The following is a 53,572-nucleotide window of genomic DNA, read 5'->3' on the forward strand; positions in this document are numbered from 1 at the left end:
CTCATGGTGTCTCCTTGATGGGTGAATGTGCCGGGCATCGGCGACGCAGCCGCATCGTAGTCGCGGGCCAAGACCCCGCGCGTAGCGCAGGCGACAGCCCGCCCTGCCCCTCCGGATGCCCTGCTATGGAAGCAGGAGCAGCCCGTACGCCGCCGCCGTGGCGACGCCCAGCACCGAGGCCACGGCGCCGACGCGCCGCGCCCAGCCGGGCCGGTAGCTCACGAGGCCGACCACCACGAGCGCGGCGGCCGTGAGGGCGCCCAGCCACAGCACCCAGCCCATGGCCAGCCCGCGCAGGCGCAGCGCGGCGACCAGCGACAGCCCCAGCAGCGCCGCACCGCCCAGCTGCTGCCAGGGCCGCGACGGGCCCGGCGTGCGGCCGCGCCCGTGGGCGTCTTCGTAGTGACGGTCCATCGCCAGGCTCAGCGTGACGAAGCCGCCGAGCGCCGACGCGAACAGGGCGCACACCAGCGCGAAGGTGCTCATCAAAAGCACCCCCGCGCCGGAAGCCCCGCCCTCACCGGACGACGAAGCTCAGCGTGGCGACGTGGCGCGTCTGCGTGTAGGGCTTGCCGTCCCAGCTGCCCTTGCCGTCCTTGTCGGTGTGGTTCACCTCGACCACGTACTGGCCGGGCCAGGGCGTCTGCAGCGTGACCTGGCCGGCGTCGTCGGTGGTGAACTTCTTCTCCCACTTGGGCGGGCCGAACACGACCACCTCGGCCTTGGGCAGCGGCTTGCCCGCGAGCAGCAGCGTGAAGCTGTTGCTGTTGGCGGCCTGCGGCACGAGCTCGAGCGTGTGGCGCGCGACGGTTTCGGTGCGGCCGGTGCGTGCCTGGTACAGGCTCGCCACGCCCTTGTCGCTGACGTAGGCGCCCACGAGGCGCGCGTCGCCGCTGGCGTCGGCCTTGACCACGAAGTGGTCGGCATGGCGCGTGGCCGGCGTCTGCTTGCCGTCGGCGGCGATGCCGCGCGGCGCGCTGACCAGCTTCAGGTGGCCGGCCTCGGTCTCGCGCAGGTCGTCGGCCCATTCGCCGAAGTAGGCCTTGGCCTCGCCGCCCGCGGCGGGTTCGAGCCAGACGAAGTGGGCGTGCGCGGCGCCCGAGAAAACGAACGCGGCCGCCGCGAGGGTGGCAAGGGAGAACAGGGGTTTCTTCATGATCGATGCTCCTAGGTTGATTGATGGTTGAGACGGAATGGAAGGCTGCTTGTTCAGAACTTGGCGCGCAGGGTCAGGCTCACGTTGCGCGGCTCGCCCCAGAACACGCTGTCGTAGAAGCCCACGTTGCGGTAGTACTTCTTGTCGAAGACGTTGCGGATGTTCAGCTGCGCCGTGACGTTCTTGTGGATCTCGTAGCTGGCCATGAGGCTGAAGACCGCGTACGCCTTCTGCGAGATGCGCGGCAGCGGGTCCTTCATGCTGAAGAGCGGCGGCTGGCCATACCACGACTCGCCGTAGATGCCGCTTTGCGCCGTCATGTCGCCGCCGACCTTCAGGCCGCGCCAGGCGCCGCCGAAGCGATAGGCGGTCGACAGGCGCAGCAGGTGCTTGGGCTGGTTGGGCACGGCACGCGCGCCCTTGGCGGTCTTGGCATCCAGGTAGGTGTAGCCGGCGGCCACGTTCCAATCGGGCGTGATCTGGCCCGACACGTCGAACTCGAGGCCGCGCGCCGTCACGCCGTCGCCGCTGGCCACGTAGGCCTGGCCGCCGTCGGGCAGGCGAAAGCCCGCGGGCACGCTGCGGTCGAGCTCGGCCAGGTTCTTCTTCTTGACCTGGAACACGGCGGCCGAGGCATTGAGCGCGCCGCCGAAGTACTCGCCCTTCACCCCCAGCTCGGCGCTGGTCCCGGTCTCGGGCGTGAGGTACTGGTCGTTGCGGTCCTTCGAGGTCTGCGGACGGAACAGCGTGGTGTAGCTGGCATACAGCGAGTGGCGCTTGTCCAGGTCGTAGACCACGCCGACATACGGCGTGACCTCGTCCTTCGACTCCGACTTGCCCGTGGTGCGCGTGTACTGCTGCGCCGTGTTGTAGGCGTGCGTGTAGCTGCGGTAGTTGCTCACGCGCGCGCCGACGATCACGCTCAGCGGGTCGGTGATGCTGAAGCGGCCCGCCACGTAGCCGCCGTTGAGCTGCGTGAAGCCCACGGTCTTGGAGCCGTCGGCCAGGAAGATCGGGCGCGGGATGTTGCCGGTCCAGGTGCGGTAGTCGGGAATGGCCTCGGGGTACGGGATCACCGGCGTGCCGCCCTGCGAGGTGTAGGTCTGGTTGCCGCCGTTCCATCCGGCGATGAAGGTGTGGCGCCGCCCGAACAGGCTGAAGGGGCCGGTGGCGTACAGGTCGAAGTTGTCGTTGACGTACTCGCCCTCGCCCCACACACCGCTCCACAGCTTCATGCCCTGGCCGGTGAAGCGGTTGGGGTAGCCCGCGCCGCCGTTGGCCACGGTGGTGTTGTTGGTGCTGGTGGTGCGCGCATAGCCCAGGTGCACCTTCCAGTCGTTGTCGAAGCGGTGCTGCAGCGAGACGAAGGCCGTGTGCTGCTTGTTGGCCCAGGTGCTCCACGGCGCACTCAGGCTGGTGTTGCGCGGCAGGTTGGCGAGCGTGCCGTCGTGGTTCCAGTAGGGAATGGCGCCCCAGGTCGCGCCCGTGGGCTTGTTGTCCTGGAAGTCGATGCCGGCGGTGAGCAAGGTGGAGCGCGTGAGGTCGGCCTCGACGATCACCATGCCCACGGTCTTGCGCTCGTGGTACATGTCCATGTACGAGTCGCGGTCCTGCCAGGCCAGCGCGGTGCGCGCGCGGATGCGGCCGTCGGCGGTGAGCGGCACCGACAGGTCGACCTCGGCGCGCTTGTGGTTCCAGCGCCCGTAGCTGAGCGAGGCGCTGCCCTGGAACTCGCGCGTGGGGCGCTTGCGCACCGAGTTGATGGTGGCCGACGGATCGCCCGTGCCGCCCATGAGGCCGGTGGCGCCGCGGATGACCTCGATGCGGTCGTACAGCACGGTGTCGGACAGCGGCGAATTCGGCCCGCGCGGCATGCCGTCGATCTGGAAGTTGTTGATCGAGAAACCGCGCGCCGAGTAGTTCACGCGCTCGCTGTCGGCCTGCCCGACCATGATGCCGGTGGTCTGGCCCAGCACGTCGTCGATGCGGGCGCTGCCCAGGTCGTCCATGCGTTCGCGCGTGATCACGGTCACCGACTGCGGCGTCTCGCGGATCGACAGGTCCATGCGCGTCGCGGTGGACGCCTGCTCGGCGGTGTAGGAGCGGCTGCCCTCGGTGCGGCCGCTGCGGTCGCCCGAGACGGTGACTTCGAACAGCGCCGCGCCGCTGGCGGCGGGCTGTTGCTGCGCGCTGACGACGCCGCAGCAAAGCAGGGCGACAAGAGCCACGGGAGACCGCCGGAAGCGGGCGCGTGAAAACGAATGCTGGTTCATGGCATGAAGAAAGGGGGCGGCCCGACCCGAGAGGTCGGCAACGCCCGTTGGCAGGAGATGGCTAGCGACGCACCCGGCCGCGAAGGGGCCGGCAGCGACCTGGCTGCGGAGAAAAAACGCGGTGCGTCAGTAGGTGCCGCGCAAGGTCACGAGCAGGTGGCGCGGGGCGCCGTAGAAGCTGCTGCTGGTGCTGGTGCGGTAGCGCGTGTCGAAGACGTTGTTCAGCGCCACCGACACGGCGAGGTGCTTGTTGATCGGGTAGCGCGCCATGAGGTCGAGCGTGGTGTAGGCCTGCTGCGTGAAGCGCGCGTGGCCCGAGGGACCCAGGCCCGTGCTGTAGGTGTCGCTCTGCCAGTTCAGGCCCCCGCCCACGGTCAGGCCGTTGCCGATGCTGGCGATGCGGTAGCTGGTGAAGAGCTTCAGCAGGTTCTTCGGCACCTGCGTGTTCAGCCGCTGGCCGGCCGCGTCGCGTGCCACGCTGTGCGCGAAGCCGCCGCCGACCTGCCAGCCGGGCAGCAGCTCGCCGGCCACTTCGAATTCGTAGCCGCGCGTGGTCGTGCCCTTGGCGGCGCGGTAGGCGGCCGAGCCGTCGGGCGCGAACTCGTTGTCCAGGCGCACGGCGAGGTTGTCCTGCTTCACCTGGAACACGGCGGCGCTGAGGTTGAGGCGGTCGTTGTGGAACGCGCCCTTCACGCCCGCTTCGTAGGCGTGCCCCTCGAGCGGATCGAGGTAGGTACCGCTGCGGTCCTTGCCGGCCTGCGGCTTGAAGATGCTGGTGTAGCTGGCGTAGGCCGACCAGTGCTTGTCGAGGTCGACCACCACACCCGCGTACGGCGTGACGACGCCCTTCTCGCTGCGCGTGGTGAGGGTGGCGGCGCGCTGCAGGGGGACGGTGCGCGTCACGTCCTTCCAGTCGCTCGCGCGCGCGCCGACGATCACCGAGAGCGCATCGGTGGGCCGCAGCCGCACCGTGGCATAGGCGCCCGACTGGCGCGTGGCGGTTTCCTGGCGGCCGGTCACGGGCTGCTGCGGCTGGGCGGGCAGGTCACCGTTCCAGCTGTTGAAGTTCGCGATCCACGGGTCGAAGCCCGCCACGTTCCAGCCCGCGTACAGCGGCGCGTCGCTGTGCGTGCGCGAGGCGTTGTAGCCCAGCACCAGCTCATGGCGCCGGCCGAGGAGTTCGAAGGGGCCGCTCGCGTACAGGTCGAATGCGTTCTGCACCGGCACCGCGTTCCAGCGGTTCGTCCACAGGCCGAGCCCCGCACCCGTGGCGCGGTCCATGTAGCCGCGCAGCGCGTAGCCGATGACGTCGTCGTAGGCGCGGCGCGAGCGGTTGAAGGCGGCGTGCACGGCCCAGCCGTTGTCGAAACGGTGGTCGAGCGCGGCGAAGTACTGGCGCTGGTCCTGGTACGAGTGGGCCCAGCGCGCGGCGGCGCTGCGCGAGCGGCCGTAGGTGGCCTCGCTGCCGTCGCTGAAATGCAGCGGCAGGCCGGCGCGCGCCACGCCGTCGTTGTCGTGCCGCTGCAGCTCGAAGCCGGCGCTCAGGCGTGTGCTGCGCGCGAGGTCGGCTTCGACGATGCCGTAAAACAGGCGCTTGTTCTCGTGGTGCCGCTCGATCCACGAATCGCCGTCCTGCACGGCCGCGACCACGCGCGCACGCACACGGCCGTCGGCGGTGACGGGCCCACCGATGTCGAGCTCGGCGCGCTGCCGATTCCATGTGCCTGCGCTGAACGAGGCGCTGGCCTGCAGCGCGTTGCCGGGGCGCTTGCGCACGAGGTTGACGGTGGCCGCCGGCGTGCCCACGCCGTTGAGCAGGCCGGTGGCGCCGCGCACCACCTCGACGCGGTCGTAGAAAGCCAGGTCACCCGTCTGCAGCAGCCAGGTGCCGGCCTGCGGGATGCCGTCGACCTGGTAGTTCTCGACCTCGAAGCCGCGCGCATAGACGGCGTTGGCGTCGGTGCCGGCGTTGCCGCTCTGCACGAAGCTCAGGCCGGGCGCCTGGCGCAGCACGTCGCTGATCTGGCCCAGGCCCTGGTCGTCGATGCGGTCGCGTGTGAGCACGCTGACCGACTGCGGCGTCTCGCGCAAGCTGAGTTCGAGCCGCGTCGCGGTGCCGATCGCGCCGTCGGTGGTGTAGGAGCCCGTGCCTTCGGTGACGGTGCCGGTGTCGCGCCCGCCGGTGACCGTGACCTCGCTGAGCGCACCGCCTGCCGCGGGCGCTTCGGCCTGTGGCTTCGGCCCCGGTGCGCGCTGCGCCGCTACGCGCAGCGCGTAGCCGCCCGAAGCGCCGCGCACCGCTTCGAGGCCGCTGCCTTCGAGCAGCTGCAGCAGCGCCTCGCGCGCCGTGTAGCGGCCCTGCAGCGCGGGCGCGCGCTTGCCGCGCACCACCTCGGCATCGACGCCGAGCAGCAGCCCCGTGCGCACAGCGAGCGCGGTCAGTGCGCTGCTCAGCGGCTGCGCGGGCTGGTGCCACTCGAAGGCCGCATCGGCGGTGGGCGTTTGCGCGGCGGCCGGCACGGCGAGCAGCACCAGGCTCGCGAGCGCGAAGGCACGGCGCAGGCGATGCCAGCGCTGCGCGCCGGCGTGCGCGGTCTCGGTCGGGTCTGCTGCAGGTCCTGTCATGGTGTGGTGAATCTCTTTTCACCACCTATGACAAGCGGGCACGGGAATCGGGTAGCGGTGCGCGCGGAAAAAAGTTCGACCGCCCGGTCACGGCGGCGCCGTGGTGGTCACCCGCACCAGCCACGGCGACAGCGTCGACACGCGCAAGGTCGGCAGCGCGCTGGCGAGCAGCGCGAGCGCGGCGTCGCTCTGCTGGATCGGCAGCACGCCGGTGAAGCGCAGCGCGCCCAAGGCCTCGTCGTCGGCCAGCAGCAGGCCGGGCCGGTGCCGCCCGAGCTGGCGCAGCACCTCGGCCACCGGCGCGTCGTCGAACACCAGCCGGCCCTGCGGCCAGGCCAGGCCGCCGGGCGCGGCGGGCACGGTGTCGGTGGTGACGCCGCGGCGGTCGAAGCGCACCTGCTGCCCCGCCTGCACGTCGACCCAGCGGTCGTCGCCGCCGTCCAGCGGCTGCACGCGCACGCGCGATTCGGTGACGGTGACGAGCGTGTCGCTCGCCTCGCGCCGCACGGCATAGCGCGTGCCCAGCGCCTGCGCGCTGCCGTCGCGGTCGACCACGGCGAAGGGCTTGTCGCCGTGCGCGACCTCGACGAAGACCTCGCCGCGCAGCAGCTGCACGCGGCGCACGCTGCCGGAGAAATCGATGTCGATGGCCGAGTCGCTGTTCAGCGCGACGCGGCTGCCGTCCTCGAGCGTGAGGTGGCGGACCTCACCGGTGCCGGTGCGCTCATCCGCCAGCCAGGCCTGCCACGGCATCGCGGCGCCCGCCACGAGCAGGCAGGGCAGCAGCACGAGCGCGCCCAGCGCCTGGCGCGAGAGGCCCCGGCGCGCGGGTTGCGGCGCGGGGGTGTCGGGTGTCACCGACTCCCACATGCGGCGCATCTCGGCCAGGAGCCGCGCATGGCGCTCGTCGAGCGCGCACCACGCCGCGCAGGCGGCGCGCGTGGCGTCGTCCACGCTGTCGTCGGCGAGGGTCACGGCCCACAGCGCCGCCTCCTCGCGCAGGCGCTCGGCGGCCGCGTCAGGCATGGGCCGGGGCGTCGGCGCTTTCCGTCTCGGGCACGGCCGCGGCCATGCGGCCGTGGCAATGCGCCAGCACCTTCGCGAGGTACTGCTTCACGCGCGTCTCGGACACGCCCAGTTCGGCCGCGATCTCGCGGTACGAGCGCCCTTCGACGCGCGCCATCAGGAAGGCGGTGCGGCTCTTCACGTCGAGCTCGGTCGCCAGCAGCGCGAGCACCTGGCCCAGCAGCTCGCGCGCGCACGCCTTGTCCTCGGCGCTCGGCGCGCAGGCGTCCTCGGCCATCAGCGCGACGGTGCGCAGCACCTCGGCCTCGACCTGCATGCGGCGAAAGCGGTTGATCATCAAACGACTCGCCACCACCTGCAGGAAGGCGCGCGGCTGGCGCAGCACCGGCTGCTGCGGCAGCTCGATGAGGTTGAGAAAGGTGTCGTGCGTGAGATCGGCCGCGGTGAAGCCGCAGCGCAGGCGGCCCAGCAACCAGCTGCGCAGCCAGCCCTGGTGGTCGACGTACAGCTGCCGGACTTCCGGATGGGACATGGTGTGAAGGGGCATCGCGGGCAGCGACGCAATTGAGAGTTATTCTCATTATAGATTTGTAAAGTTTGTCCTGTCCCCCGAAACGTCTCATTCCGCATGAGGCACCGCGCGGGCTACCCGTTTCCGCGCCTCGCACGTCTTAGCTGCATGACCCTCGCTTTCTTCTGCAGGGACGCCCGGTGACGGCGCCCGCTTCCCGTTCGCGCGCCGGCACACGCCTGCGCATCGCCGCCTTCGCGGCGCTGGCCCTGGCCGCCGTCGCGGTGGCCTACGTTTGGGCGAGTCCGCGCGACCCCGGCTGGGACACCGCCGTGCTGCGCCGCGGCGACATCGAAAGCAGCGTGACCGCCATCGGCACGCTGCAGCCGCGCCGTTATGTGGACGTGGGCGCGCAGGTGTCGGGCCAGATCCTGCGGCTGCACGTGCAGCCCGGCGACGCGGTGAAGAAGGGCCAGCTGATGGTGGAGATCGACCCCAGCGTGCAGCAGGCCACCGTGGACGCCGGCCGCGCCTCGCTCGCGGGCCTGCGCGCGCAACTGGCCGACCAGCACGCGCAGCACCGCCTGGCACGCCAGCAGTTCGCACGCCAGCAGCAGATGGCCGCCGAAGGCGCCACGCGCGCCGAAGACGTGCAGACCGCCGAAGCCACGCTGGCCTCGGCCGCCGCGAAGATCGCGCACCTCGAAGCCCAGATCGCCCAGACCCAGGCCACGCTGAAGGCCGACGAGGCCCGCCTGGGCTACACGCGCATCTACGCGCCGATGGCCGGCAGCGTGGTCTCGGTGCAGGCGCGCGAGGGCCAGACGCTCAACGCCACCTACCAGACGCCCGACATCCTGCGCGTGGCCGACCTGTCGAGCATGACGGTGTGGACCGAGGTCTCGGAAGCCGACGTGCGCCGCGTGAAGCGCGACATGGCCGTGTACTTCACCACGCTCGGCGCCGACCGCCGCCGCTGGGAAGGCACCGTGCGCCAGGTGCTGCCCTCGCCGCCCGTGCCCGCGGGCAAGAGTGGCGGCGACGCGCCGCAGGCGCCCGCCGCCAGCAAGGTCGTGCTCTACACCGTGCTGTTCGACGTCGACAACGCCGACGGCGAGCTCATGCCGCAAATGACCGCGCAGGTGAGCTTCGTCGCCGCCTCGGCGCGCAACGTGGTGGTGGCGCCGCTGCCCGCGCTCACGGCCGTGAAGGGCCAGGCCGGGCGCTTCACCGCGCGCGTGCTCGGGCCCGACGGCCAGCCCGCACCGCGCGACGTGCGCATCGGCGTGCGCGACCGGCTCTCGGGCGAGGTGCTCGAAGGCCTGGCCGAGGGCGAGCGCCTCATCACCGGCGAGCGCGCGGCCGGCGGCGGCACGCGGAAGTTCCAGCTGTGAGTGCGGCCGAGACGAAGACGACCCCGCTGATCGCGCTGCACGACCTGCGCAAGTCCTACGGCGGCCACGACGGCGCGCCGGCCGTCGAGGTGCTGCGCGGCATCACGCTGGAGCTGCATGCGGGCGAGTTCGTCGCCATCGTCGGCAGTTCGGGCTCGGGCAAGTCGACGCTGATGCACCTGCTCGGCTGCCTCGACCGCCCGACCGGCGGGCGCTACCTGTTCGCCGGCCAGGACGTGGCCGGCATGGACGCCGACGCGCTCGCGCGATTGCGGCGCGAGGCCTTCGGCTTCGTGTTCCAGGGCTACCACCTGATCTCCACCGAGTCGGCGCAGGAGAACGTCGAGATGCCCGCCATCTACGCCGGCGCGGCGCCCGCCGAGCGCGCCTCGCGCGCACGCGGGCTGCTCACGCGGCTGGGCCTGGGCGATCGGCTGGGCCACCGGCCGCACCAGCTGTCGGGTGGCCAGCAGCAGCGCGTGTCGATCGCGCGTGCACTCATGAACGGCGGACGCATCGTGCTGGCCGACGAGCCCACCGGCGCGCTCGATTCGCGCAGCGGCGAAGAGGTGATGGCGCTGCTCGACGAGATGGCCGCCGCCGGCCACACCGTGATCCTCATCACGCACGACCGCGAGGTGGCGCAGCGCGCGCGCCGCGTGATCGAGATCCGCGACGGCTGCATCGTGTCGGACAGCGGGTGCGCGCCCATCGAAGCGCCACCAGAGCCACTTCCGCTGCTCTCGGCCACGCACACGGCCGACGCCGCCGACACGCCGCGCGCCCTGCTCTCCGAACTGCACGAGGCGCTGCGCGCGGCCTGGCGCGTGATGTGGATCCACCGCTTTCGCACTGGCCTGACATTGCTGGGCATCGTGATCGGCGTGGCCTCGGTCATCGTGATGCTCGCGGTCGGCACCGGCTCGCAGGAGGCGGTGATGAAGCAGATCTCGCTGTTCGGCGCCGACAAGATGTACGTGGCCGCCATTCCCGACAGCGCGCGCGGGCGCGGCGGCAAGCTCACGCTGGCCGACGTCGACACCATCCGCCGCCTGCCCAACGTGCGCGTGGCCATGCCCTACATCGAGGGCTTCGTGGTCGCGCGGCGCGGCAACGTGGACCACCGCACCGAGGGCGGCGGCGCCACCACCGACTTCGAGCAGGCGCTGAAGTGGCCGACCGCGCGCGGCATCTTCTTCGACGAGAGCGACGAACAGAGCCTGGCCAAGGTCGCGGTGATCGGCGAGCGCGTGCAGGCCGCGCTGTTCGCCGACGGCACCGACCCGGTGGGCCAGCGCATCCTGCTGGACAACGTGCCCTTCGACGTGCTGGGCGTGCTCGCCGCCAAGGGCGCGGGCGGCGGCCAGGCCAGCGAGGACGAGCGCGTGATCGTGCCCTTCTCCACCGCCGCCGCGCGGCTGTACGGCAGCAACCATCCGACCTGGGTGGCGGTGGCCGTGCACGACGTCGACAAGGCTTCGGAGACGGCCGCAGAGATCGTCGAAGTGCTGGCCGCGCAGCGTCACGTGCGCGACGTGCAGGTGTTCGACCAGACCGAGTCGATCAAGGCGCGCGCGCAGACCCAGCGCACCATGACCGTGATGCTCGGGCTGATCGCGGCGGTGTCGCTGGTGGTCGGCGGCATCGGCGTGATGAACGTGATGCTCATGACCGTGCGCGAGCGCACGCGCGAGATCGGCATCCGCATGGCCACCGGCGCACGCCAGCGCGACATCCTGCGGCAGTTCCTGGTCGAGGCGGTGCTGGTCACCGTGACCGGCGGCGTCGCGGGCGTGGCGGGCGGGCTGCTCGTGGGCGCCGCGCTCATCGTGTGGAGCGTGCCGGTGATCTTTTCCCTCACGGCCATCGCAGGCGCCTTCGGCTGCGCCGTGCTCACCGGCCTGGTGTTCGGCTTCATGCCGGCCCGCAAGGCCGCCGCGCTCGACCCGGTCGCGGCCCTGTCTTCCGAATGACGACTGCCATGACGCGCCTTTTCTTCTCTCCCGCCGCGCTGGCCCTGGCGGCGCTGCTGCTCGCAGGCTGCGCGACGCCTTCGGCCGATGCGCCTGCGCGCACACCGCCCGTCGCCGACCCGTGGTGGACGGGCTTCGGCAGCACCGAGCTGCCGGCCTTCGTCGCCGCGGTCGATGCCGGCAACCCCGACGGCGATGCCGCCGAAGCGCGTCTGCGCCAGGCCGAGGCGCAGGAACGCATCACCGGCGCCTCGGCCTGGCCCGCGCTGTCGGCGACCGCCGATGTGCAGCGCCAGGGCCGGCTCGGCGGCGATGCGAACGTGAGTGGCAACCGGCGCGCGCTCGGGCTCGATGCGCGCTACGAGGTCGACCTGTGGGGCCGCCTGCGCGCACAGCGCGACAGCGCCGGCGCCTCGCGGCAGGCCAGCGCCTTCGACCGCGATGCGGTGCGGCTCGCGCTGCGCGCGGGCGCGGGTGCGGCCTGGCTCGAAGCGCTGGGCCTGCGCGAGCGCACGGCCATCGCGCGCCGCAGCCTGGACGATGCCGAGCGGCTGCTGCAGCTGGTCGAGGCCCGTGCGCGCGCGGGCGCGGCCTCGCCGCTCGAGCTTGCGCAGCAGCGCGGCATCGTCGCGTCGCAGCGGCGCACGGCCGCCACGCTGCACCAGCAGTCGCGCGCGGCGGACATCCGCATGGCGCGCTGGCTCGGCCAGGCCGGCAGTGAGGTGCGGATCGCGGCCACCAGCCTGCAGCAGCTCACGCTGCCCGCGGTCGACGCCAGCCTGCCGGCCGACCTGCTCGCGCGCCGGCCCGACATCGCACGCGCCGAGGCCGCGCTGGCAGCGGCCGATGCGGACGTGGCGGTGGCGCGCGCGGCGATGTTCCCCACGCTCACGCTGAGCGCCGGCCTTTCGGCGGCGGGGCCGCGCTTCGGCACGCTGTTCGATCACCCGGTGTACAGCCTGGCGACGGCGCTCGCGGCGCCGGTCTTCGACGGCGGCCGGCGCGCCGCGGCGCGCGACCTGTCGGCCGCACGGCGCGAAGAGCTGCTCGCGACCTACCGCGCCGCCACCGTTGCCGCCTTCACCGATGCGCTGACCGCGCTCGACGCCGTGGCCGTGCTCGACACGCAGCGCGCCGCGCAAGACGAGGAACTGGCACAGGCCGAGCGCGCGCGCACGCTCGCCGAGTCGCGCTACCGCGCGGGCGCCGAGACGCTGCTCACGCTGCTCGATGCGCAACGCACGCTGTTCACCGCGCAGGACGCGCGCGCGCAGTTGCTGCAGGCGCGCTTGCAAGCCAGCGTGGCGCTGTACCACGCGCTCGGCGGCGGCTGGTCTGCCGAAGCGACCACGCGCCTCAGCCGAACCGCACGCTGATCTGCAGGCCCGGGTGCGCGTTGCGCACCGTGAGCCGCCCGCCGTGGGCTTCGGCGATGAGCCGGCACAGGTACATGCCCAGGCCGACACCGCCGGTGGCGCGCGCCCGCGCGCCGTCGGTGCGATAGAAGGGCTCGGTCAGGCGTTCGAGCTGCGCGTCATCCACGCCGGGACCGAAGTCGCGCACCTCCAGCTCGGCACCGCCGTCGGCCGGTGCGCGCAAGCTCACGGTCGGCGGCTGCGGCGCGCCAGCGCTGTAGCGCAGCGCGTTGTCCAGCAGGTTGCGCACCATGAGGCGCACGCGCATGCGGTCCACGGCCTGCGGCGGCAAGCCCTCAGCCAGATCGAGCTGCACCGCCTGCGCGCCGGGCATCTCGGCCACGATCTCGCGCACCAGCGCGGCCAGGTCGACCGGCTCGCGCTGCAGCGCGGCATGCGGACTCGCGAGGCGTTCGCTTTCGAGCAGGTCGCTGATCAGGTCGCGCATCTCGTTGAGGTCGCGCAGCAACGCCTCGCGCTCGGCCTCGCCTTCGGGCGTGGCGGGCAGCAGCTCGGCGTTGAGCCGGGCCCGCGTGAGCGGCGAGCGCAGTTCGTGGCTCAGCGCCAGCAGCAGGCCGCGCTTGGCATCGAGCATGGCCTGGATGTCGCTGGCCATGGTGTTGACGCGCTGCGCGAGATCGCCCAGGTCGTCGTTGCGGCGGATCGGAATGGGCTGCGTGAACTCGCCGCGACCGAAGCGCTGCGCGCCCTCGCGGATGTCGATGAGCGGACGCAGCAGCCGGCTCACCAGTGCGTAGGCCACCACCACGAGCAGCAGCAGCACGCACAGCGTGGTCCAGCCCGCCGCGCGCGGCGCGAGCTGCCACAGCCGGGGCGCCCAGCCGAAGATGACCTTGTGCCCGTCGGCCGTGGGGCGCACGAACCAGCGCTCGGTGGAGAACATCGACTCCTCGCGGTCGCGGTCGTAGAACCAGCCGCCGCGCGCGTGCATGTCGTTGCCGGGGTTCGACTCCCAGTTCACGGTGGGCCCGGTGATGCGGATGGTGATCGGCAGCCGGTCGACCAGCGCCTGCGCGCGCACCGTGTCGGGCGGCGTGCCGAGTTCGGCAACGAGGCGGTCGGCGTAGTCCATCAGCATCGGCTGCGCGGCCTCGGCCCAGGTGCTGGAGAACGACCGCTTCATGCCGCCCACGAACACCGCCGCCATCACGAGCGCGAGCACCACGAACATCATCACGATGCGCACGCGCACCGAGCTGCGCCAGCGCTGCTGCATGTGCGCGTGCATGCGCGCATGCCAGTGCCGACGCCGCTCCTTGCCGGGGCACAGGCCTTTGTTGTCGGTGGGCACGGCGCCTGCGCGCCTGCGGGGAAATCTCATGAAGAAGGCTCGCCCGGCGCCACGGCCAGCGCGTAGCCGGCGTTGCGCAGCGTCTTGATGCAATCGAGCGGCTCGAGCTTCTTGCGCAGCCGGCTCACCACGATGTCGACCGCGCGCGTGAAGAGCTCGGCCTCGTGGCCGCGCAGCCGGTTCAGGATGTCGTCGCGGCTGAACACCTTGCCGGGCTCGCCGGCCAGCAGCGCGAGCAGGTCGAACTCGGTGCCGGTGAGCTCCACGCGCTCGCCGTGGCGCAGCACCTGGCGCCGGTCGAGGTCGATCGACAGGCCGTCGAACACGCGCAGTTGGGCGTTGGCGGCGGCCGCCGCCGGCGCGCTGCGCTGGCGGCGCAGGATGGTCTGCACGCGCGCCACCAGTTCGCGCGGCTCGAAGGGCTTGGGCACGTAGTCGTCGGCGCCGAGTTCGAGGCCGACCACGCGGTCCATGACCTCGCCGCGCGCGGTGAGCATCACGATGGGGATGTCGCTTTCCTTGCGGATCTCGCGGCACAGCTCGAAACCGTCCATCTCGGGCAGCATGACGTCGAGGATGGCCGCGTCGTAGTGCCCCGCGCGCAGCTTGGCGATGCCTTCGCTCGGGCGCTTGGCGCTGTCGAGCGTGCAGCCGAAGCGTGCGAAGTAGGTGGTCAGCGGCGCGGCGAGGTGTTCGTCGTCGTCGATCAGCAGGATGCGCGGCATGGCGGGATTGTGCCTCCTGGCAAAGAGAGCGCGAATGGCAAGGCTTGCAATCAATCCGGCCGGCATCGCACCGTCCAGACCAGGCCGGCGGTGAGGCCGGCGAGCAAGAGCACGTGGTAGACCACGTCGGGCACCGTGCGCGGGCCGATGCCCGCGACGATGGTGCCAAGGCCGACCAGCGTGCCCAGCAGGGCAAAGCCCTGTCCGGCGATCGCCGCGGCGCGGGCATGCGCGGGGCGGCGCCAGGTTTCGAGCGCCGCGAGCACCAGCACGGTGGCGATCACGGCCTCGGCGGTGCGCGCCTGCGGATGCGCGTGGCCGGCCCCGAGCCAGCCGCCGTGCACCGCCGACGCGACGGCGAGCGTGAACGCCTCGCCCAGCATCACGGTGCGCGCGAGCGCGGGGCGCATCGAGGGGCGCGAACGGGCCACGGCACTCACCACGGATCGGCGCGGCCGATGCGGCCGAGGTGGGTGGACGCAAAGCCCGTCGCGTACTTCAGGCCGAAGCCCAGCGCATGGTCGAGCCCGACGCGGGCCAGCCAGATCAGGCCACCGGCCACCGCCCACGGCTGCGCCGCGAACACGCCCAGCGCCAGCAGCAGCACCGGCCCGATCAGCGCATGCGCCGCGTTGTACAGCGCCGCGCCGACACGCGGCCCCGCGAGGTAGCCGAGCAGCGAAAGGTCGGGCGCGAACAGCCAGAGCGCGAACACGCCCCAGCCCATGCCGAACTGGGCATAGCCGACCAGCGCAACAGCGAGCACCACCGCGCCCTCGAAACGCAGCACGGTGCGCACGCCGTCCATGGCCGGAGCTTCGGGTTCGCGGGACACCACGGAGGCGACGTGGTACTGCGGCGCCCGCAGAGCGGGTCGATGCAGCGACACGAAGCGCGCCCAGCCCGGGGGCGAGCCCATTTCAGCCATGACGGGACCAGCGGCGACCGCCGCGCTCCATGAAGTCACGCACCTTCTGTTGCTGGGCGGGGTTCAGGTGGTCGAAGAAATCGGCCGCGGCGGCGATCACCTCGGGGCTGCCGGTGCGCACCACGGAGGTCTTCTCTTCGATCAAGCGCGCGGCGCCGGCCTGGTCGAGCGTGTTGCCCGCGAACAGCGCCTTAAACTGCGAGCGCGGATCGCCCGAGCCGCCCGCACCGCGCATCGCCTGGCGCTGCGCCTGCAGCTTCTCGGCCAGCACGGTGAGCTTCTGCTTCTGTGCGGCGTCGAGCTCGAGCTTGCTGCCGACGCGCTCGACCATCTTGGCGCGGAACTCGGCGCTGTCGCCGCCCCAGCCGTGGCGGTGGCCGGCACAGCCGGCGATGCTGCCGGCGACGACGGCCAGGCCGGCGAATCCGAACAGGGTTCGTTTGATCCAGTGCTTCATGGGGGTGCTCCTTCATGCGCCCCTGCGCGGGGCTGCTTCAGTGATGAACGTGGCGACGGCGGCGACGCATGCGCCGCAGTGGCTCAGAGGCGGTTGCCGCTGTCGCGCGCGGCGGCGGCACGCGCGTCGACGGGGTTCTGCATCGTCGAGATGACCTTGCTGTTCACGCGCGAGCCGGAGGTCACGTTCTGGTCGGGGGCGGCGGCGGTGCGCACGGCTTCGGCGATGACGCGGGCGCGGTCGGTCGACACGGCCACGGTCTCGGGGCCGCGCGAACCGCGCACGACGTTCTGGTCAGGTGCGGCGGCGGCACGCACGGCTTCGGCGTTGACGTCGGCGCGGCTCATGGCCGACACGGGCGCGTGGACGCCCTCGTAGCTTTCAGCCTTGGCGCCGGCGGCGGCGAGCATGGCGAAGGAACCGACAGCGACGAGCTGCGCGAGGGAGAAGGACGACTTGACGATCATGATGCAGGCCTTTCTTTCAGGGGTTGGAAGAGGAGACCTGATGGTGCGCGCCGATGCCCCGAGAGTCCTTTCACCTCGGTATCGCCGTATTTCGGTTTGTTTCACCAGGATTGGCTCCCCCCCAGGCTGCGCGCACTTCGTGTCGCTTCGCCAACCCCCTGCCGGGGGCAACACCGACGGCCCGGCAAAGCCGGTTCCGTGGTGTTCCTGGTGCTTGCGTGCCGCCGCGAAGGGCGGGGTTGCGGGCTCAGCCCGCGAGTGCGGCCGCGGGATCGTCCGCGTCGAGCACGCCCTGCGCCCAGGGTTCGAGCTTGCCGGTGTCGGCGCGCAGCACTTCCTGCTTCACGGCGAGGATGCGCGAGGGGTGCATGGAGAAACTGCGCAGGCCCAGGCCCAGCAGCAGGCGCGTGAAGGCGACGTCGCCCGCCATCTCGCCGCACACCGACACGCCCTTGCCCTGGCGGCGGCACTCGGTGATGGTGTCGGCCACGAGCTTGAGCACCGCGGGGTGCGCGGGGTCGTAGAGGTGGGCGACGGCTTCGTCGGCGCGGTCGATGGCCAGCGTGTACTGGATCAGGTCGTTGGTGCCGATCGACAGGAAGTCGAAGTGCTTGAGGAAGGTCTTGAGCGTGAGCGCGGCGGCCGGGATCTCGATCATGGCGCCGAGCTTGACCGGGCCGTACACCGCGCCGCGGTTGTCGAGTTCGGCGCGCGCGAAGTCGATGAGCGACAGCGTCTGGCGGATCTCGCTGGCGTGCGCGAGCATCGGAATGAGCAGGTGGATCTCGCCGTGCGCCGCCGCGCGCAGGATGGCACGCAGCTGCGTGAGGAACATCGCCGGATCGGCCAGGCTCCAGCGGATGGCGCGCAGGCCGAGCGCGGGATTCAGGTGCTCCTGCTTGCTGCCCGACTTGCCGTCCAGCGGCTTGTCGGCGCCGACGTCGATGGTGCGGATGGTGACGGGCATGCCCTGCATGCCCTCGACCGCGCGCTTGTAGGCCTGGTACTGCTCTTCTTCGTCGGGCAGGCGCGTCTGGCGCGCCGAGTTCTCGCGGCCCATGAAGAGAAATTCGCTGCGAAAGAGGCCCACGCCCACGGCGCCGGCCTTGACGGCGCCGGCCGTGTCCTCGGGCATCTCGATGTTGGCCAACAGGTCGACGCGCTGGCCGTCGAGCGTGACGGCGGGCTTGTGGCGCAGCCGCGCGAGCCGCCCGCGTTCGAGGTCGCCCTGGCGCTGCTTGAAGCCGTACTCGGCCAGGATGATCGGCGACGGGTCGACGATCATCACGCCGGCTTCGCCGTCGATGATCACCCAGTCGTCCTGGCGCACCAGCTGGCTCGCGGAGCGCGCGCCGACGATGGCCGGGATGTCCATGCTGCGCGCGACGATGGCGGTGTGCGAGGTGCGCCCGCCCACGTCGGTCACGAAGCCCGCGAACACGCTCTTCTTGAACTGCAGCATGTCGGCCGGCGAGAGGTCGTGCGCAATGAGCACCAGCGGCACGTCGAAGCCGTCGCCCGCGGTGGGGTCGTCGTCTTCGTCGTCGTGCGCGGCGGCGGCGCGCTTGCGCCGCGGCGGGCTCGGCGCGAGCACGGCGGCCGTGCCCTTCATGCGATGCAGCATGCGCTCGACCACCTGTTCGAGGTCGGCCTTGCGCTCGCGCAGGTACGGGTCCTCCATCTCGTCGAACTGGCGCGCGATGATCTCGAGCTGCGTGGTCAGCGCCCATTCGGCGTTGTACAGCCGCTCGCTGATCCAGTGCTTCACGCCGCCGCTGAGCACGTCGTCCTGCAGCAGCATCTGGTGCACCTCGAGCAGCGCGGCGAGCTCGTGCGGCGCGTCGTTGGGGCCCATCTGCGCCACGCTGGCCTGCAGCTTGGTGAGCTCGTCGGCCACCGCGTTGCGCGCGGTGCGCACGCGGTCGATCTCGGTCTCGATCTCTTCAGGCTTGATGAAGTAGTGCGCCACGTCGATGCGGCTGGACACCACCAGCACCGCGCGGCCGATGGCAATGCCACGGGCGACCGGGAGACCGTGGACTGCGAAGGTCATGCGCGGGTCCTTATTCGCCTTCGCCGAACTTGTCGTCCATCAGTTGGACGATGGCGTTCATGGCTTCATCTTCCTGCGGGCCGTTGGTCTCGAGCTCGACGGTCACGCCGAGGCCGGCGGCCAGCATCATGACGCCCATGATGCTCTTGGCGTTGATGCGGCGGTCGCCGCGCGACAGCCACACCTCGCAGGGGAAGCTGCCGGCGAGCTTGGTCAGCTTGGCCGACGCGCGTGCGTGCAGGCCCAGCTTATTGCTGATGGTCACGGATTTCTTGATCACTGTGCTTTCTTTTCGCCTGGTTCTGGGGAGCCGCCACCGCCACCTGCATCACGCCGGCGGTGCCGCCCGCGAGGGCCCGCTGCACCAGGGTGTCGAGCGGTTCGTGGCGGTAGGTGACGGCGCGCAGCAGCATCGGCAGGTTGACACCGGCCACGAGCCGCGAGCGCACGCCGTCCACCAGCTTCTGCGCGACGTTGCAGGGCGTGGCGCCGAACACGTCGGCCAGCACCAGCACCTGCGAGCGCGGGGCATGCAACTGCTGCGCGAGCGTGATGCGCGCGGCGGCCAGCGTTTCCTCGGGCGACACGTTGGGCAGCACGTCGAGGGCCACGACGGCCTGTTCGCAGTCGGGGAACACATGCAGCGCGCACTGCCGCAGCGCCTGTGCGAACGGAGAGTGGGCAATGATGAGGATGCTGTTCATGCGGCTCGGAGGACGACGCGTCGATTATGCGGGGGCGCCCAAAGGAAGTAGAGACATCGAGGACACAACGCGGCAACCGGGGAAAGCGGCCATGGCGGGCGCGTGACCGGGGGGTCGATTCGCGCGGCGGCAACAGCTATGAAAACGATAGCTGGCCCACGCATCGCGGCCTGTCGGCCGGCCCCTGCTCATGGCAGGCGCAGGCCCTCGAAGAAGGTCTTGGTCGCCTCGGGCGAGGACGGGCGGCCGAGCACGGTGGCTTGGTAGAGCGACACGCTGCCGTCTTTCTGCGACTGCGCGAACCAGAGCACCTGGACCGGCGCCACGCCCTGTTGCGCCGATTGCCCGTCGAGCCGCCACGGTGCGGGAACGGCCGTGGCGCGCGGCAAGGTGGCCGGCCCCTGGATCACCTGCGCGACGCCCAGCTGGCCGTGCGTGGCCGTGCGCCAGGCCGTGAGCCAGGCCTCGGCCTGCGCCGGGCTGGTGGCGGCGGCATGGGCCACGGCGAAGGTCGCGCCGCCGGCTTCGCAGCCGGTCATGTCGACCTGCACCGACTCGGCGCCCAACGGCAGCGCGCGCTGGGCGCGGTCGGCCTTGCAGGGCAGCAGCGCGACCAGGCCGGCGTCGGCGATCGGCACTTCGCGCCAGTTGAAGGTGGGGCTGCAAGCGCCCAGTGCGGCGGCCAGGGCCAGCACGGGCCAGAAGGGGGAAGGAAGCGAGGGCATCGGAGGACGATTATCGAGCGGCCTTCGGGGAATGAAGCGCGTGCGCCGGCGCGTTCCGGCACGCGGAACTAAAATCGCGCCGCCTCTCTCCTTCAGGTGCCCATGAAAAAATACATCGCTGCCGCCGCCGTCGTGATCGCCCTGGCCGCCGGCGTGGGCGTGTACCTCGGTTCGGGCAGCACGGCCGCTCCGGCCTCGACCTTCGTGCTGCTCGACGGCACCACCAAGAGCACGGCCGACCTGAAGGGCAAGGTCACGCTGGTCAACTTCTGGGCCACCAGCTGCGTGACCTGCGTGGCCGAGATGCCCAAGGTGATCTCGACCTACGACAAGTACAAGTCCAAGGGCTATGACACGCTGGCGGTGGCCATGAGCTACGACCCGCCGAGCTACGTCGTCAACTTCGCCGAAACCCGCAAGCTGCCGTTCAAGGTGGCGATCGACAACACCGGCAGCGTGGCGCAGGCCTGGGGCGACGTGAAGCTCACGCCGACCACCTTCATCGTCAACAAGAAGGGCGAGATCGTGAAGCGCTACGTGGGCGAGCCCGACTTCGCCGAGCTGCACAAGCTGATCGAGAAACTCCTGGCGGAAGCGTGACTCGCCCCCAGGCTGCGCGCACTTCGTGTCGCATCGCCCCCCTACCGGGGGCGATGCCAGCGGCCCGGCAAAGCCGGTTCCGCGGTATCCCTGGAATGAAAAAGGCGCTCCTTGCGGAGCGCCTTTTTCATTGCGAAAGCCCGCGGCTTACTGGTTGCGGAAGCTGTCGTGGCAGGCCTTGCAGCTGGCGCCGGTCGGGCCGAACTGGGCCTTGAGCGCGTCGATGTTGCCGGCCTTGGCGGCGATGACGAGCTTGCCGGTCTCGGCGATCACCTTGTCCTGGTGTTCCTTGAACTTCGCGGCTTCCTTCCAGACTTCGGGCTTGGCCTTGCCGCCTTCGGTGCCGGCGCCGAAACCAGCCCAGGGCAGCTTGGCCATGTCGGCGACGATTTCGGCGTTGGCAGCCGCAGCGGCGGCGTCGTAGGGCGCCCGGCCGTTGGCCATGGCGCCGAGGCGGCCGAAGTGCTGGGCCATCACGAACAGCGCGCTCTGGCGGTACTTGATGGCATCTTCGGGCTTGGCGAACTGTGCCACGGCGGGCAGGGACATCGCAGCGCAGGCGGCTGCAAGGGCGAACGAAGCAAAACGGGTCATCGTGGGTCCTTGTGTGGGGGTTTGGGCACCGTCGAACGCGGTGCTGCAGGCAGTGTAGGGGCTGCCCGTGTCGGGCGCATAGCAACAACCCGGTGGAACGACCGGGCCGGACTTTGCTAATCTGCGCCTTCCGCAGCCTCGCGCCCCGGCGCCTTTTTCGATGACCGACACCCTCTCGGTGGCCCGCACACGCGTCTGGGACCTGCCGACCCGCCTCTTTCACTGGGCGCTCGCCTTCGCCGTGATCGGCCTGATCGTGACGGGCCTGAACGGCATCATGGAATGGCATTTCCGCCTCGGCTACACCGTGCTGGCGCTGCTGCTGTTCCGGCTGATCTGGGGGGTCGTGGGCGGGCGCTGGTCGCGCTTCGCGGCCTTCATCTATGCGCCGGGCTCGGTCATCGCCTACCTGCGCGGCAAGTCGCACCCCGACCACCTGATCGGACACACGCCGCTGGGTGCGCTGTCGGTGTTCGCGGTGCTGGCGCTGTTGATCCTGCAGGTCGCCACCGGGCTGATGGCCGACGACGAGATTTCCGCCTCCGGGCCGCTGACCCGCTTCGTGTCGGGCGCGATGGTGAGCCTGGCGACGGGCTGGCACAAGGCGCAGGGCAAGTGGATCGTGATCGCCCTGGTGAGCCTGCATGTGCTGGCGGTGCTGTTCTACGTGCTGGTCAAGCGGCACCGGCTGGTCGGGCCGATGCTGTCGGGCGACAAGCTGGTGGTCGCGGGCGCGGCCTCCAACGGGAACGGCAATGGCAACGGCGTGGCCCCAAGCCGCGACGATGCGGTGTCGCGCACGCTGGCGCTGGTGCTGTTCGCGCTGTGCGCGGGCGTGGCGTTCTGGGTGGCGTCGTTGCGCGTATGAGCGGCTTTTCCGTCTCCCGCCCGTTACCACTGTCGGACACGCCGGCGGTGGTGCTGCTCACGCCCGACGAACCGCATGAAGTCGACGCCGTGCGCGCCATCTTCCGCGACTACGCGGGCTCGCTGGCCATCGACCTCGACTTCCAGGACTTCGACGGCGAGCTGGCCGGACTCCCCGGCGAGTACGCCGAGCCGCGCGGCACCTTGCTGCTGGCGCTGGTCGATCCCGCCCATGTGAACGAAGACGCCGGCCGCGCCGCGCCCACGCTGAAGCGCGCCGACGGCACGATCGCCCATGTGGCGGGCTGCTGCGCGCTGCGCCCGCTCGACACCACGGACTACGCGAACGCGGCGGAAATGAAACGGCTGTATGTGCGCCCCGGGTTCCGGGGGCTCGGGCTCGGCCGGCAGCTGGCCGAGGCCATCCTCGATGCGGCCCGCAGCGCAGGCTATGCCTGCGTGCTGCTCGACACCCTCGACGACATGGAGTCGGCGCGCGCCCTCTACGAAGACCTGGGCTTCGCGGAGGTGCCGCCCTACTATCACAACCCCGTCGCCGGGGCTCACTACCTCAAGGTAGAGCTCTAGGCTCGCCCCCAGGCTGCGCGCACTTCGTGTCGCTTCTCCAACCCCCTACCGGGGGCGGGCCGGCCGCTTCGGGCGGCCGTGCGCGGCGGCCCCCACGAAAGATCCGAGTTCAGCCGCGGGCTTGTGCGAGAAGCGTGTCGGCGTCGCTCACTTCGAACTTGCCCGGGCCTTCGACGTTCAGCGTCGCGACCTTGCCGTCCTTCACGAGCATCGAGTAGCGGTTGCTGCGCAGGCCCATGCCGCGGCCGGTCAGGTCAAGCGTGAGGCCTGTGGCCTTCGCGAAGTCGGCGCTGCCGTCGGCCAGCATGCGCACCTTGGCGCCGGTCTTCTGGTCGCGCGCCCAGGCGCCCATCACGAAGGCGTCGTTCACGCTCACGCACCAGATCTCGTCCACGCCGGCGGCCTTGAAGTCGTCGAAGTGCTGCACGTAGCCCGGCACGTGCTTGGCCGAGCAGGTGGGCGTGAAGGCGCCCGGCAGTGCGAACAGTGCGATGGTCTTGCCCGCCGTGGCCTTGGTCACGTCGACCGGGTTCGGGCCGATGCTGCAGCCCTCGCCCTCCACTTCGGAATATTCCTGCAGGGTGGCCGAAGGAAGGGTGTCGCCGACTTTGATCATGTGAATTGCTCCTGAAAAAGAAAAACGGCCCACATTGTGGGCCGTTTCCGGATGGGTTGCCTCAAGGGCGACCGAGTGCCTGATCAGACCAGGACGGCCTTCTCGACCAGACGGGTCACGACCCAGTTCTTGGTCTTCGAGATCGGACGGCTTTCCGTGATCTCGATGGTGTCGCCGAGGTGGTACTCGCCCTTTTCGTCATGGGCGTGGTACTTGCTCGTCTTGGCCACGATCTTGCCGTAGAGCTCGTGCTTCACACGGCGCTCGACCAGCACGGTCACGGTCTTGGCACGCTTGTCGCTGACCACCTTGCCGATCAAGGTGCGCTTGAGGGATTTTTTAGCTTCCGTCATGTTCACTCCTTACTTGGCGGCTTGGGTCTCTTGCTCTTTCTGAGCAAGAATGGTCTTGGCGCGAGCGATGTCGCGACGCGTCACGCGCAGCGTCGTGGTGTTCGACAGCTGTTGCGTGGCCTTCTGCATGCGCAGGCCGAAGTGGGCCTTCTGCAGATCCTTGATTTCGGCTTGCAGGCCTGCGACGTCCTTCGTGCGCAGGGTTGCGGCCTTCGTCACCTTGGCCGAAGCCGCGGTTTCTTTCTTCTTACGTGTTGCCATGGATGTTCTCCTCTCAGGCGCCGAGCTGGCGAGCGACGAACGTCGTGCGCAGCGGAAGCTTGGCGGCGGCCAGGCGGAACGCTTCGCGGGCGAGTTCTTCGGGCACGCCGACGATCTCGAACACGATCTTGCCAGGCTGGATTTCAGCGACGTAGTACTCGGGGTTGCCCTTACCGTTACCCATCCGCACTTCAGCGGGCTTGGTAGAGATCGGCTTGTCCGGGAACACGCGGATCCAGATACGGCCACCGCGCTTCACGTGACGCGAGATCGCGCGACGAGCGGCTTCGATCTGGCGCGCCGTGAGGCGACCGCGGTCGGTGCATTTGAGACCGAAGTCACCGAACGCAACCGAGTTACCCGTGGTTGCGATGCCGGTGTTGCGGCCCTTTTGTTCCTTGCGGAACTTTCTGCGTGCAGGTTGCAGCATGTTTTGTTACTCCGTGAGGGCCCCAGGCACTTGCGTGCCCGGGAGCGACCGATTACTCGGTCTTGGCACCGTCCGCTGCTGCAGCGGGCGCGGCTTTGCGGACGCGCTTAACGGCGGGTTTCGAGTCTGCACCGGCACCGCCGGTTGCTTCTGCGGGCTTGTCGCTACCATCGGCCGGAGCGGTGTTGCCACCGATCGGACCACGGGCACCGGCACGGGGGCCGGGACCACGACGGTCGCCACCCGGACGGTCGCCAGGGCGACCATCACGGCGGGGACCACGCGGGCGGCGCTCTTCGTCCGGACGCGGCGTTTCGACGGCCGGCAGGTCGTTGCGACCCAGCGTGTCGCCCTTGTAGACCCAGACCTTGACGCCGATGACGCCGTAGGTGGTCTTGGCTTCCGAGGTGCCGTAGTCGATGTCGGCGCGCAGGGTGTGAAGCGGCACGCGGCCTTCGCGGTACCACTCGGTACGTGCGATTTCGATGCCGTTCAGACGGCCAGCCGACATGATCTTGATGCCCAGGGCACCCAGACGCATGGCGTTCTGCATGGCGCGCTTCATGGCGCGGCGGAACATGATCCGCTTTTCGAGCTGCTGCGTGATGCTGTCGGCGATCAGCTGCGCATCGATTTCGGGCTTGCGCACTTCTTCGATGTTGACCGCAACCGGCACGCCGAGCTGCTTGCCCAGTTCGCGCTTGAGGTTCTCGATGTCTTCGCCCTTCTTGCCGATCACGACGCCCGGACGAGCCGAGTAGATCGTGATGCGTGCGTTCTTGGCGGGACGCTCGATCATGACGCGCGACACCGAAGCGTTCTTCAGCTTCTTCTTCAGGTATTCGCGAACCTTGATGTCTTCGGCCAGCATGCCCGCGAAATCGCGGTCGCTTGCGTACCAACGGCTGGACCAGTTACGGGTGACCGCAAGGCGGAACCCGGTTGGGTGGATTTTCTGTCCCATATTTCTTCCAGGCCTTCTTAGTTGCCAACCGTCACGTACACATGGCACGTGGGCTTGCTGATGCGATTGCCGCGACCCTTGGCGCGCGCCGTGAAGCGCTTGAGCGTTGCACCTTGCTCGACGTAGATGGTCTTGACCTTCAGCTCGTCGATGTCGGCACCGTCGTTGTGCTCGGCGTTGGCAATCGCCGACTCGAGCACCTTCTTGATGATCACAGCGGCCTTCTTCTGCGTGAATTGCAGAACGTTGAGCGCTTGATCGACCTTCTTGCCGCGGATCAGGTCCGCGACCAGACGGCCCTTGTCGACCGACAGGCGGACACCGCGGAGGACTGCACGTGTTTCAGACATGGTCGTTCCTTACTTCTTCTGGACTTTTTTGTCCGCGGGGTGCCCCTTGAACGTGCGCGTGAGCGCAAATTCGCCGAGCTTGTGGCCGACCATCTGGTCGGTGATGTACACGGGCACGTGTTGCTTGCCGTTGTGCACAGCGATGGTCAGACCGATGAACTCGGGCAGAACCATCGAGCGGCGCGACCAGGTCTTGATCGGCTTCTTGTCCTTGTTCGTCACGGCCTTGTCGGCCTTGGCCACGAGGTGGTGGTCGACGAAAGGACCCTTTTTGAGAGAGCGAGTCATTGGCTATCCCTTACTTCTTGCGACGCGACACGATGAAGACCTGCGTGCGCTTGTTGTTACGGGTGCGATAGCCCTTGGTCAGATTGCCCCACGGGTCGACAGGATGGCGGCCTTCGCCAGTCTTGCCTTCGCCACCACCGTGCGGGTGGTCGACCGGGTTCATCACCACGCCGCGAACGGTCGGGCGGATACCCATGTGACGCTTCACACCGGCCTTGCCGAGCTGGCGCAGGCTGTGTTCTTCGTTGGCCACTTCACCGATGGTCGCGCGGCATTCGATGTGAATGCGGCGGACTTCGCCCGAACGCATGCGGACCTGGGCGTAAACGCCTTCACGGGCCAGCAGCGTGGCCGAGGTACCGGCCGAACGTGCGATCTGCGCGCCCTTGCCGGGTTGCAGTTCGATGCAGTGGATCGTCGAACCCACGGGGATGTTGCGGATCGGCAGGGTGTTGCCGGCGCGGATCGGGGCTTCGGCGCCCGACATCAGGGTTGCACCGGCTTCCAGACCGCGCGGGGCGATGATGTAGCGGCGCTCGCCGTCGGCGTAGCAGACCAGAGCGATGTGGGCGGTGCGGTTCGGGTCGTACTCGATGCGTTCGACCTTGGCCGGGATGCCGTCCTTGTTGCGCACGAAGTCGACAATGCGGTAGTGGTGCTTGGCACCACCGCCACGATGGCGGATCGTGATGTGACCGTTGTTGTTACGGCCGGCCTTCTGGAACTGGGGTTCCAGCAGGGCTGCGTGAGGCGCACCCTTGTGCAGGTGGTCACGCGAAATCTTCACCGCGCCGCGTTGGCCCGGCGAAGTGGGTTTCATCTTGATGACGGCCATGATTAAGCGCCTTCCCCGACGAGGTTGAGCTCTTGACCGGCCTTCAGCGTCACATAAGCCTTGCGCACGTTGTCGCGGCGGCCGATGGACTTGCCAAAGCGCTTGGTCTTGCCCTTGGTGTTGAGCACCGACACGCCCTGGACTTCGACCTTGAACATCAGTTCAACAGCGGCCTTGATCTCGGGCTTGGTGGCGTCTTGCAGCACCTTGAAAGTGACAGCGTTCGACTTCTCGCCGACCATCGTGGCCTTTTCGGACACGATCGGTGCGACCAGCACGTTCATGAGACGGCCTTCGTCGAACTTACGTTGTGCAGGGGTGGGGTTCACGCGGCTCATGCGAACATCTCCTTGAGCTTGTCGACGGCACCCTTGGTGACCAGCACCTTCTTGTAGTGAACCAGCGACACCGGATCGGCGTAACGGGGTTCGACCACGAGGATGTTGACCAGATTGCGCGAGGCAAGGTACAGGTTTTCGTCGACTTCTTCGGCGATCACGAGCACGGACTCGAGATTCATTGCCTTGAAACGGGCTGCCAGCGGCTTCGTCTTGGGCGAATCCACGGTCAGCGAATCGACCACGGCCAGACGGCCTTCGCGAGCGAGCTGCGAGAAGATGGAGGCCATGCCGGCGCGGTACATCTTCTTGTTGATCTTCTGCGAGAAGTTTTCGTCAGGCATGTTCGGGAAGATCCGGCCGCCTCCGCGCCACAGGGGCGAGGACGTCATACCGGCGCGGGCGCGGCCCGTTCCCTTTTGCTTGAAAGGCTTCTTGGTCGAGTGCTTGACCTGTTCGCGGTCCTTCTGGGCGCGCGTGCCTTGACGGGCGTTGGCCTGGAATGCAACGACGATCTGGTGAACCAGGTCTTCGTTGTAGTCACGGCCGAACACGGTCTCGGGGGCGTCGTACTTCGACGCGGCCTGGCCTTGTTCGTTCAGGAGTTCGAGTTGCATTACTTCGCTCCTTCAGCCGCTTGCGGCTTGGCCTTGATGGCGGGACGCACGGTGACGAAGCCACCCTTCGAACCCGGGATCGCGCCCTTGATGAGCAGCAGCTGACGTGCTTCGTCGATGCGGAACACGTCGAGGTTTTGCGTCGTGCGGGTGACGTCGCCGAGGTGGCCCGTCATGCGCTTGCCGGGGAACACGCGACCGGGGTCTTGTGCCATGCCGATCGAGCCGGGCACGTTGTGCGAACGGCTGTTACCGTGCGACGCGCGCTGCGAGCTCATGTTGTGACGCTTGATCGTGCCGGCGTAGCCCTTGCCGATGGTCGTGCCTTGCACGTCCACCTTCTGGCCCACGGAGAACACACTGCTTGCCGCGATCACGCCGCCAGCCTTGTGCTGACCTGCGGTATCGGCGGTGACGCGGAATTCCTGGATGATTTCACCAGCTTCGACACCTGCCTTGGCAAGGTGGCCGGCTTGGGGCTTGGTCACGCGCGATGCTTTGCGCGAACCGAACGTCACCTGCAGGGCGACGTAGCCATCGGTCTCTTGGGACTTGATCTGGGTCACACGGTTGTTGGACACATCAACCACCGTGACAGGAACTGCGTCCCCGTCATCGGTGAAGAGACGCATCATCCCCACCTTGCGGCCCAGCAACCCGAGGGAGTTGCTCAGACTCATTTGTTTTCTCCAAAAATGGAAGACTTCCTTCGCCGCTGCCACTTCAATTGGCGACAGCGTTTGGCTGGTTTCCCGGCCTGCGAGAGAAGGTTGATAAATCTCCGCCAGAACGGCGCCCGAACGGACGCAACAAGGGCAGAGCCAGAGATTATAGCCCGCAGTCGAACCGGGGCGCAAGTGGCCCTTTTCGGGCCGGATTCAGGGGGTTCCGGCCCCGTTTCGGGTGGCTTTCGGGCCTATTTCGCGGGCAGCGAGATGATGTTGTCGCCGCCTGGCAGCGACTTGATCTCGCCGCCGGCCTTCATGGCGGGCGCCGCCGCGCCGGTCTGGATCGGGATGGAAATGGCGCTGGTCCGGCCGCCCTGCGTGATGAACACGTTCAGGTAGGCCAGCCCCTCGCCCTGGCTGACCACCGTGACGGAAGCGTCGGAGCGCTGCCCCGGCGGCAGGCTCAGCGACGCGCTGCCGGACAGCGTCAGCCCCGCATCGACCGTCAGTGCCACGCTGGCGCCCGCGGGGTCGCTGACGCCATCGAACTGGAGGACGACCACGGTCGGCTTGCCGGCCTGCGGCGCGCCGCCCAGCCGGTACTGCAGCTTGACGCCGGAGTCGTTGGGTTTTCTCGATGCGGTCACCCAGGGGGTGGCGGAGCCCTTCAGGCCTGCAGGCGACAACTTCGCGGTGGTGCGCGTCGGCGGCATCCCGTCAGCCAGGGCGCAGGCCGAGAGCGCGGACAGTGCAAGTCCCGCCGTCAGTGCGGCAGCCAGAGAGAGGCGAGTGTTCAGGATCATCGCGAGCCTTCCCTTCCTTATTGAACGAGCACGCTGAGGCACAGCGGTGAAGCAGAGGAGCTCGTCATTGCGGCATCCCGCACCGCCAGAACGTACTCACCCGTGCTCAGGCTGACCCGGTTGCCCGACCGGGCGATCTCCCCACCCCGGAAGACGTCGAAGTCCGGCACCGTGGCGCCCCCGACCGTGACTTGGTAGTCCCGGTTCGCTGGCGCGGTGAAGCGCAGGTAGGCGATGTTGCCGAGCTTGTTGCCCGCGCCCGCCACGTTGGAAACACAGACGTTGTTGAGCATCGCACCAACAGTCAAGGTCCGGTACATCGGCAGCACGCCGGTCACGGTGGGCAACCCGCCATCGTTCGTTTCGCCCGCGCCGAATGCATCGTTGGAGATGATGTTCTGCGCGCTCAGCAGGCTGTTCAGCGCCGAAGCGTTGCCAGGCGACGTCGCGTTGAACGCCGCGGCAAAGGCGTGGATCGACGTGACCGCCGCGCCGCTTCGGAACTGGAAGCCGGTCAAGGTGTCGTGGATGGGCTTGAAGCCAGCCTGCCGGTTGAGGTTCCACAGGATGGACTGGACCGACAGTTCGCGGAACCAGCCCGGATTGCTCGAAGGACCGGCCGACAGATCGAGCGGCTTGCCCCCGCCCTGCTGCCCGCCGGCAGTCGAATCCACATAGTTGCTTCGATTGAGGGCGATGCCCGACCACGCATTGCCCCAGCCCTCGGACAACGCGAGCCGGCGGTCGAGGCGGTCGCTCCCGTCATGCTCGCCGCCCATCGAATCGTCGCGGCTGAAGGCCGACTGGTAGTAGTGGCCCCACTCGTGCGCGATCACCGGCGCATCGAACTCGTCGGTGTCGACGTCTTCCTTGCCGAGCACGTAGATCTGCCGGCCGCTGCTTCCGTTGTTGAAGAAGAAGGTCGTGCCGATCTGCCCTGCCGCTAGGCTGCCGGCCGACGGCGCATTGTTGACGCTCCAGAAGACCTTCAGCACAGGGAACGCCGAGGCCGGCGCCACCGACAGCACCTTCTGCATCGAGGTGTAGACCGTGTCGAGCACCGCGAACGGCGCCGCGACGCGCGTCCCGCTGTAGCCAGAGCCTCCCCAGCCGCTGTCCGCGCGCAGGTCGCGCGTCAGTGCCACGCTGCCCGACGAAAAGCTCGCCGACTGCATCGAGTACAGCGCGTCGCTGCGGGTGTTGTCGCGCACCGTGACATCCCAGGTCGCGCCCGGACCGGTCCGGGTCAGCTGGGCCCGGACGCGCACGGTGATGTTCGTGTTCGCCGGCACCGAGACCGCGTAATTGCCACCGTCATCCGTGGTGGTCAACGCGAGCTGCGCCGATGTGTTGGCATCGAGCACCTCCACCGTGGCGCCGCGCACAGGCTTGGCCGCGGTGCTCGCGTACAGGAGGGGCCCGTTGTTGTTTGGCACCGAGTCGTAAGTGGCTTTCCCGCTCAGGGCGACCGGGTTCAGCACGATCGGCAGGCCGATGGGAAACCCACCGCCGCCTCCGCCACCACCACCTCCCCCACCGCAACCTGCCAGCAATGCCGCCGCGATGCACGCCGCACCGAATGCAAAAGAGAACTTCTGGCTCATCACGTGTGCTGCCCTCGTTTCAGCCCCGGCGCACTGCGTCCCGCAGGCCGGTGCGCGAGGATGCCACACTTGAGAAACAAACGTGAAGCACAAAAAAGCCCGCCTGCATTTCTGCAGGCGGGCTGTGCTCGGAATGCGACGCGAGGTCGAATTACTGCAGCTTGATCTCGACGTCGACGCCAGCCGGCAGGTCGAGCTTCATCAGCGCGTCCACGGTCTTGTCGGTGGGATCAACGATGTCCATCAGGCGCTGGTGCGTACGGATTTCCAGCTGGTCGCGCGACGTCTTGTTGACGTGCGGCGAACGCAGGATGTCGAAACGCTTCATGCGGGTCGGCAGGGGCACCGGGCCCTTGACGATCGCGCCGGTGCGCTTGGCGGTGTCCACGATTTCAGCGGCCGACTGGTCGATCAGCTTGTAGTCGAATGCCTTCAGGCGGATGCGGATCTTTTGCTTGGTAGCCATGGTGATTCCTTTGCGTCCGGCTTAGATGTCGAGGATCTTGGCCACGACGCCCGAACCCACGGTACGGCCGCCTTCACGGATGGCGAAGCGCAGGCCTTCTTCCATCGCGATCGGGTTGATCAGCTTCACGGTGATGCTGACGTTGTCGCCGGGCATGACCATTTCCTTGTCCGCGGGCAGCTCGATCGCGCCGGTCACGTCCGTCGTGCGGAAGTAGAACTGCGGACGGTAGTTGTTGAAGAACGGCGTGTGACGGCCGCCTTCGTCCTTGGACAGGACATACACCTCGGCGGTGAAGTGCACGTGCGGCTTGATCGAGCCGGGCTTGCACAGCACTTGGCCGCGTTCGACTTCTTCGCGCTTCGTACCGCGCAGCAGCACGCCAACGTTGTCGCCAGCTTGACCCTGGTCCAGCAGCTTGCGGAACATTTCCACGCCGGTGCAGGTGGTCTTGACAGTGGGGCGGATACCGACGATTTCGATTTCTTCGCCGACCTTGATCACGCCGCGCTCGACAGCGCCGGTCACCACGGTGCCGCGACCCGAGATCGAGAACACGTCTTCCACGGGCATCAGGAACGTGCCGTCCACAGCGCGCTCAGGCGTGGGGATGTACGTGTCCAGGGCTTCGGCCAGCTTCATGATGGCGCCTTCGCCCAGATCGCCCTTGTCGCCTTCCAGGGCGAGCTTGGCCGAGCCGTGGATGATGGGGGTGTCGTCGCCGGGGAATTCGTACTTGTCGAGGAGTTCGCGAACTTCCATTTCGACCAGCTCGAGCAGCTCCTTGTCGTCGACCATGTCGCACTTGTTCAGGAACACGATGATGTAGCCCACGCCCACCTGGCGAGCCAGCAGGATGTGTTCACGGGTCTGGGGCATCGGGCCGTCAGCGGCCGAGCACACCAGGATGGCGCCGTCCATCTGAGCAGCGCCCGTGATCATGTTCTTCACGTAGTCGGCGTGGCCGGGGCAGTCGACGTGTGCGTAGTGGCGGTTGGCCGTTTCGTACTCGACGTGCGCGGTGTTGATCGTGATGCCGCGGGCCTTTTCTTCAGGCGCTGCGTCGATCTGGTCGTAAGCCTTGGCTTCGCCGCCGAACTTGGCCGACAGCACGGTGGCAATCGCCGCCGTCAGCGTGGTCTTGCCGTGGTCAACGTGACCGATCGTGCCCACGTTCACGTGCGGCTTGGTGCGGGTGAATTTACCTTTTGCCATTTTTCGACTCCGAAAAAAACGATTTCAACGCGTGCAGATGGGTCGCAAGCCTGTCGTTGCAACCCCAGAAAACTGGTGCCCTTTGCGGGAATCGGACCCGCGACCTCTCCCTTACCAAGGGAGTGCTCTACCACTGAGCCAAAAGGGCTTTTGTTCTAACCAAATCGCCTCCGGCGCCGAACCGGGTCTCTGGAGCGGGAGACGGGAATCGAACCCGCGTCATCAGCTTGGAAGGCTGGGGTTCTACCATTGAACTACTCCCGCATCGGGGGCACTTCAAGGCACCCAAAGCGCTAGATCCAATCGCTCTTAGAAACCAAATTCATCGCTGGTGGAGAGGGCTGGATTCGAACCAGCGTACTCGTAAGAGGGCAGATTTACAGTCTGCTGCCATTAACCACTCGGCCACCTCTCCGGCGAACCTCGAAATATAGCACGATTTTGTGACTACACAGGATTCCCAGCAAAAGATGAAGCGTGGAAACCTGCTCGAGGTGTGAAGCCTCTGATTATGAGCGAAGTTCGGAGCCTCCCGACTGCTGCGCCTCACGCCATGCACGGGCTTGGCCGAAATGACCGCAGCCGATGAACGGAACCGGCGGCCGGAGCGCAGACAGCGGCGAGGGATGATTCGACATCAGCACCTTATGGCGCTCAACGTCAATCAACGCACGCTTACTTTGCGCGTGCGAGCCCCATAGCATAAAAACAACAGGTCGCTCGCCCTGCGCCACATGGCGAATCACGGCGTCGGTCAGCACTTCCCAGCCGCGGCCTGCGTGGCTGGCCGGCTGGGCCTCTTCGACCGTCAGACAGGTGTTGAGCAGCAGCACGCCGTGCGTCGCCCATTTCACGAGACTGCCGCCCGGGTTCGGAAACGCCGGCGGCGGCGTGCCCAGGTCGCGCTGGAGCTCCTTGAAGATGTTGCGCAGCGACGGCGGCAGCGCCACGCCCGACGCCACCGAGAAGGCCAGGCCCTCGGCCTGCCCGCGCCCGTGGTACGGGTCCTGGCCCAGGATCACCACCCGCACGTCTTCCGGCGGCGTGAGTTCCAGCGCCCGCAGCGGCTGCGGCGGAAAGATCACCGCCCCGGCGTCGAGGCGCTCGCGCAGGAAACCCTGCAGCTTCTGGCCGACCGCGCTGGCGAAGAAATCGTCGACCAGCGGCTGCCAGCCCGGCGCCACCGGCCAGTCGGCAGGATCGCTGCTCGACAGCTGGTCCGGCCGCGTCATTTGAACAATGCGGCGAGCGCCTCGCCGGGTTCCTTGGCGCGCATGAAGGCTTCGCCGACCAGGAAGGCATTGACGCCCGCGGCGCGCAGCGTGGCGACGTCCTCGCGTGTGGCAATGCCCGATTCGGTCACTGGCAGGCGGTCCGCCGGCAGCTTGGGCAACAAATCGATCGTCGCCTGGATCGACACCTCGAAGTTGCGCAGGTTGCGGTTGTTGACGCCGATGAGCGGCGTCTTGAGCTTCAGCGCGCGATCGAGTTCGGCCGCGTCGTGCACCTCGACCAGCACCGCCATGCCCAGCCCGCGCGCGATGGCTTCGTAGTCCTTCATCTGCGCGTCGTCGAGGCAGGCGGCGATCAGGAGGATGGCGTCGGCGCCCATCGCGCGCGACTCGTACACCTGGTAGGCGTCGACGATGAAATCCTTGCGCAGCACGGGCAGGTCACACGAGGCGCGCGCCTGCTTGAGGTAGTCGACGCCGCCCTGGAAGAACTGCTTGTCGGTCAGCACCGAGAGGCAGGCCGCGCTCACCACGCCGTCGCCCTCGGCATAGCTTTGCGCGATGTCGGCCGGAATGAAGTCTTCGCGCAGCACGCCCTTGCTCGGGCTGGCCTTCTTGACCTCGGCGATCACCGCCGCCTGGCCGGCCGCGATCTTGGCGCGCAAGGCGGCCTCGAAGTCGCGCGTGAGCACGCGGCTTTCGGCGTCGAAGCGCACGGCTTCGAGCGGGGCACGCTTCAGCGCGGCAGCGACTTCCTGGCGTTTGACGGCGACGATCTTGTCGAGAATGTCTGACATGGCTTGCTCTGCTTTCGATGGCACGACGGCCTGATTCTCAGAAGGAGGTGGAGGCCTTGACCAGCTCATCGAGCTTGGCCCTGGCCGCACCGGACGCGATGGCCTGGCGCGAGCGCTCCACGCCCGCCGGCACCGAGTCGACCACGTTGGCCGCGTACAGCGCCGCGCCCGCGTTGAGGAGCACGATGTCCAGCGCCGGCCCGGCCTGGTTGTCCAGCACGCCGATCAGCATGGCCTTCGACTGCTCGGGCGTCTCGACGCGCAGCGAACGGTTGCTCGCCATCTGGAAGCCGAAGTCCTCCGGGTGCAACTCGTACTCGCGGATCTCGCCGTCCTTGAGCTCACCGATCATGGTGGCCGCGCCCAGCGAGATCTCGTCCATGCCGTCGCGACCGTAGACCACCACCGCATGCTCGGCACCGAGGCGCTGCAGCGCGCGCACCTGGATGCCCACGAGGTCGGGGTGGAACACACCCATCAGGATGTTCGGCGCGCCGGCCGGGTTGGTCAGCGGGCCGAGGATGTTGAAGATCGTCTTGATGCCCAGTTCCTTGCGCACCGGCGCGACGTTCTTCATCGCCGGATGGTGGTTCGGCGCGAACATGAAGCCGATGCCGACCTGCGCGATGCACTGCGCGATCTGTTCGGGCTTGAGGTTGATGTTGACGCCCAGCGACTCCAGCACGTCGGCACTGCCCGACTTGCTCGACACGCTGCGCCCGCCATGCTTGCTCACCTTGGCGCCGGCCGCGGCCGCGACGAACATCGAGCAGGTCGAGATGTTGAAGGTGTGCGAGCCGTCGCCGCCGGTGCCCACGATGTCCACGAGGTTCGTGGTGTCGGCCACGGGCACCTTGGTCGACACCTCGCGCATCACCTGCGCGGCGGCGGTGATCTCGCCGATGGTTTCCTTCTTCACGCGCAGGCCGGTGATCAGCGCGGCCATCATCACGGGCGAGCACTCGCCGCTCATGATGAGTCGCACGATGTGCAGCATCTCGTCGTGGAAGACTTCGCGGTGTTCGATGGTGCGCTGCAGCGCTTCCTGGGGGGTGATCATGGGAATGTCTCCTCGGTGTGTGCGTATCGGCAGGCCTCAGGCCTTGAAGAAGCCGCGGATCGCCGCGACAGCGCGGTCGACGCCCGCGGCATCGACATCCAGGTGCGTCACGAAGCGCAGGCGGTACAGCCCGGTCGCAAGGATGCCCTGCTGGTTGAGGCTGGCGAGCAGCTCCGAAGAACGCGCCTGCGCCGCGCCCGTGAGGTCGACGAACACGATGTTCGTGTGCGGCGCTTCGACGGTCAGGCCCTCGATGCCTTCGAGCCCCTGTGCGAGCCGTTGCGCCAACGCATGGTCGTCGGCCAGGCGGTCGACATGATGATCGAGCGCATGCGAGGCCGCAGCCGCCAACAGGCCGGCCTGCCGCATGCCGCCGCCCGCCATCTTGCGGATGCGGTGCGCGCGCGCAATGAAGTCACGCGAGCCAACCAGCGCCGAGCCGATCGGCGCGCCCAGGCCCTTGCTGAAGCACACCGACACGCTGTCGAAGCACTGCGCGATACGGCGGGCTTCGGCGCGGATGTCGGTTCGCTTGTTCAGCGCAGCCTGTGCGGTGGCCGCATTGAAGAGCCGCGCGCCATCGAGATGCCGCTGCAGCCCCTTGCTTTTCGCCAGGTCGGTCGCGGCCTGCACGTACTCGAAAGGCAGCAGCTTTCCGCCCAGCGTGTTCTCCAGCGCCAGCAGCTTCGTGCGCGCAAAGTGCGCATCGTCGGGCTTGATGGCCGCCTCGATCTGCGCGAGCGGCAGCGTGCCGTCGGGCGCGTGGTCCAGCGGCTGCGGCTGCACGCTGCCGAACACCGCGGCGCCGCCGCCTTCCCAGCGGTAGGCATGCGCCTGCTGGCCGACGATGTACTCGTCGCCGCGGCCGCAGTGCGACAGGATCGCGCACAGGTTGCTCTGCGTGCCGGTGGGCACGAACAGCGCCGCCTCGAAGCCCAGCAGCGCGGCGATCTTCTCCTGCAGCGCATTGACGCTCGGGTCGGTGCCGAAGACGTCGTCGCCCAGCGGCGCAGCCGCCATGGCCTCGCGCATCGCGGGCGTGGGCTGCGTGACGGTGTCGCTGCGCAGGTCGACGATGGGAGTGCGTTCGGTCATGGTGGGTCAGTCCAGAAAGTTCTTGAGCATGGCGTGGCCGTGCTCCGTCAGGATGGATTCGGGATGGAACTGCACGCCTTCGATGCGCACGTCGTGCGCAAAGCCGGTGTGCCGCACGCCCATGATCTCGCCGTCGTCGGTCCATGCGGTGACAGCCAGTTCTTTCGGGCAGCTCTCGCGCTCGATCGAGAGCGAGTGGTACCGGTTGACGAGGAACTTCTGCGGCAGCCCCGCGAACACGCCCTCTTGCGTGGTCGTGATCTCGCTGGTCTTGCCGTGCATGAGCTGCTGCGCGCGCACGATCTTGCCGCCGAAGGCCGCGCCGATGGCCTGGTGGCCCAGGCACACGCCCAGGATGGGCAGCTTGCCCGCGAAGGCCTCGATGGCCGCCACCGACACGCCCGCCTCGGCCGGCGAACACGGACCCGGCGACACCACCAGCCGCGTCACGCCCGAGGCGATCAGCGCGCCGATCTGCTCGAGGGTGATCTCGTCGTTGCGGTGCACCTGCACATCCGCCCCCAGCTCGCCGAAGTACTGGACGATGTTGTAGGTGAACGAATCGTAGTTGTCGATCATCAGCAGTTTCATGGCTTGCTCACAATCCGGTGCACGCCCTTCACGACGGGGAACACGTTGAAGTTGATGAGAAGGCCCAGCTTGAGGCCCGACAGGCGCAATGCGGCCAGCACCTGCGCGCGGTGCAGGTCGGTCAGCACGTCGACCGCCTTGAGTTCGACGATGACCGACTGCTCGATCACGAAGCCCGCGCGGTACACCTCGCCGAGCGACCGGCCCTTGTAGCTGGCCGACAGCGCCACGTCGCGCGCGAAGCCGATCTCGCGCTCGGCGAGTTCGATGGCCAGTGCTGCAGCGTAGGCGCCCTCGTCGAGCCCCGTGCCGAGCACGCGCTGCACCTCGACGGCGGCGCCGATGATCTCGTGCGAGAAGTCGTTCTGGATATCAGGTGCGTTGCTCATTCCAGGCCTTCCTCGACCAGTTCGGCGGCACGCAGGAGTGCGCGCGCCTTGGCTTCTGTTTCCTTCCACTCCAGCTCGGGCACCGAGTCGGCCACCACGCCGGCCGCGGCCTGCACGTGCAGCATCTGGTCCTTCACGATGCCGGTGCGGATCGCGATGGCCACGTCCATGTCGCCCGCGTAGCTGATGTAGCCGCAGGCGCCGCCGTACAGGCCGCGCTTGGTGGGCTCCAGCTGGTCGATGAGTTCCATCGCATGCACCTTCGGCGCGCCGGTCAGCGTGCCGGCCGGGAACGTGGCCTTGAGCACGTCGATGGCGGTCATGCCGTCCTTCAGCGTGCCTTCGACGTTGCTCACGATGTGCATCACGTGGCTGTAGCGCTCCACCGCGAAGGCCTCGGTCACCTTCACGGTGCCGGTCTTGGCGATGCGGCCGATGTCGTTGCGCGCCAGGTCGATCAGCATGACGTGCTCGGCGCGCTCCTTCGGGTCGTTGATGAGTTCCACCTCGGCCGCCTTGTCGAGCTCGAGCGACGCGCCGCGCGGGCGCGTGCCGGCCAGCGGGCGGATGGTGATCTTCTGCTCGCCGTCGCCCGTGTTCTCCTGGCGCACCAGGATCTCGGGCGAGGCGCCCACCACGTGGAAGTCGCCCAGGTTGTAGTAGTACATGTAGGGCGACGGGTTCAGCGAACGCAGCGCGCGGTACAGCGACAGCGGCGACTCGGTGTAGCGCTTGCTGATGCGCTGGCCCACCTGCACCTGCATGAAGTCGCCGGCGGCGATCATCTCCTTGGCACGCTCCACGGCCGCGAGGTAGTCGGCCTTGGCGAAGCTGCGCTCGGGCGGATGCGCCTGCGTGGGCTTCACGACGGGCGCGCTCACCGAGTACTTGAGTTTGTCCTTCAGCTCGCGCAGGCGGCGCTTGCCCACGGCGTAGGCCTCGGGCTGCTTCGGGTCGGCGTAGACGATCAGATAGAGCTTGCCCGACAGGTTGTCGATGACCGCCAGTTCTTCGCACTGCAGCAGCAGGATGTCGGGGCAGCCCAGCGTGTCGGGCGGGCAGCTTTTTTCGAGCTTGCGCTCGATGTGGCGCACGGTGTCGTAGCCGAAGTAGCCGGCCAGGCCGCCACAGAAGCGCGGCAGGCCGGGCCGCAGCGCGACCTTGAAGCGCTTCTGGTAGTCGGCCACGAAGTCCAGCGGGTTGCCCTTGGCGGTCTCGACGACCTGGCCGTCGGTCACCACTTCGGTGACGGCCTCGTCGCCGAAGCCCGAGGCACGTAGCAAGGTGCGCGCCGGCAGGCCGATGAAGCTGTAGCGCCCGAAGCGCTCGCCGCCCACCACCGATTCGAGCAGGAAGCTGTGCTTGCCGCCGCCCTGCGAATGGGCGAGTTTCAGGTAGAGGGAAAGCGGGGTTTCGAGGTCGGCAAAGGCCTCGGCCATCAGCGGGATGCGGTTGTAGCCCTGGGCGCTGAGGCTCTTGAATTCAAGTTCGGTGATCACGGATCGTTCTCCAGTTGCCTGCCGACGCTCCTTTGGCCGGTGGCAAGGTCATTCACGAGAGTGGCCCGATGTCGGCATGCGTGCCGGCTCGGAACCGCGGGCGCACGGCGTGCGCCGCGCAATCAAACAGTCAGCGATGTATGGCGACGCCAGGGCCAGGCTCCCCGGCTGCCTTCACCTGTTTGAATGATGTGATGAACGAACATGGAGCGCTGAGTTTAGCCCACGAAAACGAGGCCTTGTGCAACCGCTGGCTTCAGGGTTCCCCCGGAGCCTCTCGGATAAAACGAAAAGATACATTCGCACGACCGTTCGCAAATTCAAGGAGACTCACTTGCTCGCACCCCTGCTCCCGGCCGTGTTCTCCCGCCTCGCGGCGCTCGCTGTCCTGTCGGCCGCGCTCTGCGGCAGTGCCTTCGCGGCGCAGGTCGAGGTGGCGGGCGTCAAGCTCGACGACCAGATGGACCTGCGCGGCGCCCCGCTGGTGCTCAACGGCGCGGGCATCCGCTACAAGACCATCATCAAGGTCTACACGGCCGGCCTGTACCTGGGCAAGAAGGCCTCGACCACCGAAGAGGCGCTGGCCGTGCCGGGCCCCAAGCGCGTGGCGATCACCATGTTGCGCGACATCGACGCCAACGAACTCGGCAAGCTCTTCGTGAAGGGCGTGGAAGACAACTCGCCCAAGAGCGAAATGGTCAATCTGATCCCCGGCCTGCTGCGCATGGGGCAGATGTTCGCGGACCAGAAGCAGCTCAAGGCCGGCGACACCTTCACCATCGACTGGGTGCCCGGCACGGGCACGCTGATCACGGTGCGCGGCGTGCCGCAGCCCGACCCGGTGAAGGAAGTGGCGTTCTTCAATGCGCTGATGCGCATCTGGCTCGGCCCGAACCCGGCCGACTGGAAGCTGAAGGACGCGCTGCTCGGAAAGCAGTAAGTAGCCGGGCGGCCTGTCAGGCCGCCGCGAGGTCGGCCAGCGATTCCACGAACCCATCCGCATCCACGCCGCGCACCGGCTCGCCGTGGTTGTAGCCGTAGGTGACGAGCACCACGGGGCAGCCGGCGGCGCGCGCGGCACGTGCGTCGTTGCTCGAATCGCCCACCATCAGCGTGCGCGACGGCACCGTGCCCAGCGCCTCGCAGGTCTTCAGCAGCGGCAGCGGATCGGGCTTCTTGCGCTCGAAGGCATCGCCGCCGAACACCTGCTCGAAGAAGCCGTCGAGCCCCTTCGCGGCCAGCAGCGGCTTGGCGAAGGAGGTCGGCTTGTTCGTGAGGCAGGCCAGCCGCAGCCCACGCGCGCGCAGCGCCTTCAGGCCCTCGACCACGCCGGGGTAGGCGGACGAATACCGGCCGTTGATCTCCAGGTAGTGGTGCTGGTAGCGCTCCCACGCGCGATCGAACAGCGCCGCCGGGGCTGGCGCGCCCACATGCGCCAGCGCCGACAGGATCAGGTGCTCCGAGCCCTTGCCCACCATGCGCTCGATGGCGGCGGGCGCCACCGGCGGCAGCTCGAGGTCGCGCAGCATGCGGTTCAGGGCCTCGGCAAAGTCGCCGAGCGTGTCGACCATGGTGCCGTCGAGGTCGACGATGGCGGCGTCGAAGCGGGAGAGATCGGTGCGAAGAGTGTCCAAGACAGGCGGCTCCCAGGGAGCGAAGTGGGTGGTGGATGCGCGAGGCACGCATTGTCCCCCGGCCGCAAAATAGGCGCCCATGACCCCCACGACGCCCCCGCCCTCCGCCCCTCGCCCCATCCGCACCGCCGCCACGCTCGTCGTCCTGCGCGACGGCCCCGAAGGCCTCGAGGTGCTGATGCTGCGGCGGGCCGAGAAGGCCAACGACCAGAACAGCGGCGCCAGCGTCTTCCCGGGCGGCATGGTCGATGCGCACGACCGCCTGCTGCACCCGCTGTGCGCGGGCCTGGACGACGCCGCCGCGAGCGCGCGCCTGGGCCTGCCCGAAGGCGGGCTCGACTTCCACGCAGCCGCGATCCGCGAATGCTTCGAAGAAGCCGGGCTGCTGCTCGCGAACGATGCGCAGGGCCGGCCGGTCGAGCTGCTCGCGCTCACCTCGGGCGAACTCGACGCGATGCGCGCCGCCGCCGAACGCAGCACCGACGCCCTGCTCGCGCTGTGCGCCGAGCGCGGCTGGTGCCTTGCCGTCGACCGCATCGCGTACTTCAGCCACTGGCTGACCCCGCCCGGCATGCCGCGCCGCTTCGACACGCGCTTCTTCGCCGCTGCGATGCCCGCCGGCCAGGACGTGCGCCCCGACGGCCGCGAGACCGTCGAGCACCTGTGGCTGAAGCCCGCCGACGCGGTCAGCCCCGAACGCGGCCTCAAGCTGCTGAACGTGACGCGGCGCGTGCTCGAGCACCTGGCCACCTTCGCCCGCGTCGACGACTTCATGGCCCATGCGCGCGCACTGCGCCGCATTCCGCTGACCATGCCGCGCCTGGCCGACGGTCCCCAGGGCCGACGCCCGGTGAACATGGAAGAGCCCGCCTACGACGAGATCGGACACCTCGATCCCGACGGCCAGGGCGGCGGCCGCTATGCGCTCGAAGCGGGCCTGGTCACGCCGCTGTCCGCACGCGTGCTGCGCGTCGTGCACGAGAGCGGCCTCAACAGTTTTCTCATCGGCGGCACCGAAGGCTGGGCGCTGATCAACCGTGCGCCCGGCGACGCGGCGCACGAAGCCGCGCTGCGGGCGGCGGCGCCCGGCCCGGTGCGATGGGTGTTGTCGGCGGACGCTGCGCCGCAGTCCCTGGACCTCGGCGGCGCCACGCTCCAGGTGCTGGGCGCACAGCGCTTCCTGCTGGCCGAGGAGCGCATGCTGTTCACGGAGGACGCAACGACGCCCGCGCCCGAAACGGATCAGATCGTCGAATGGATCGTGCCCGCGCGCGGCTTCATGCACCGCCCGGCGTCGGCGCTCGCCGACTGAGGCGCGTCTTCAGGCCTGCTGCGCTTCCGTCAGCGCCTGCGCCGCCACCACCGCCTCGGTGCGGTTGCGCACGTTGAGCGCGCGGAAGATGGCGGCCAGGTGGATCTTCACCGTGCCTTCGCTGATGCCCAGGCTGCGCCCGATCAGCTTGTTCGGCTTGCCTTGCGACAGCAGCTGCAGCACCTCGACCTGCCGCTCGGTGAGCACGCTGCGCAGGTGTTCGAGGGTCTGAGTGCCGCCGCTGTTGCCGCCGCCACGCGCGAAGGGCTCGCCCGCCGCGGCAGACGACGGCGACACGCCGGCCACGATGCCCGGCGGCAGCGCCGTGAGCATCATCGGCGGCACGTACACGCCGCCCGCCAGCACCAGGCGCACGGCCGACAGCATGACGTCGGGCGAGTAGGCCTTGGGAATGAAACCGAGCACGCCGCGTTCGAGCGCACTGCGCATGATGGACGGGTCTTCGTAGCCCGACAGCACGATCACGGGCACGGCCGGGTGTCGTCGCCGGATCTCGTCGATGTGGGCCTGCCCGTCCGCGCCGGGCATGTTGAGGTCGATCAGGGCCAGGTCGAGATCGTCGGTCGCGCCGGCAAGCAGTTCGTCGACGCTCAGCGCCAGGACGAACTCGATGCCAGCTCCCAGCTCCGACAACTTGGCTTTGACCGCCTCGATGACGAGCCGGTGGTCGTCGGCGATCAGAATTTTCATGGCATACCCCAGTGTCCCAACGTCAATGTGCATTGGATTCTTCTGCGACTGCGAAGATAACGGCGATTGCCCCGTCCAGCAAGGCCGCCGCGCCCCACCAACGGCATAGACCCCAAGCGGTATGGCGGCCCCGTGGGCCCGTTGAAAAAATGAACGCCCACTCCAACGACCGGGGACATGGGCATGTGCGATCGCTGCAGACGCCGGTGCAAGGCATGCTTCGCAATGCACGCTTGAGAAGCGGGCATCCCTCATGGCCCGCCTGCTCGACTGCTTCTCGCCCTTCATTGCCTTCGGTCTCGGCCTGGACGCGTCGATCGCGGCCGGCCACCCCACCCTCACCCACGGCGACGCCCAGCGCGAGGCCCTGCGCCTGCTGGACATCGCACGCGCCGACGCCGACGTGGCCGGCGCCACCGCCACGCAGATCGAGTCGGCCGCATTTGCCATGGTCGCGTGGCTCGACGAGATCCTGGCGCGCCACCCCGACGCCGTGGACGGCGCCGCGCCGCTGCAGGTGCAGCTGTTCAACTCCAACAACGCGCACAGCGAGTTCTTCCACCACCTCTCGGCGCTCGGTGCGCAGGACCACGCGGTGCGCGAGGTCTACTGGCATGCGCTGGCGCACGGCTTCAAGGGCCAGTACTACTTCGAGTCGGGCGACGAGGGCGAGCTCGGCAAGCTGAAGGACCTGCACGGCCGGCAGCTGCAACCGCCGCCGCTCGAACTCGGCAGCCTCGCGCAGGACCACATCACGCCCCAGCCCTACGGCGTGCCCGACCCGCGCGGCCCGGCCGACATGCGCCGGCGCGACCGCACCGTGCTGCGCACCGGCACCGCGCTGGCCGTGCTCGTGCCCGCGCTCTTCCTGCTGTGGCACTGGCTGGCGGGGCCGCCGGCCGCCGGCACGGCGCTCACGCAGCGCATCGACCGGCAACTCGCCAGCTACGCCTGCGCCGACCTCGAAGCCTCGATCGACCCCGACGGCCGCCCGCGCGTGACCGGCTTCGTCTCGCAGCGCGACGACCTGCTCAAGGTGGCGGAGGACGTCGCGGCCATTCCCGGCGTGCGCGCGCCGCAGTTCGACGTCGGGCTGCGCGTGTGGCCGCACTGCGAGGTGTTCGCCATCCTCAAGCCCTCGCAGGCGCGCAACCGCCAGAAGAACCACGGGCTGAGCGTGAGTGTGCCGTCCGCGCGCGACGGCCGGCTGCGCGAGGGCGACGCGGTGCGCGTGCAGGTGGTGGCGCCGCGCCACGAGAGCTACATCTGGGTCGACTACTACACCGCCGACGGCTCCGTGATGCACCTGAACACGGGGCCGGCCCCGACGCGGTTGCGCGCGGGCGAGTCGCTGGAACTCGGGTCCGACATCCCCTCGAGCTGGCTCGTGAGCCCGCCCTTCGGCAACGTGCTGATCACCGTGCTGTCGGCGCCGATGCCGTTCAGCGAAACCTCCGACCGCCCGCCGTACGAGATGGCCTCGGCCTACCTGCTTCGCCTGCGCGAGGCGCTGGCCGCGAGCAGGAACAGCGAGCGGCTGATCGCCGACTTCATCTCCCTCGAAACCGTGGCGCGCTGACCTCGCCCTTCCCCACCATGTTCGACACGCTGTCACCCGTGCACCTCTTCTGGCCGCTGCTCGCGGTCTGCCTCGCCGGCCTGGCGCTGCTGTACGCCGCCGTGCGCGACGCCGGCCGCGGCGCGCGGCGGCGAGGCCTGCTGCGGCGCGTCGACGCCCTCGGGGCGCCCGCCGACCACGCCGCCGTCGACGCGCTGAAAGAGGCCATGGCACAGGCGCGCACCTCGCTGCGGCAGGCGCCGCGCACGCGCGCGACGGCGCCGTGGTTCCTCTTCATCGGCGGCCCGGCCACCGGGCTGCCGGGGCTGCTCTCGGCCGCCCGCGCCGAATGCGTGGCGCCGCCCGCGAACGAGGCACCGGGCACCCCCTGGTGGCGCTGGTGGACCACCGGCGCGCTGACGGCCATCGAGCTGCATCCCGACGCCATCGGCGACCAGGCCGGCACGGCGCCCGCGCGCGGGCTCTGGCTGCAGTCGCTGCTGGCGCTTGCCGAGCGACGCGAACGCCTGCCGCTGCATGGCGTGGTGGTGTGCGTGGCGGCCGGCGACCTGCTGTACGGCGACCCGGCCCTGCGCAAGCGCGCCACCGCGAACATGCGCCGCCTGCTCGACGAAGCCAGCGACACGCTGCGCCTGCAGCTGCCGGTCTACCTCGTCGTGACGGGCCTCGAGGGCCTGAAGGGCTACGCCACGCTGCGCGCCGCGCTGCCGCCCGAGGTGCTCGCACAGGCGCTCGGCCACCGCGTGGAGCACCCGTTCGCGGCGCACGCAGCGCGCGCCGCCGACCGGCTCGATGCGCTGTTCGATCCGCTCGTGGCGCAGCTGCACGGCCTGCGCATGGCCCTGCTGCGCGAGCAGCCGGGCCCCGCGGGACGGCTCGCGCTGCATGGCTTCGTGGAGAGCGTGCGCACCTTGCAGCCGGCCTTGCGGCAGGTGGCGCAGGGGCTGTTCGAGGGGCACGGCAAAGGGGTGCGCGCGCCGCGCTGGCGCGGGCTGTACCTCACGGCGACGGCATCGGAGAACGGCACGGGCGCCGCGTTCGTGAGCGACCTGTTCGGCCGCTTCCTGCCGGCGGACCAGCCGCTGGTGCGGCCGGGGCGCTTTGCGCCCACGGTGCCGGCGGAACTGCGCTGAGGCCGCCGTGCAGCTGACGCTACTTGGCCGCAGCGTCGACGCGGATCTGCCGCGCGCCAAAGGTCACGTTGAGCACCTGCGCCTGGCCCGGGGTGACCGCGCGCACCTCGCGCCAGCGCGCGCGGTCGAGGTCGCGGAACGCGGCCATCACGCCGATCGCCTTGGCATCGGCCGGCAGGGTGAGGTCGAGCTTCTTGCTCTCGCCGGGGCGCAGCAGCATTTCTTCGCGCTGCACCAGTTCGGCGCCGAGCGTGGCCTGGTCTTTCTCGAACAGCGAGAAGAAGTCGGCGCCTTCGAAGGGCCCCGGCGTCTTGAGCGCATAGACGCGCACCGTGAGCGGCGAGGCGCGCCCGCGCGCATCGGGGTTGGCATCGGCGCCGGCCGTGAGCGTGATCGACACCGGCGTGACCACCGGTTTGCTCGCGCAGCCCGCCATCAGAAGACCCGCTGCAGCAAGGCCAAGGGCTGCGATACGGCGTCGCGATGCGACAGCAAGGAGGCCCTCATAGGACGAATGGTGTGTACCCAGCGTGCGCATGCTATTCCCTTCGTTGCATTGACCGGTCCTGACGCATCTTTGATTATCACCAGCGAACTCGAACAGGCAACATGCTGACTCCCCAACTCGTCGACGCACTGCTCACGCCCATCGGCGAGGCCTCGCCTTGCGGGGACGACCTGGAGTACGACGCGGACTTCATGGCCCTCACGACTGCGGCGCAAGGCAAGGCCGAGCAGCAGTTCGGCGACACCGTGATCCCCGCCGTCGAACCCGACTGGCGCGACGTGGCCGAACGCGCCGATGCGCAGCTGCGCCGCAGCAAGGACGTGCGCGCCGCCGTGCTGCTGCTGCGCGGCGCGACGCGCCTGCAGGGCGTGGCCGGCTTCACGGCGGGCCTGCAATTGCTCACCTCGCTGCTCGACACCTTCTGGGACGGCATACATCCAAAGCTGGATGCGGACGACGACAACGACCCCACCATGCGCCTGAACGCGCTCGCGCCGCTGAGCGACGACAGCATGGTGCCGCGCGACCTGTACGACGCCGCGGTGGGCAACGCGCCGGGCGTGGGCCCGATCCGCGTGCGCGACATCGCCATCGCGCACGGCGTGCTCAATGCCGTCGGCGGCGAGGCCTCGTATTCGCCTGCGCAGGTGCATGGCGGGCTCGAGGCCCTGCACGCCGCACACCCCGAACAACTGCAGGCCGCCATCGGCCTGCCTGCACTGCTCGACCGCCTGCAGAAGCTGCTGGGCGAGCGCACCGGCCGCACCGATGCGGTGGACCTGGGCACGCTGCGCACCGTGTCGCGCGCGGTCGCCAAGGCCTGCACGGCGGCAGCCGGCGCACCGGAAGCCTCGACCGATGAAGGCGCAGCCGAAGGCGGCGACGCCCCGGCCGGCAACGCGGCCCGCCCGGCCGCGCCGCGCGGCGAGATCCAGAACCGCCAGGACGCGGTGCAGATGCTCGACCGCGTCATCCGCTACCTCGAACAGGCCGAGCCCGGCAACCCCGCGCCGCTGCTGATCGAACGCGCCAAGAAGCTCATCGGCGTGAGCTTCCTGGACATCATGGCCAACCTCGCGCCCAACGCGATGGACACCATCGAGACCGTGACGGGCAAACGCCAGTCCGAATGACCGCCGCCGTTTCCACCCGTCCCCTTTCATTCCCGCAAGGAGCATCGCCATGGCCAAGAGCAGTCAGAAATTCATCGCACGCAACCGCGCGCCCCGGGTCCAGATCGAATACGACGTGGAGCTCTACGGCGCCGAGAAAAAGATCCAGTTGCCCTTCGTGATGGGCGTGCTGGCGGACCTGTCGGGCAAGCCCGCCGACCCGCTCGCGCCCGTGGTCGATCGCAAGTTCCTCGAGTTCGACGTCGACAACTTCGACGCCCGCATGAAGGCCATGAAGCCGCGCGCCGCCTTCGCGGTGGAGAACTCGCTCACCGGCGAGGGCGACCTGAAGGTCGAGCTCACCTTCGACAGCATGGACGACTTCTCGCCCGCGGCCGTGGCCCGCAAGGTGGGCGCGCTGAACAAGCTGCTCGAAGCGCGCACGCAGCTGTCGAACCTCGTGACCTACATGGACGGCAAGGGCGGTGCCGAAGACCTGCTGGCCAAGGTGCTCGAAGACCCGGCCCTGCTGCAGACGCTGGCCGCCAGCAAGAAGCCCGGGGACGGCGAAGCCGCCGCCTGAGCCTCATCCCCGATTCCTGACAGACACACACCGGTACACGAGGAGAAACCATCATGGCCGACGCACTCGAGCAGAGCGCACTGAAAGACGTTGCGTACGCGGGAAGCGACTTTTCGTCGCTGCTGCAAAAAGAATTCAAGCCGCGCAGCGACGAAGCCAAGAGCGCCGTCGAAGCCGCCGTGCTCACGCTGGCGCAGCAGGCGCTGAGCAACAGCACCGTCATCGGCAAGGACGTGACCAAGTCGATCCAGGCCATGATCGCCGCGATCGACGCCAAGCTCACCGACCAGGTGAACAAGATCATCCACCACCCCGACTACCAGAAGCTCGAGAGTGCGTGGCGCGGCCTGCACTACATGGTGAACAACACCGAGACCGACGAGAACCTGAAGATCCGGGTGATGGACATCTCCAAGCAGGAGCTGGCCAAGAACCTCAAGAAGTTCAAGGGCGCAGCGTGGGACCAGAGCCCGATGTTCAAGAAGATCTACGAGGAAGAGTACGGCCAGTTCGGCGGCGAGCCCTTCGGCGCGCTGGTGGGCGACTACCACTTCGACCAGAGCCCGCCCGACGTCGAGATGCTCGGCGAGATGGCCAAGATCGCCGCCTCGGCGCACGCGCCCTTCATCACCGGCGCGAGCCCCAACCTCATGCAGATGGAGTCGTGGCAGGAGCTGGCCAACCCGCGCGACCTGACCAAGATCTTCTCCACGCCCGAGTACGCCGGCTGGCGCTCGCTGCGCGAGTCGGACGACTCCAAGTACCTGGGCCTGTGCATGCCGCGCTTTTTGGCGCGCACGCCCTACGGCGCCAACACCAACCCGGTGGAAGAGTTCGACTTCGAGGAAGACACCGCCGGCGCCGACCACAGCAAGTACGCCTGGGCCAATGCCGCCTATGCGATGGCGACCAACATCAACCGCTCGTACAAGCTGTACGGCTGGGGTTCGCGCATCCGCGGCATCGAGTCGGGCGGCGCGGTGGAAAACCTGCCGCTGCACACCTTCCCCAGCGACGACGGCGGCGTGGACCAGAAGTGCCCCACCGAGATCGCCATCAGCGACCGGCGCGAGGCCGAGCTCTCGAAGGCCGGCCTGCTGTCGATGATCCACCGCAAGAACTCCGACTTCGCGGCCTTCATCGGCGCCCAGTCGCTGAACAAGCCGGCCGAGTACGACGACCCCGACGCCACGGCCAACGCCAACCTGGCGGCGCGCCTGCCCTACCTCTTTGCCTGCAACCGCTTTGCGCACTACCTGAAGTGCATCGTGCGCGACAAGGTCGGCAGCTTCAAGGAGCGCGAGGACATGCAGCGCTGGCTCAACAAATGGATCATGAACTACGTGGACGGCGACCCCGCCAACTCGTCGGAGACCACCAAGGCCCAGAAGCCGCTGGCCGCCGCCGAGGTGATCGTGGAGGAAGTCGAGGGCAACCCGGGCTACTACACGTCCAAGTTCTTCCTGCGCCCGCACTACCAGCTCGAAGGCCTCACGGTCTCGCTGCGGCTGGTGTCCAAGCTGCCGACGGCCAAGGGGGCCGGTTGAAAAAAATCTGCGGATTCTTCTTGAATTCCGGGTTCCGTTTCGTTCTATGAGTAGCTGCCGGGCATCGGAACTTTTCTCCCACCGCCGGCAGCCATTTTTTTCGTTTCGATCATCAACCGCCCGAATGCAATCGGGTTCCAAGGAGTAGGAACATGTCATCTGACTTTCACATCAAGCTCGACGGCGTCAAGGGCGAGTCTTCTCACAAGGACCACAAGGACGAGATCGAGATTTCGTCGTGGTCCTGGAACGTGAGCAACGCATCGGGCGCGGGATCGGGCGGCGGTTCGGGCAAGGGCAAGGCCACGCCGGGTGAATTCAATTTCACGCACACCTACGACAAGGCATCGCCCGTGCTCGCCAAGAACTGCGTGAGCGGCAAGCACTTCAAGGACATGGTCATGACCTGCCGCAAGTCGGGCGAAGGCCAGCAGGAGTACCTGAAGGTCACGCTCAAGGAAGTCTTCATCTCCAGCGTGGGCCCCGGCGGCGCACAGGGCGGCGACGTGCACGAGCAGGTGTCCTGCAGCTTCAAGGACATCGAGTTCGCCTACAAGGGCCAGGACGAAAAGGGCGCCGGCGGCGGCGAGGTGAAGTTCGGCTGGAACGTGGCCACCACCGAAACCCGCTGACGGGCGACGGACCCGCCAGCCCCGTCCGCCCCAGGCACCGCACGGTGCCGGGGCCGGTCCCTGCCCGTGTCCTCACCGGAGCAATGCCATGGCATTCAGCACCACACTCATCGGTACCAGCGGCAAGCTGCACACGACCTACAACTCCGATTGGTCGGTCGGACGGATCGGCTCCAACACGCGTGAAGACGTGATGCTGGTGCAGGCCCTGTTCAAGATCTTCTACTACGAGCTGCTCGGCTTCAACCACGACTTCGACCCGCCCCCCGGCGCGACCGAGGTGATCGTGGTGGACGGCTACTACGGGCCGGTCACGCAGAAGCACATCACGCACTTCCAGGAACAGGCGATCGCACGCGGGCGCAAGGTCCTGCCGGACGGCATCTTCGATCCCTTCCGCGAGCCCGGTGCGTCCAGCACGATCAGCAAGACGCGCTACGCGCTCGACCTGCTGAACAACGGCTGTGCCAACAGCTGCGAAGAGCAGAACATCGACAACTACAGCAACCTGCCGAACCGGGAAGACATGCCCGCGTTGCTGCGCAGTGCGCTGAAGAAAGTCAAGAAGAAGGCCAGCAAGTACAGCTGAACAGTCTCAGCGCCCCCAGGCAAAACGCCCATCCATCGGATGGGCGTTTTGCTTGAAGGATGGCGCCACGCTCAGGGGTCTGTCGACGCGACGTTCTCGGGCAACAGCCGCGTCATGTCGTCGTCGGCGTCCTCGATCACCCACAGCGTGAGCGCCGTGTAGTTGTCGTGGCCCGGCTTGGCGTTGGCCTTGATCTGCGCGTCGAGCAGCTCGGTCCACTGGCTGGGCGTGCGCGATGCGTGCAGCGTGTCGACCAGGCACTCGTCGCCCAGCGGCTCCCACACGCCGTCGCTGCACAGGAGCAGCACGTCGCCGGGCAGCAGGCGCATGCGGTCGGACACCGCGATGTCGGGCGCCTCCTCGATCGAGCCCAGTGCCGACAGCAGCATGTTGCGCTGCGGATGCAGGCGCGCGCCCTCCTCGTCGAGCATGCCGCCCGCCACCATCTGCTGCACCAGGCTGTGGTCGGTGGTGCGCGCCACGATGGCGCCGCCACGAAACAGGTAGGCACGGCTGTCGCCGCTGTGCACCCAGGCCAGGACCTCGCGCTCCAGGTCGATCACCGCGAACACCACCGTGGAGCGCATGCCGGCGAGCTTGCCGCCTTCGGCCTGGCGCGCCACCACGTCCAGGTTGGCGCGCTCGATCAGCGCGCGCAGCGCGGCCTCGTCCATCGACGGCGCCCCCGAGAAGCCGCCGAGCACGCTGGCGCGCACCGTGGCCGCCGCCACGTCGCCGCCGCCGTGGCCGCCCGCGCCGTCGGCCACCAGGCAGGCGACGTAGCGCTCGTCGTGCCAGTGGCCGTGCACGTCCTCGTTGTAGGTGCGCCCGCCCTGCCGGGAGAGCGTGACGATTTCGATTTCCAAGCGGGGTGCCTCGCGAGTGCTGGGGGTTGTTCTGGTTGTCTTCTCAGGTGTCGGACTTCAGGCGCGCCATCTGCTCTTCGTAGGCCGCGAGGAAGGCCTTGCCGAAGAGGCTGTGGAAGTCGTCCTCGGCCTCGCTCGCGATGCCGCCGTACAGCGCCACGAACTGGTCCCAGAGCTTGGCCTTGCGGTTGGCGGCAAAGAGCGCGTCGAGCGCGGTCTTCGCGCTGATCTTCTTCTCGAGCTCGGCCGGCTCGAAGCGCCCGATGACATGGGCCAGCGCCGCGCGCATGCCCACCATCACGCCGAACTGGTGCGCGCGCAGGTCGTCGAAGGCATCGCGCATCGCGGCCTCGGGCGGCATGAAGCCGCGCACGCCGGGGCCCAGCAGGTGCGCCAGCGCGACCTCGACCGTGGGCGAGAACTTGAGCGGGTTGTTGGCTTGCGACGCGATCATCGTGACCTCGGCGCGCACCTCGCGCTTGAACTCCTGGCGCGTGAGCAGCAGCTGCAACGTGCCCTCGGTGGCGGTGCGCAGCATCGAGCCGATGCGCTCCATGAGGCCGGGCGTGAGCATCTCGGGCGGCTGGTGCGTGCTGGCCAGGCCGCGCAGGAAGGCGGCGAGCAGTTCGTCGTCGGAGGCGGCGCGCGGGGGCGAGGCTGCTACTGGAGTTGCCGGCGGCGCGACGTACACGGGCGGCGGTGGTGGCGGGGGCGGTGGCGGCTCCGCAACCCGGCCGGCGTTCTCGGGCCCGCTGATGCGGATCGGCTGGCCGGTCACGTCGTCGAACTTCGCAAGCGGGGCCACGGGCGCAGGCGCAGGAGGGGGCGGCGGCGGTGGCGGCGTGATGGCCTTCGGCGGCTCGAAGCCGAACTGGTCGATCGGCAGATGATCGGAACGCGGCACCGGCGTGGCGGGCGCGGCGCGCTGCAAGGCGGCCAGCGGGTCGGCGTCCGACGCGGTGTTGGGCTGCAGCAGCGGATCGGCCAGCGGCGACAGCGCGAGCGGATCGCCGCCGATGCCGCCGGCGCCCGGCGAACCGCCGAACAGGTCGTCGATGCTCGCGGCCTTGCCGTGCGCGGGCGGCGCGCCCAGGTCGGAAAAATCGTCGAGCACGCCGAGTCCGGCAGAGGGCGCGGCCGACGGCGTGGGGCCCAGCAGGTTCGCGAACGGGTCGACCTGGTCGGCCTGCGCATTGCGCGAGCCGCTGGCCATCGGGTCGGGAAAGAGCAGCGACTCGGCGGGCGCGGCAGCGCGGGCTGCCGCAGGCGCCGGCGCGGGAGCGGCCGGCGATCCCAGCCCCGCGAGCAGGTCGGCGAACGGATCGTCGCTGCTGGCGGCAGGCGCGGCGGCCGGCGCCGACATCACGGTGTTGGGGATGACCGGTGCGCGGGGTGCTGCCGCAGCGGCCATCACGCGCACCGAGAGTTCGAAGCTGCCGATGACGAGCCGCGCGCCGTCGGTCAGCGCCGCTTCCTTGCCCGCGCCCAGCGACACGCCGTTGCATTGCATCGCATTGCTGCCGCGATCGACGATGAAGTACTGCCCGTCGCGGCACAGCACCTGCGCGTGCACGCGCGAGACGGTGCGGTCGGGGTCGTCGAGCACCAGCGCGTTGGTGTCGGCGCGGCCGATGGTGCCGCCGCCGGGTCCGAAGTCCGCGGCGATGGACGGTCCGGCCGGCATGCCTTGCCGGGTGATGACAGCGATATGGATCATGAATCGGCCCCCGATGGCGGCTGCGCCCGTGCAATCTCGCAAGGAGTATTCATTCCGTGGGACCGGTTGGCAATCTCGCCTTAAGAGGTATGCCGCATGCGCGCCGTCGCGGCCTCACGGCGCCAGCAGCAGCACGAGCGACTGGCTCGGCACCGCGCGCACGCCCGGGCAGTTGGTACTGTTCTGCAGCGAGTTGCTGGTCAGGCGCGTGGCGGGCATGCCCTGGAACAGCACGGTGAACGCACCCGTGAGATGGCGGCACGGCCCCATCACGGTGCCGGACGCCACGCCCAGCAGCACCCCGGGGTTGTCGCCGTTGCTCATCGGGATCGTGGTGCCCAGGTTGTGCGCCGGGCCGCCCATGATGAGGATCGTGGGGCAGTTGGGAATGGCCATCGCGCCCATCGCGATGTTCGGGTACGGAATGGGCAGCGGCGACGGCGCGGCCGGCGTCATGCAGACGTCGGGGAAGGCCATGTCGGTGCCCATGAGCTGGCAGTTGGCGAACATGGGACGTCTCCTCAACCGAAGTGGATCTGCGCGCCGCGCGTCTTGACCAGCTTGCCGCCGTTGACCATCACATGCTCGGCCTTGAGCTGCATCAGCTGCTGCGCCTCGTGGTCGATGTGCATGGCCTGCACGCGGTCGGTGCCCTGCGTGGTGCGCAGGTAGTGGCGGCTGAAGTGGGTGACGCGGTCCATCACGCTCGAGAGCACCGAACCGACGAACTTGATGGTGCCCGCGCACAGCCGGAACTGCCGCGCGGCCACCTCCACCTCGTCGGC

At 68.8% G+C, this 53,572-nt stretch carries 62 protein-coding genes and 3 tRNA genes (2 of these 65 only partly in view); 15 read left to right on the forward strand and 50 right to left on the reverse strand.

Annotated elements, in window-relative coordinates:
* The 7 genes from FFI97_RS23550 to FFI97_RS23580 all read right to left on the reverse strand — a co-directional run.
* A protein-coding gene (locus tag FFI97_RS23550) for an NADP-dependent oxidoreductase (RefSeq protein ID WP_095747032.1) crosses the window boundary here: on the reverse strand, positions 1–5 show its 5' end (the start). The gene continues 1,039 nt to the left of window position 1, outside the view; the window shows 5 of its 1,044 coding nt (coding positions 1–5); its start codon is at positions 3–5; the stop codon falls past the left edge of the window.
* A gap of 118 nt (positions 6–123) precedes the next feature.
* On the reverse strand, positions 124–486 hold the full coding sequence (locus tag FFI97_RS23555) for a DUF3325 domain-containing protein (RefSeq protein ID WP_139705561.1): 363 nt from the start codon (positions 484–486) through the stop codon (positions 124–126).
* 31 nt (positions 487–517) lie between these two features.
* Complete coding sequence (locus FFI97_RS23560) at positions 518–1,156, reverse strand: DUF4198 domain-containing protein (protein ID WP_095747033.1); 639 nt, start codon at positions 1,154–1,156, stop codon at positions 518–520.
* A gap of 53 nt (positions 1,157–1,209) precedes the next feature.
* Positions 1,210–3,384, reverse strand: coding sequence for a TonB-dependent siderophore receptor (locus tag FFI97_RS23565; RefSeq protein ID WP_185993699.1), 2,175 nt, complete (start codon positions 3,382–3,384; stop codon positions 1,210–1,212).
* A gap of 171 nt (positions 3,385–3,555) precedes the next feature.
* Positions 3,556–6,054, reverse strand: coding sequence for a TonB-dependent siderophore receptor (locus FFI97_RS23570; protein WP_139705565.1), 2,499 nt, complete (start codon positions 6,052–6,054; stop codon positions 3,556–3,558).
* An 87-nt stretch (positions 6,055–6,141) separates the two neighbouring features.
* Entirely contained in the window at positions 6,142–7,080 is a 939-nt protein-coding gene (locus FFI97_RS23575) for a FecR family protein (RefSeq protein ID WP_139705566.1), read from the reverse strand.
* Positions 7,073–7,612: a sigma-70 family RNA polymerase sigma factor gene (locus tag FFI97_RS23580; RefSeq protein WP_174543711.1), complete on the reverse strand. Its 540-nt coding sequence runs from the start codon at positions 7,610–7,612 to the stop codon at positions 7,073–7,075. Before FFI97_RS23580 ends, FFI97_RS23575 begins: the two co-directional genes overlap by 8 nt.
* A 179-nt stretch (positions 7,613–7,791) precedes the next feature.
* On the opposite strand from FFI97_RS23580, the gene FFI97_RS23585 reads away from it, so the two are divergent.
* From FFI97_RS23585 to FFI97_RS23595, 3 genes are read left to right on the forward strand one after another with little or no spacing between them, the layout of a single operon-like run.
* Positions 7,792–8,985 (forward strand): efflux RND transporter periplasmic adaptor subunit, encoded by a 1,194-nt coding sequence (locus tag FFI97_RS23585; protein ID WP_409574643.1) that lies wholly within the window; start codon positions 7,792–7,794, stop codon positions 8,983–8,985.
* Positions 8,982–10,958, forward strand: a complete 1,977-nt coding sequence (locus FFI97_RS23590) for a MacB family efflux pump subunit (RefSeq protein ID WP_260685121.1) — start codon at positions 8,982–8,984, stop codon at positions 10,956–10,958. Before FFI97_RS23585 ends, FFI97_RS23590 begins: the two co-directional genes overlap by 4 nt.
* Before the next feature lie 8 nt (positions 10,959–10,966).
* Positions 10,967–12,334 carry an efflux transporter outer membrane subunit gene (locus FFI97_RS23595; protein ID WP_144004516.1) on the forward strand — a complete coding sequence of 456 codons (1,368 nt, stop codon included), beginning with the start codon at positions 10,967–10,969 and terminating at the stop codon, positions 12,332–12,334.
* Here FFI97_RS23595 and FFI97_RS23600 read toward each other — a convergent pair.
* The 10 genes from FFI97_RS23600 to FFI97_RS23645 form a co-directional block, all read right to left on the reverse strand.
* On the reverse strand, positions 12,315–13,622 hold the full coding sequence (locus tag FFI97_RS23600) for a sensor histidine kinase (protein ID WP_409574648.1): 1,308 nt from the start codon (positions 13,620–13,622) through the stop codon (positions 12,315–12,317). The genes FFI97_RS23595 and FFI97_RS23600 overlap by 20 nt on opposite strands.
* Positions 13,623–13,711: 89 nt before the next feature.
* The gene (locus tag FFI97_RS23605; RefSeq protein ID WP_062478915.1) at positions 13,712–14,410 is read right to left on the reverse strand and encodes a response regulator transcription factor; all 699 of its coding nucleotides are present in this window, start codon (positions 14,408–14,410) and stop codon (positions 13,712–13,714) included.
* 50 nt (positions 14,411–14,460) lie between these two features.
* On the reverse strand, positions 14,461–14,841 hold the full coding sequence (locus FFI97_RS23610; RefSeq protein ID WP_260685122.1) for a hypothetical protein: 381 nt from the start codon (positions 14,839–14,841) through the stop codon (positions 14,461–14,463).
* 5 nt (positions 14,842–14,846) lie between these two features.
* Positions 14,847–15,338: a DUF4260 domain-containing protein gene (locus FFI97_RS23615; RefSeq protein ID WP_139700409.1), complete on the reverse strand. Its 492-nt coding sequence runs from the start codon at positions 15,336–15,338 to the stop codon at positions 14,847–14,849.
* A complete protein-coding gene (locus FFI97_RS23620; RefSeq protein ID WP_139700411.1) occupies positions 15,331–15,795 on the reverse strand; it encodes a Spy/CpxP family protein refolding chaperone in 465 nt (154 codons plus the stop codon). The genes FFI97_RS23615 and FFI97_RS23620 overlap by 8 nt, the downstream gene beginning before the upstream one ends.
* A gap of 83 nt (positions 15,796–15,878) precedes the next feature.
* Entirely contained in the window at positions 15,879–16,262 is a 384-nt protein-coding gene (locus FFI97_RS23625) for a hypothetical protein (protein ID WP_062478905.1), read from the reverse strand.
* Between the two features lie 247 nt (positions 16,263–16,509).
* Entirely contained in the window at positions 16,510–18,315 is a 1,806-nt protein-coding gene (gene ptsP, locus FFI97_RS23630; RefSeq protein ID WP_139700413.1) for a phosphoenolpyruvate--protein phosphotransferase, read from the reverse strand.
* Positions 18,316–18,325: 10 nt separating this feature from the next.
* Positions 18,326–18,595 carry an HPr family phosphocarrier protein gene (locus FFI97_RS23635; RefSeq protein ID WP_062478901.1) on the reverse strand — a complete coding sequence of 90 codons (270 nt, stop codon included), beginning with the start codon at positions 18,593–18,595 and terminating at the stop codon, positions 18,326–18,328.
* Positions 18,564–19,019 (reverse strand): PTS sugar transporter subunit IIA, encoded by a 456-nt coding sequence (locus FFI97_RS23640; RefSeq protein WP_062478898.1) that lies wholly within the window; start codon positions 19,017–19,019, stop codon positions 18,564–18,566. Before FFI97_RS23640 ends, FFI97_RS23635 begins: the two co-directional genes overlap by 32 nt.
* Positions 19,020–19,207: 188 nt before the next feature.
* Entirely contained in the window at positions 19,208–19,744 is a 537-nt protein-coding gene (locus FFI97_RS23645; RefSeq protein WP_139700415.1) for a hypothetical protein, read from the reverse strand.
* Between the two features lie 102 nt (positions 19,745–19,846).
* Here FFI97_RS23645 and FFI97_RS23650 point away from each other — a divergent pair, with 102 nt between their 5' ends.
* The gene (locus tag FFI97_RS23650; protein ID WP_070061896.1) at positions 19,847–20,344 is read left to right on the forward strand and encodes a TlpA disulfide reductase family protein; all 498 of its coding nucleotides are present in this window, start codon (positions 19,847–19,849) and stop codon (positions 20,342–20,344) included.
* Positions 20,345–20,491: 147 nt separating this feature from the next.
* On the opposite strand, the gene FFI97_RS23655 is transcribed toward FFI97_RS23650, so the two are convergent.
* Entirely contained in the window at positions 20,492–20,938 is a 447-nt protein-coding gene (locus tag FFI97_RS23655; RefSeq protein WP_139700417.1) for a c-type cytochrome, read from the reverse strand.
* Between the two features lie 160 nt (positions 20,939–21,098).
* Between FFI97_RS23655 and FFI97_RS23660 the strand changes: the two genes are divergently transcribed.
* Both FFI97_RS23660 and FFI97_RS23665 read left to right on the forward strand, forming a co-directional pair.
* Positions 21,099–21,806, forward strand: coding sequence for a cytochrome b/b6 domain-containing protein (locus FFI97_RS23660; RefSeq protein WP_062478887.1), 708 nt, complete (start codon positions 21,099–21,101; stop codon positions 21,804–21,806).
* The gene (locus tag FFI97_RS23665; protein WP_139700419.1) at positions 21,803–22,393 is read left to right on the forward strand and encodes a GNAT family N-acetyltransferase; all 591 of its coding nucleotides are present in this window, start codon (positions 21,803–21,805) and stop codon (positions 22,391–22,393) included. Before FFI97_RS23660 ends, FFI97_RS23665 begins: the two co-directional genes overlap by 4 nt.
* Positions 22,394–22,502: 109 nt before the next feature.
* On the opposite strand, the gene FFI97_RS23670 is transcribed toward FFI97_RS23665, so the two are convergent.
* From FFI97_RS23670 to trpE, 25 genes are all read right to left on the reverse strand, one after another.
* Positions 22,503–23,009: a peroxiredoxin gene (locus FFI97_RS23670; protein WP_070061892.1), complete on the reverse strand. Its 507-nt coding sequence runs from the start codon at positions 23,007–23,009 to the stop codon at positions 22,503–22,505.
* 83 nt (positions 23,010–23,092) lie between these two features.
* The gene (gene rpsQ / locus FFI97_RS23675) at positions 23,093–23,362 is read right to left on the reverse strand and encodes a 30S ribosomal protein S17 (protein ID WP_062478880.1); all 270 of its coding nucleotides are present in this window, start codon (positions 23,360–23,362) and stop codon (positions 23,093–23,095) included.
* A 9-nt stretch (positions 23,363–23,371) separates the two neighbouring features.
* Positions 23,372–23,581 (reverse strand): 50S ribosomal protein L29, encoded by a 210-nt coding sequence (rpmC, locus tag FFI97_RS23680; protein ID WP_056577224.1) that lies wholly within the window; start codon positions 23,579–23,581, stop codon positions 23,372–23,374.
* Between the two features lie 55 nt (positions 23,582–23,636).
* Positions 23,637–24,053, reverse strand: coding sequence for a 50S ribosomal protein L16 (gene rplP, locus FFI97_RS23685; protein WP_007838137.1), 417 nt, complete (start codon positions 24,051–24,053; stop codon positions 23,637–23,639).
* Between the two features lie 52 nt (positions 24,054–24,105).
* Entirely contained in the window at positions 24,106–25,017 is a 912-nt protein-coding gene (rpsC, locus tag FFI97_RS23690; protein ID WP_062478877.1) for a 30S ribosomal protein S3, read from the reverse strand.
* 17 nt (positions 25,018–25,034) lie between these two features.
* Positions 25,035–25,367: a 50S ribosomal protein L22 gene (rplV, locus tag FFI97_RS23695; protein ID WP_007838134.1), complete on the reverse strand. Its 333-nt coding sequence runs from the start codon at positions 25,365–25,367 to the stop codon at positions 25,035–25,037.
* Between the two features lie 9 nt (positions 25,368–25,376).
* Positions 25,377–25,655: a 30S ribosomal protein S19 gene (rpsS, locus tag FFI97_RS23700; RefSeq protein WP_062478874.1), complete on the reverse strand. Its 279-nt coding sequence runs from the start codon at positions 25,653–25,655 to the stop codon at positions 25,377–25,379.
* Positions 25,656–25,665: 10 nt separating this feature from the next.
* Complete coding sequence (rplB, locus tag FFI97_RS23705; protein ID WP_056576555.1) at positions 25,666–26,490, reverse strand: 50S ribosomal protein L2; 825 nt, start codon at positions 26,488–26,490, stop codon at positions 25,666–25,668.
* A gap of 2 nt (positions 26,491–26,492) precedes the next feature.
* Positions 26,493–26,828 (reverse strand): 50S ribosomal protein L23, encoded by a 336-nt coding sequence (gene rplW, locus FFI97_RS23710; protein ID WP_056576559.1) that lies wholly within the window; start codon positions 26,826–26,828, stop codon positions 26,493–26,495.
* Entirely contained in the window at positions 26,825–27,445 is a 621-nt protein-coding gene (rplD, locus tag FFI97_RS23715) for a 50S ribosomal protein L4 (protein WP_062478869.1), read from the reverse strand. Before rplD ends, rplW begins: the two co-directional genes overlap by 4 nt.
* On the reverse strand, positions 27,445–28,125 hold the full coding sequence (rplC, locus tag FFI97_RS23720; RefSeq protein ID WP_062478866.1) for a 50S ribosomal protein L3: 681 nt from the start codon (positions 28,123–28,125) through the stop codon (positions 27,445–27,447). Before rplC ends, rplD begins: the two co-directional genes overlap by 1 nt.
* Positions 28,126–28,361: 236 nt before the next feature.
* Entirely contained in the window at positions 28,362–28,916 is a 555-nt protein-coding gene (locus FFI97_RS23725; RefSeq protein WP_139700421.1) for a hypothetical protein, read from the reverse strand.
* Between the two features lie 17 nt (positions 28,917–28,933).
* On the reverse strand, positions 28,934–30,520 hold the full coding sequence (locus FFI97_RS23730; protein ID WP_139700423.1) for a hypothetical protein: 1,587 nt from the start codon (positions 30,518–30,520) through the stop codon (positions 28,934–28,936).
* 151 nt (positions 30,521–30,671) lie between these two features.
* Positions 30,672–30,986, reverse strand: coding sequence for a 30S ribosomal protein S10 (gene rpsJ / locus FFI97_RS23735; protein WP_007838118.1), 315 nt, complete (start codon positions 30,984–30,986; stop codon positions 30,672–30,674).
* A 21-nt stretch (positions 30,987–31,007) separates the two neighbouring features.
* Positions 31,008–32,201 (reverse strand): elongation factor Tu, encoded by a 1,194-nt coding sequence (gene tuf, locus FFI97_RS23740; protein ID WP_062478858.1) that lies wholly within the window; start codon positions 32,199–32,201, stop codon positions 31,008–31,010.
* Between the two features lie 73 nt (positions 32,202–32,274).
* Positions 32,275–32,349: transfer RNA gene (locus FFI97_RS23745), tRNA-Thr, on the reverse strand.
* Between the two features lie 42 nt (positions 32,350–32,391).
* Positions 32,392–32,465 (reverse strand) — tRNA-Gly (locus tag FFI97_RS23750).
* A 65-nt stretch (positions 32,466–32,530) separates the two neighbouring features.
* Positions 32,531–32,616: transfer RNA gene (locus FFI97_RS23755), tRNA-Tyr, on the reverse strand.
* Between the two features lie 94 nt (positions 32,617–32,710).
* A complete protein-coding gene (locus FFI97_RS23760) occupies positions 32,711–33,433 on the reverse strand; it encodes a uracil-DNA glycosylase (RefSeq protein ID WP_139701542.1) in 723 nt (240 codons plus the stop codon).
* Positions 33,430–34,230: an indole-3-glycerol phosphate synthase TrpC gene (trpC, locus tag FFI97_RS23765; protein ID WP_139701543.1), complete on the reverse strand. Its 801-nt coding sequence runs from the start codon at positions 34,228–34,230 to the stop codon at positions 33,430–33,432. Before trpC ends, FFI97_RS23760 begins: the two co-directional genes overlap by 4 nt.
* 37 nt (positions 34,231–34,267) lie before the next feature.
* Positions 34,268–35,290: an anthranilate phosphoribosyltransferase gene (gene trpD / locus FFI97_RS23770; protein WP_095950914.1), complete on the reverse strand. Its 1,023-nt coding sequence runs from the start codon at positions 35,288–35,290 to the stop codon at positions 34,268–34,270.
* Between the two features lie 36 nt (positions 35,291–35,326).
* Entirely contained in the window at positions 35,327–36,385 is a 1,059-nt protein-coding gene (gene ltaE, locus FFI97_RS23775; RefSeq protein WP_139701544.1) for a low-specificity L-threonine aldolase, read from the reverse strand.
* A gap of 6 nt (positions 36,386–36,391) precedes the next feature.
* A complete protein-coding gene (locus FFI97_RS23780; RefSeq protein ID WP_139701545.1) occupies positions 36,392–36,976 on the reverse strand; it encodes an aminodeoxychorismate/anthranilate synthase component II in 585 nt (194 codons plus the stop codon).
* Complete coding sequence (locus FFI97_RS23785) at positions 36,973–37,365, reverse strand: GxxExxY protein (RefSeq protein ID WP_139701546.1); 393 nt, start codon at positions 37,363–37,365, stop codon at positions 36,973–36,975. Before FFI97_RS23785 ends, FFI97_RS23780 begins: the two co-directional genes overlap by 4 nt.
* Positions 37,362–38,864 carry an anthranilate synthase component I gene (gene trpE, locus FFI97_RS23790; RefSeq protein WP_139701547.1) on the reverse strand — a complete coding sequence of 501 codons (1,503 nt, stop codon included), beginning with the start codon at positions 38,862–38,864 and terminating at the stop codon, positions 37,362–37,364. The genes FFI97_RS23785 and trpE overlap by 4 nt, the downstream gene beginning before the upstream one ends.
* Positions 38,865–39,198: 334 nt before the next feature.
* Here trpE and FFI97_RS23795 point away from each other — a divergent pair, with 334 nt between their 5' ends.
* On the forward strand, positions 39,199–39,804 hold the full coding sequence (locus tag FFI97_RS23795; protein WP_095743420.1) for a chalcone isomerase family protein: 606 nt from the start codon (positions 39,199–39,201) through the stop codon (positions 39,802–39,804).
* Between the two features lie 16 nt (positions 39,805–39,820).
* Here FFI97_RS23795 and FFI97_RS23800 read toward each other — a convergent pair whose 3' ends face one another.
* Entirely contained in the window at positions 39,821–40,498 is a 678-nt protein-coding gene (locus FFI97_RS23800; protein WP_260685124.1) for a phosphoglycolate phosphatase, read from the reverse strand.
* 79 nt (positions 40,499–40,577) lie between these two features.
* Between FFI97_RS23800 and FFI97_RS23805 the strand changes: the two genes are divergently transcribed.
* Positions 40,578–41,810 carry an NUDIX hydrolase gene (locus FFI97_RS23805; RefSeq protein WP_139701549.1) on the forward strand — a complete coding sequence of 411 codons (1,233 nt, stop codon included), beginning with the start codon at positions 40,578–40,580 and terminating at the stop codon, positions 41,808–41,810.
* A 9-nt stretch (positions 41,811–41,819) separates the two neighbouring features.
* On the opposite strand, the gene FFI97_RS23810 is transcribed toward FFI97_RS23805, so the two are convergent.
* The gene (locus FFI97_RS23810) at positions 41,820–42,521 is read right to left on the reverse strand and encodes a response regulator transcription factor (protein WP_139701550.1); all 702 of its coding nucleotides are present in this window, start codon (positions 42,519–42,521) and stop codon (positions 41,820–41,822) included.
* Between the two features lie 253 nt (positions 42,522–42,774).
* On the opposite strand from FFI97_RS23810, the gene FFI97_RS23815 reads away from it, so the two are divergent.
* Both FFI97_RS23815 and FFI97_RS23820 read left to right on the forward strand, forming a co-directional pair.
* Complete coding sequence (locus FFI97_RS23815) at positions 42,775–44,100, forward strand: DotU family type IV/VI secretion system protein (RefSeq protein WP_139701551.1); 1,326 nt, start codon at positions 42,775–42,777, stop codon at positions 44,098–44,100.
* A 17-nt stretch (positions 44,101–44,117) separates the two neighbouring features.
* Complete coding sequence (locus FFI97_RS23820) at positions 44,118–45,233, forward strand: type VI secretion system protein (protein ID WP_139701552.1); 1,116 nt, start codon at positions 44,118–44,120, stop codon at positions 45,231–45,233.
* Between the two features lie 19 nt (positions 45,234–45,252).
* Here FFI97_RS23820 and tssJ read toward each other — a convergent pair whose 3' ends face one another.
* Positions 45,253–45,771: a type VI secretion system lipoprotein TssJ gene (tssJ, locus tag FFI97_RS23825; RefSeq protein ID WP_070063888.1), complete on the reverse strand. Its 519-nt coding sequence runs from the start codon at positions 45,769–45,771 to the stop codon at positions 45,253–45,255.
* A 71-nt stretch (positions 45,772–45,842) separates the two neighbouring features.
* Here tssJ and tssA point away from each other — a divergent pair, with 71 nt between their 5' ends.
* The 5 genes from tssA to FFI97_RS23850 all read left to right on the forward strand — a co-directional run bounded on the left by tssA (position 45,843) and on the right by FFI97_RS23850 (position 50,204).
* Entirely contained in the window at positions 45,843–46,874 is a 1,032-nt protein-coding gene (tssA, locus tag FFI97_RS23830) for a type VI secretion system protein TssA (protein WP_139701553.1), read from the forward strand.
* A 49-nt stretch (positions 46,875–46,923) separates the two neighbouring features.
* Positions 46,924–47,436: a type VI secretion system contractile sheath small subunit gene (gene tssB / locus FFI97_RS23835; protein ID WP_062482197.1), complete on the forward strand. Its 513-nt coding sequence runs from the start codon at positions 46,924–46,926 to the stop codon at positions 47,434–47,436.
* Between the two features lie 53 nt (positions 47,437–47,489).
* A complete protein-coding gene (gene tssC, locus FFI97_RS23840) occupies positions 47,490–48,983 on the forward strand; it encodes a type VI secretion system contractile sheath large subunit (RefSeq protein WP_056584579.1) in 1,494 nt (497 codons plus the stop codon).
* Positions 48,984–49,135: 152 nt separating this feature from the next.
* Positions 49,136–49,615, forward strand: coding sequence for an Hcp family type VI secretion system effector (locus FFI97_RS23845; protein WP_056584576.1), 480 nt, complete (start codon positions 49,136–49,138; stop codon positions 49,613–49,615).
* Between the two features lie 88 nt (positions 49,616–49,703).
* Complete coding sequence (locus FFI97_RS23850) at positions 49,704–50,204, forward strand: peptidoglycan-binding domain-containing protein (RefSeq protein ID WP_062482201.1); 501 nt, start codon at positions 49,704–49,706, stop codon at positions 50,202–50,204.
* A gap of 71 nt (positions 50,205–50,275) precedes the next feature.
* On the opposite strand, the gene FFI97_RS23855 is transcribed toward FFI97_RS23850, so the two are convergent.
* The 4 genes from FFI97_RS23855 to FFI97_RS23870 form a co-directional block, all read right to left on the reverse strand.
* Positions 50,276–51,070, reverse strand: coding sequence for a PP2C family protein-serine/threonine phosphatase (locus tag FFI97_RS23855; protein WP_139701554.1), 795 nt, complete (start codon positions 51,068–51,070; stop codon positions 50,276–50,278).
* Between the two features lie 43 nt (positions 51,071–51,113).
* A complete protein-coding gene (gene tagH, locus FFI97_RS23860) occupies positions 51,114–52,787 on the reverse strand; it encodes a type VI secretion system-associated FHA domain protein TagH (RefSeq protein WP_139701555.1) in 1,674 nt (557 codons plus the stop codon).
* A gap of 114 nt (positions 52,788–52,901) precedes the next feature.
* Positions 52,902–53,297 (reverse strand): DUF4150 domain-containing protein, encoded by a 396-nt coding sequence (locus tag FFI97_RS23865; protein ID WP_062482207.1) that lies wholly within the window; start codon positions 53,295–53,297, stop codon positions 52,902–52,904.
* An 11-nt stretch (positions 53,298–53,308) separates the two neighbouring features.
* Positions 53,309–53,572, reverse strand: partial view of a DUF3540 domain-containing protein gene (locus tag FFI97_RS23870; RefSeq protein ID WP_070063883.1) — the final stretch only. The gene runs 408 nt beyond the window's last position; only the last 264 of its 672 coding nucleotides appear in the window; its start codon lies off the right edge, out of view; it ends in the stop codon at positions 53,309–53,311.

This window comes from Variovorax sp. KBS0712 (assembly GCF_006323185.2).
Lineage (GTDB): Bacteria > Pseudomonadota > Gammaproteobacteria > Burkholderiales > Burkholderiaceae_C > Variovorax > Variovorax boronicumulans.

What these genes read in the sequence shown, in the direction of transcription:
- FFI97_RS23560 (WP_095747033.1), bottom strand. Translation starts at nt 1,156, where the DNA reads ATGAAGAAACCCCTGTTCTCCCTTGCCACCCTCGCGGCGGCCGCGTTC.
- ltaE (WP_139701544.1), bottom strand. Translation starts at nt 36,385, where the DNA reads ATGACCGAACGCACTCCCATCGTCGACCTGCGCAGCGACACCGTCACG.
- trpC (WP_139701543.1), bottom strand. Translation starts at nt 34,230, where the DNA reads ATGTCAGACATTCTCGACAAGATCGTCGCCGTCAAACGCCAGGAAGTC.
- rpsC (WP_062478877.1), bottom strand. Translation starts at nt 25,017, where the DNA reads ATGGGACAGAAAATCCACCCAACCGGGTTCCGCCTTGCGGTCACCCGT.
- FFI97_RS23600 (WP_409574648.1), bottom strand. Translation starts at nt 13,622, where the DNA reads ATGCACGCGCACATGCAGCAGCGCTGGCGCAGCTCGGTGCGCGTGCGC.
- FFI97_RS23650 (WP_070061896.1), top strand. Translation starts at nt 19,847, where the DNA reads ATGAAAAAATACATCGCTGCCGCCGCCGTCGTGATCGCCCTGGCCGCC.
- FFI97_RS23850 (WP_062482201.1), top strand. Translation starts at nt 49,704, where the DNA reads ATGGCATTCAGCACCACACTCATCGGTACCAGCGGCAAGCTGCACACG.
- FFI97_RS23780 (WP_139701545.1), bottom strand. Translation starts at nt 36,976, where the DNA reads ATGAAACTGCTGATGATCGACAACTACGATTCGTTCACCTACAACATC.
- rplD (WP_062478869.1), bottom strand. Translation starts at nt 27,445, where the DNA reads ATGCAACTCGAACTCCTGAACGAACAAGGCCAGGCCGCGTCGAAGTAC.
- FFI97_RS23580 (WP_174543711.1), bottom strand. Translation starts at nt 7,612, where the DNA reads ATGTCCCATCCGGAAGTCCGGCAGCTGTACGTCGACCACCAGGGCTGG.
- FFI97_RS23725 (WP_139700421.1), bottom strand. Translation starts at nt 28,916, where the DNA reads ATGATCCTGAACACTCGCCTCTCTCTGGCTGCCGCACTGACGGCGGGA.
- FFI97_RS23845 (WP_056584576.1), top strand. Translation starts at nt 49,136, where the DNA reads ATGTCATCTGACTTTCACATCAAGCTCGACGGCGTCAAGGGCGAGTCT.
- FFI97_RS23575 (WP_139705566.1), bottom strand. Translation starts at nt 7,080, where the DNA reads ATGCCTGACGCGGCCGCCGAGCGCCTGCGCGAGGAGGCGGCGCTGTGG.
- FFI97_RS23555 (WP_139705561.1), bottom strand. Translation starts at nt 486, where the DNA reads ATGAGCACCTTCGCGCTGGTGTGCGCCCTGTTCGCGTCGGCGCTCGGC.
- tagH (WP_139701555.1), bottom strand. Translation starts at nt 52,787, where the DNA reads ATGATCCATATCGCTGTCATCACCCGGCAAGGCATGCCGGCCGGACCG.
- FFI97_RS23820 (WP_139701552.1), top strand. Translation starts at nt 44,118, where the DNA reads ATGTTCGACACGCTGTCACCCGTGCACCTCTTCTGGCCGCTGCTCGCG.
- FFI97_RS23615 (WP_139700409.1), bottom strand. Translation starts at nt 15,338, where the DNA reads ATGGCTGAAATGGGCTCGCCCCCGGGCTGGGCGCGCTTCGTGTCGCTG.
- rplC (WP_062478866.1), bottom strand. Translation starts at nt 28,125, where the DNA reads ATGAGTCTGAGCAACTCCCTCGGGTTGCTGGGCCGCAAGGTGGGGATG.
- FFI97_RS23640 (WP_062478898.1), bottom strand. Translation starts at nt 19,019, where the DNA reads ATGAACAGCATCCTCATCATTGCCCACTCTCCGTTCGCACAGGCGCTG.
- tssC (WP_056584579.1), top strand. Translation starts at nt 47,490, where the DNA reads ATGGCCGACGCACTCGAGCAGAGCGCACTGAAAGACGTTGCGTACGCG.
- rplW (WP_056576559.1), bottom strand. Translation starts at nt 26,828, where the DNA reads ATGAGCCGCGTGAACCCCACCCCTGCACAACGTAAGTTCGACGAAGGC.
- FFI97_RS23570 (WP_139705565.1), bottom strand. Translation starts at nt 6,054, where the DNA reads ATGACAGGACCTGCAGCAGACCCGACCGAGACCGCGCACGCCGGCGCG.
- FFI97_RS23605 (WP_062478915.1), bottom strand. Translation starts at nt 14,410, where the DNA reads ATGCCGCGCATCCTGCTGATCGACGACGACGAACACCTCGCCGCGCCG.
- FFI97_RS23730 (WP_139700423.1), bottom strand. Translation starts at nt 30,520, where the DNA reads ATGAGCCAGAAGTTCTCTTTTGCATTCGGTGCGGCGTGCATCGCGGCG.
- FFI97_RS23810 (WP_139701550.1), bottom strand. Translation starts at nt 42,521, where the DNA reads ATGAAAATTCTGATCGCCGACGACCACCGGCTCGTCATCGAGGCGGTC.
- rpsS (WP_062478874.1), bottom strand. Translation starts at nt 25,655, where the DNA reads ATGACTCGCTCTCTCAAAAAGGGTCCTTTCGTCGACCACCACCTCGTG.
- FFI97_RS23655 (WP_139700417.1), bottom strand. Translation starts at nt 20,938, where the DNA reads ATGACCCGTTTTGCTTCGTTCGCCCTTGCAGCCGCCTGCGCTGCGATG.
- rplB (WP_056576555.1), bottom strand. Translation starts at nt 26,490, where the DNA reads ATGGCCGTCATCAAGATGAAACCCACTTCGCCGGGCCAACGCGGCGCG.
- FFI97_RS23620 (WP_139700411.1), bottom strand. Translation starts at nt 15,795, where the DNA reads ATGAAGCACTGGATCAAACGAACCCTGTTCGGATTCGCCGGCCTGGCC.
- FFI97_RS23670 (WP_070061892.1), bottom strand. Translation starts at nt 23,009, where the DNA reads ATGATCAAAGTCGGCGACACCCTTCCTTCGGCCACCCTGCAGGAATAT.
- ptsP (WP_139700413.1), bottom strand. Translation starts at nt 18,315, where the DNA reads ATGACCTTCGCAGTCCACGGTCTCCCGGTCGCCCGTGGCATTGCCATC.
- FFI97_RS23785 (WP_139701546.1), bottom strand. Translation starts at nt 37,365, where the DNA reads ATGAGCAACGCACCTGATATCCAGAACGACTTCTCGCACGAGATCATC.
- tuf (WP_062478858.1), bottom strand. Translation starts at nt 32,201, where the DNA reads ATGGCAAAAGGTAAATTCACCCGCACCAAGCCGCACGTGAACGTGGGC.
- tssJ (WP_070063888.1), bottom strand. Translation starts at nt 45,771, where the DNA reads ATGCGCACGCTGGGTACACACCATTCGTCCTATGAGGGCCTCCTTGCT.
- FFI97_RS23760 (WP_139701542.1), bottom strand. Translation starts at nt 33,433, where the DNA reads ATGACGCGGCCGGACCAGCTGTCGAGCAGCGATCCTGCCGACTGGCCG.
- FFI97_RS23805 (WP_139701549.1), top strand. Translation starts at nt 40,578, where the DNA reads ATGACCCCCACGACGCCCCCGCCCTCCGCCCCTCGCCCCATCCGCACC.
- FFI97_RS23815 (WP_139701551.1), top strand. Translation starts at nt 42,775, where the DNA reads ATGGCCCGCCTGCTCGACTGCTTCTCGCCCTTCATTGCCTTCGGTCTC.
- FFI97_RS23595 (WP_144004516.1), top strand. Translation starts at nt 10,967, where the DNA reads ATGACGCGCCTTTTCTTCTCTCCCGCCGCGCTGGCCCTGGCGGCGCTG.
- rpsQ (WP_062478880.1), bottom strand. Translation starts at nt 23,362, where the DNA reads ATGACGGAAGCTAAAAAATCCCTCAAGCGCACCTTGATCGGCAAGGTG.
- tssB (WP_062482197.1), top strand. Translation starts at nt 46,924, where the DNA reads ATGGCCAAGAGCAGTCAGAAATTCATCGCACGCAACCGCGCGCCCCGG.
- rpsJ (WP_007838118.1), bottom strand. Translation starts at nt 30,986, where the DNA reads ATGGCTACCAAGCAAAAGATCCGCATCCGCCTGAAGGCATTCGACTAC.
- tssA (WP_139701553.1), top strand. Translation starts at nt 45,843, where the DNA reads ATGCTGACTCCCCAACTCGTCGACGCACTGCTCACGCCCATCGGCGAG.
- FFI97_RS23660 (WP_062478887.1), top strand. Translation starts at nt 21,099, where the DNA reads ATGACCGACACCCTCTCGGTGGCCCGCACACGCGTCTGGGACCTGCCG.
- FFI97_RS23665 (WP_139700419.1), top strand. Translation starts at nt 21,803, where the DNA reads ATGAGCGGCTTTTCCGTCTCCCGCCCGTTACCACTGTCGGACACGCCG.
- FFI97_RS23625 (WP_062478905.1), bottom strand. Translation starts at nt 16,262, where the DNA reads ATGATCGTCAAGTCGTCCTTCTCCCTCGCGCAGCTCGTCGCTGTCGGT.
- FFI97_RS23645 (WP_139700415.1), bottom strand. Translation starts at nt 19,744, where the DNA reads ATGCCCTCGCTTCCTTCCCCCTTCTGGCCCGTGCTGGCCCTGGCCGCC.
- FFI97_RS23865 (WP_062482207.1), bottom strand. Translation starts at nt 53,297, where the DNA reads ATGTTCGCCAACTGCCAGCTCATGGGCACCGACATGGCCTTCCCCGAC.
- rplP (WP_007838137.1), bottom strand. Translation starts at nt 24,053, where the DNA reads ATGCTGCAACCTGCACGCAGAAAGTTCCGCAAGGAACAAAAGGGCCGC.
- trpD (WP_095950914.1), bottom strand. Translation starts at nt 35,290, where the DNA reads ATGATCACCCCCCAGGAAGCGCTGCAGCGCACCATCGAACACCGCGAA.
- rplV (WP_007838134.1), bottom strand. Translation starts at nt 25,367, where the DNA reads ATGTCTGAAACACGTGCAGTCCTCCGCGGTGTCCGCCTGTCGGTCGAC.